Here is a 53,455-nt window from a genome sequence, read left to right as displayed (position 1 = left end):
GCCGGCCTTACGGGCGTGCCTCGAGCACCATGTTGAACGGGGTTTCTGTGGCGCGGCGGAACCGCTTGAACCCGCCACCCGACACAACCTTGCGCAGCCTCGCCTCGCCGGCCTGGGCGCCGAGCCCCAATCCGACTTCCTGGGACAGCGAGGCCGGCGTGCAGATGAAGGTCGAGGCGGCATAGTAGATGCGGCCGACCGGGTTGAGGTTGGCCGAGAGCTGGTCGTGGGCGAGGGGCTCCACGATCATCCAGGTACCATCCGGCTTGAGCGCCTTGTGCACATGCCTGGCAGCCCCCTCCGGATCGCCCATGTCGTGCAGGCAGTCGAAGAATGCGACGAGATCGTAGGTGCCTGGGAAATCCTTGGCCGCCGCAACCTCGAAGCGGGTGTTGCCGGCAACGCCGGCCTCCTTCGCGGCGGCACGGGCGCGCTCGATCGACGGGGCGTGATAGTCGAAGCCGGTGAAGCGCGAGTTCGGGAAGGCCTTGGCCATCAGCACCGTCGAGGCGCCGTGGCCGCAACCGACATCGGCGACGTCCATGCCGCTCTCCAGCCTCTCGACAACGCCGTCGAGCGCCGGCAGCCAGGAGCCGATCAGATTGGCGTTGTAGCCTGGCCGGAAGAAGCGTTCGGTGCCGCGGAACAGGCAGGCGCTGTGGTCGTGCCAGCCCAGCCCCTTGCCGGAGCGAAAAGCCTCCCGCACCTTCTCCTCGTCGAGCCACAGCGTCGAGACGGCCTCGAACGCGCCGGCCATGAAGGCGGGGCTGTCCTCGTTGACGAAAACCTGCTCCTGCTCGGGGCTGAGGTAGAAACTGTCGCTGGCCTCGTCATATTCGACATAGCCGGCCGCCGCCTGCGCCGACAGCCATTCGCGGACCAGCCGCTCCTGCGTGCCGGTCTTTTTGGCAAGCTGTCCGGCGGTCATCTCGCCGCCCCCGCCCATGGCCGCGAACAAGCCGAGCCTGTCGCCCAGCAGCACCGCAGCTCCGGTGGTGATGGCGCCCAGATCGCCGATCATCTTTCCAAGCAGCGCCTCCAGTTTCTCCTGGTCAGGCTGGGTCTCCTTGTTGCGCTTCAGCATCGGCTTTCTCCTCCGGCTCGATCCCAAACACTTGCCATGGGCGACAAGCCCGATCCCGTCGCCGGGATGGCCCGCCATGACAAATCATTGTACGCCCCGAGGCGACTGGCTGTTACAGCTTCACAGCAACGTGACCGCCTGGGAATTCTCAGCGAGCGCGGCCCGGCCAGCGCATCAGAGCGAATGTGCCAGCTCAAGAACGGCATCTGCTCCAGTGCGCCGCCCGCCGTTCTGAGGCTCCTGGACAGCCCACGTACAACGAAGGAATTCATCCATTCGCATCGCGCTCGTTTTTTAGTAGGCTGTCGCGAGACAAGGTTGAGGATCCGGCATGACGGCAATCAACGACCGTCTTCTCGAAAGCAAGATGACCAAGGTGGAGCAGGCGCGAGCCTGGAGCCCACGCGTCATCTCGAAATTCGAGACGCTGATCAGGGACGCCGACGACCACTCGCTCTATCGGGTCAATCCGCGGAGCTTTGCGCGCGACCGCGCAATCGCCGAGCCCGAAGCAATCGACCTCTTCCTTCATGCCGCCCGCTGTGGCCTATTCGACATGAGCTGGGATGTGCTCTGTCCCCAGTCCGGGATGGTGCTCGACAGTTTCGGCGCCCTGCGCACGCTGAAGACCCACTATGTCTGCGGCCTGTGCGACGTATCGGGTGACACCGACCTCGACGACTTCATCGAGGTCACCTTCTCGGTATCGCCAAAGTTACGGCGCCTGCCGTACCACGATCCCGAGACGCTGCCCGTCGAGGATTTCCACTGGAAGCTCCACTTCGGACGTGACGGGCGGCTACCGGGGCAAGGCGTTCGCTTTCTCGACGTTCTGCGCGGCTTCGTTCGGGGCATGACGTTTCTGCCGCCCGGCACCACCACGGTGCTCCGCGCCGACCTGGGACCGGGCGCTCTCGCGGGCGTCAACGTGCGGACGCAGGCCGCATTCGCCGTGCCAATATCAGGCGATCCGGCGTCGGCGCCGACACTTCTGAAGATCGATTATGACGGCAAACGCTTCTTGCCGGCGCTGCCAGCGGTGCCACCTGGTCCGATTGCCATCGAGGTTGCGAACAGGGGGCCAGTACGCGGTTCGTTGCTTGTCATCAACTGGCCGCCCGAGCTCGTCGCGCTGACTACCAAGCCGGCGCTCGATTTCGAGCCTTATGTTTCCGGTGGAGCGCTGCTTGCGCGGCAAACCTTCCGCCAGCTCTTCCGGTCCGAACGTGTCGACGAGAAGGAGGGGCTCGGCATCCGGCAGATCACCTTCCTGTTCACGGACCTCAAGGGTTCGACCGCCATGTACGAGCGCCTGGGCGACCTCAACGCCTATGCTTTGGTCCGCGAGCATTTCGCTTTGGTCAACGCGGCGGTTCAGCAACATTGCGGAGCGGTGGTCAAGACGATTGGCGATGCCGTGATGGCCGCATTCTCGCAGCCGTCGGATGCGATTTCGGCCGCACTCCACATCTTTGAAGAAATCGATCGCTTCAACAGCGATCATGACGGGCCGGGGATCATCATCAAGATCGGCGCCCACTGTGGACCTTCGATCGCCGTGACGCTCAACGACAACCTCGACTATTTCGGCCAGACCGTGAATGTCGCCGCGCGCGTGCAGTCCCTGGCGGACGCCGGACAGGTCTGCATTTCCGAGGCGCTCCATTCCGCGCCCGGGGTTAGCGAAATGCTTGCGGGCCATCGTGTCGTGGCTTTCGATGCGCCTCTTCGAGGTGTGGAGGGTGATGCAACTGTCTATCGCATTATGCGGGGGTAGACACGATTGCGGAGAGTCGGCTGGAATAGGCCTCGCCGCGCAATGCTCGGCTATTCGAACGAATTTCTTTGCAACTCGTTAATCCGGCCATGCTGTAAATAAGCGACTTCTAATACATTCGACCCAAAACTGCTCAGCGGTTTTGGGATAACGACATGCGTAAAAACGGATGGGTCCGCGGGGGTACGCAATGACCAAGAATCTCGGCAATGCACTCTACACGCCGGCGAAGGAGCAGCAGAGCTCCATGCTGGGCAAGGTTGCGCCGGCACTGTTTCCGCTGGTCGTGGTGGCGCTTGGCTACATGATCGGCAGGCAGTTCTTCGGCATATAGGATTACAATTGCGGCGAAGACGGATCAGGCGCCGGTCTCGGCTTTCGCCTCTTCGGCCTGGGCCTCGCTACGTCTGACGCGCTCGCTGGCCAGGAGCACGACCGGACAGCCGACGGCGGCCAGCACCGCCGTGGCGGTGTCGCCGAAGAACAGCTCTTGGCCCGGCCGTTGCGTGACACCCATCACCACCATCGCGGCGCCCTTGGCCGCTTCCCTGGCGATGGCCCTGTCGGGCGTCGCGCGGGCGCGGATGGCGGTGTCGACCGTAACGCCGTAGCGATCGGCGAGATCGGCGACGTCCTTCAGCACGGCTTCCTCGCGGCGGTGCGAAACCGAGCTTGGCGGGCTGCCCTTGCGGGCCTGCGAGACATAGAGGACCTTGACGCGGGCTCGGTGCGGACGCGCCAAAGCGAGGGCGAAATCGGCGGCGCGCCGTGCGACTTCGGTGCCGTTGACCGGGACCAGAACCGTTGCGCCAGCGCGCAGCATCGGCATCTTGCCGGTGTCCTTGGCGCCGTTCAGCACCAGGCACAGCGGGCCGTCGAAACCGCTGGTGATGTCGTTCAGCGTGCCGCTGAAGGTGCCGTTGTCGGTCAGCGCGTTCTCCAGCCCGACGAGCAGGAGGCCGTAACCCTTGCGGGCTTCCGCGGCGATCGTCTCGGTGGTGGCTTCAAGTTGGGTGCGGGCTGTGAGATGCATCTTGTCGACGGGCGTGTCCTCGGCCTTGCTGACGGCCCTGGCGCTCCTGGCGGCACCCTTCTTGACCTGGTTCGAGGCCCGCTCCGGACCTCTCTCGCGGGCAGGGCCGGGCAGTTCCGCGCCCTCGAGATGGAGGAGCGTGGTCGGCATGCCGCTGCCACCGCCGACCAGCCCGGCCAGATAGGCGGTGAACTTGCCGACCGGGCTGTCGTCGACCAAAAGCAGCAGCCGCTCCAGCTTGGAGACGAAGCCGCGTTCGTCGAGCAGTTCGCGGTCGACGCGCTGCTTCTCGGCATTGCCGACGGGCAGGCGGCCGAGCGCCCAGCGCAGCATGGGCGGCATGGCCAGCGTGGTGATGACGGCCATGGTGACGATCATCGTGAACAGATCGTGGGAGAGGATGTTCATCGACAGGCCGATGCTGGCGACGATGACCTCGGTCGAGCCGCGCGCGTTCATGGCGCTGCCGACGGCGGTCGCTTCCTTCAGCGACATGCCGGCGAACCGGCCGCCGACGAAGGCGCCCGAGAATTTACCGATGCTGGCGATCACCACCAGCGCCAATGTCAGCAATGCCAGCGTCGGGTCGGCAAGCACGGTGAGGTCGGCGGACAGGCCGGCCATGCCGAAGAAGACCGGCATGAAAAGCGCGGTGATGACGCCGCGCAGCTGACTCTCGATGTGGTCGGACAGGATCGGCGATTCCCCGACCAGGATGCCGGCGACGAAGGCGCCGAGTACCGTGTGGACGCCGATCAGGTTGGTGATCAGGGCCATCACGCCCATGATGATCAGGATGACGGTGATGACGGCATATTCGCTGCGGAAAGAATCATTGCTCCAGCGGATCAGCGTGAACACCAGACGGCGGCCGATGGTGAAGGAGAACACCATGAACAGCGCCACCTCGGCCACCGTGGCGATAAGCGGCAGCACCTGCAGGCTGCCATTGGTGGCGATGCCGAAGGTGACGGCGATGATCAGCCAGCCGATCGTGTCCTCGATGATGGCCGAGGAGATGATGATCTGGCCGAGATTGCGGCGCATGAAGTTCATTTCGCGCACCACCATGGCGACGATCTTGACCGAGGAGATCGATAGCGCGGTGCCGAGGAACAGCCCGGCGACGACGCGTTGCGTCGGGTCGGGCAGCAGGGAGCCGGGCAGGAATTGCGCCAGCGCGAAGCCGCAGACGAAGGGCACGACGACGCCGGTGATCGAGATCGAGAAGCAGGCCGCACCCACCCGGCGCACCAGGCGCAAATCCGTCTCCATGCCGGTCAAGAGCAGGAGCAGCAGGATGCCGAGCTGCGAGACGGCGTCGATCATGCTTTTCTGGGCGGGGTCGCTGGAGAATATCATGTGCTGGGCGCCAGGCCATATCAAGCCGAACAGCGATGGGCCGAGCAGAATGCCGCCGATCAACTGGCCCATGATCGCCGGCTGGCGGTAGCGCTGGAAGATCTCGCCGAGCCCGCGCCCGACCAGAAGCAGAAGGACGATTTCGGCGACGAACAGCCCCTCGGCCGAGCCGCCCATGCCCGAGGCATGGCCGGCGGGCTGCGCGGCGAGGGCGCGGCTTGCCGGAGCCAGGGCAAGGATGGCCAGCAGGACAGCGGCCACAATGCTGCGTGACGCCGTTGCCGGTTGACGGTTCATGGGCTCCCTCAAACGCCGCTGCGGACTGACCATCACAACGCGCGGCCGGCGTTTGCGTTGCAGCCGTTGTCGTCAGACGTGGACGTCGCCAAAGGAAAGTTCGCCGTCGTCGGCGGCCGAGAAAAGGACGATGGCGAACAGGCTGGCATAGAATGCCGCCACGACGATCACGATCGCTACACCGGGAATGGGGCCAAGGGCGGCGCTGTCGACCGCTTCGCGCAGCGAACCGACGAAGCCGGTCCGCACACCCACGGTTTGAAGGCTGGGCGTTGATATCTTCAGCACCCATGCCAGCAGCAGGATCAGGAACAGGTAGATGTAATTCCGGCGCAGGCGACGCGCCAGGGCTGCGCGATGAGACAGCAGGAACTTCGGCGCGCGCAGGCCTTCGCCAACGATAAGCAGCCAATCCGAGGCGAAATCGGGTTGTGGGGAGAAGATCTGCGCGAAATAGTGGCGTTCGAACTGACGCACGCGAGACCGGTAGAAGTCGAAAAACCGGTAGCGGCGTGCCTCGATCCACAGAAGCAGCAGGATCAGCAGCATGGCGAACAGCAGCACGCCATGATGCGCGCTGGCCGCCGACAGCGACACGGAAAGCATCGCCGCCACCACGGTGATCGCCCAGTTGGTCGTCCTGTCGAGCCGATCGCGCCATCCAGCCATGCGCGCGATCTCGGCGCGGTGGAAATGCGACAGCGTGTTCACGCGCTCCGTCGATGACAGGACGGGGCCCGCGGGTTTTGCCGACGCGTCGTTCATGGCATCCTCCGGCCAGGACTATAACCGTTTGCCGGCAACATCGTTCCCTGCCGCAAGCCGCCCCGCGAACGGATTGGCACGGCGAGCCGCCGATTGGCTTCGAGGCCGCGCGGCTGCCGTTCCAGGCTGGGATGGAGGCCGTCGATCTCGGATGCCGCTGGTGCGCGTGGCCACGGCTTTGGAATCGTCTCGCCGGGCGCCTTCGCCGACAGCCGCTGGCGACGATCACATTGCATTACCAGGTCTTGAACCCGCCGCAACGGACCCCAGATCGACCGTGCCGGCGCCAGATGGGGCCGGTGCGGACGCGCGCCAGCTTCGTGGGCGGCGTCGGGCGATGGTCTTGTGACCATCGAACTCGGGGCATCATGTGCCGGAGGCGGTGACGCCTCGCGAGGACCGCGACCGGGCAAAAGCGTTCCCAAAGGTGGAGCGGATCGGACCAAAAGCAGGGCGAAAACAGCGAGCGCAAATGGGGTCGGCAGCGATGCCTGCGTCTGACGGCGCATTGTCCCCCCGGAGCATGGCAGCCAGAGCATGCAAGCGTACTAGAAACAGGATCAAGAAAGGAGAAAGTGCAATGACCATTCGTGATCTCATGCCGTGGGGCCGCGATACCAGCCAGTCTCCGACCCTCTTTCGCGAAGACGACCGGGACCCGTTCATGGGCCTGCATCGCGAGATGAGCCGCCTGGTCGACGACATGTTCCGCGGCTTCAATTCGCGGCTTCCCTCCATGGGCAGGTTCTCTTCGGCCGGCCCCGGTTGGCCCAGCATGGAAATCACCGAAACGGACAAGGAGGTCCGCGTGACAGCCGAGATACCCGGCATGGACGAGAAGGACATCGAGGTGCTGCTCGATGACGGCGTCCTGACGTTGCGGGGCGAAAAACACGCCGAAACCGACGACAAGGAGCGCCAGTTCTCCGAGCGGTTCTATGGCCGCTTCGAACGTCGCATCCCGATCGGCTTCGAAGTCGCAGAGGACAAGGTTGCGGCCGATTTCCGCAACGGCGTCCTGTCCGTGACCTTGCCGAAGTCCGAGAAGGCGCAGAGCAAGGCGAAGCGCATCCCCATCGGCGGCAAGAGCACCAAGCACTAGAGCAGACCCAGCCGGGCGGGCGCGCCGCGCACGTCCGGCATCAGCCGGCGGATTTCGCCACCGGCCGCACGGCCCTCTTGAGAATCTCCCAGCCTTCGGCAACATGCCGGCAAGGCTGGGAGCGCAAGGATGAGCAAGGCCATTTCCACCACACCGCGAAAGTCCGTACCGCGCAAGTCGCCGATGGCGCTGACCGAGGCGCTGGTGGCGCGCACCTTGCGCGTGGTCGAGGATGCCGGGCCGACACCGGGCATGGTCTATATGCGCGACGCCGACTATGCGCGGTTCCGCGACGAGATCCTGGCCAGCGCGCCACCGGGGCCGCTGAAGCTGTTCGCCTATGGCTCGCTGCTGTGGAAGCCGGCCGGCGAGGTGAGGGGTGGCGAACGGGCGGTGGCGAGAGGCTGGCACCGATCGTTCTGCTTCACCGTGCAGCGCTTCCGCGGCACGCTCGAGCAACCTGGCCTGATGATGGCGCTCGACCGTGGCGGCCAGTGCCAAGGCATGGTGTTCGAGATCGCGGAGCCGATCGCCGCCAATCTGGAGGCGCTGTTACGACGCGAGATGACCATCCTGCCCGCCGTCAACGTGCCGCGCTGGCTGCGGGTCACGACCGATGGTGGGGCAGACCGGGCGCTCGGCTTCGTCGTCGATCCAGCCAATCCGCGCTACGCCGGCAAGCTCGACAAGCCCGCGGTCGCGGCGACGCTCGCCCGCGCCGTCGGCCACTGGGGCTCGGGCGCCGAATATCTGTTCGAGACGATCCGCCATCTCGATGCCTGCGGCATACGCGACCGCAATCTGTGGCAGTTGCAGGAACTGGTGGCCGAAGAGATCGGCCGTGCCCACGGCGCCATCTAGCGACGGATCGCCTGCCTTGGCGAGAGATCAGCCGAAGCTTTCCAAAGTCGTCATCCCTGGGCGAAGCAGGAGCGAAGCTCCGTCGCGGAGACCCTGGGATCCATGCCGCGACCTTTGCCGTGGAGTGCAGCGGAGCAGAATTCTAGACCGTTGCAACGCTCTAAAATCGCGGCATGGATCCTGGGTCTCCGCTGCGTCGCTGCGCTCCTTGCTACGCCCCAGGATGACGAAGCGATTGATGTTTCCGCCAATCCATGATGTCGCCTGTCAGCAGGCGAAGTCCTGAGATGTCGCCGTAGCGGCCCTCGACGATCGAGGTGCACAGCGTGGCGCACCACTTCAGTCTACCCCTTGACGAACATATATCTCTGTGGTTATACATTAATCAATAGCCATCGGGTTATGGATTGCAAATGCCGGATGCCCACGACATGCTCTTCAGGACGCTCGCCGACCCGACAAGGCGGGCGATCTTCGAACGGCTGTGCCGGCAAGGAGAACAGACAGTTGGGGCGCTGACAAGCCAGTCCGGCGTCTCACAGCCTGCGGTGTCGAAACATCTCGGCGTGCTCAAGCAGGCCGGGCTGGTGCGCGACCGCCATGAAGGCCGCCAGACGCATTACAGCGCGCAGCTTGGCGCGCTGGCGCCGCTGATGGACTGGACACGCGAGATGGCGGGGTTCTGGGAGAGCCGGTTCGATGACCTGGAAGATTTGCTCAAGAGGATGGACCAGTGAACGATAGTGCCACGGAAAACCGCACGGTCGTCGTCGAACGCCAGATTTCCCATCCGCCCGAAAAGCTCTGGCGCGCGCTGACGCAACCGCACCTGATCGAGGAGTGGCTTATGAAGAATGATTTCAAGCCAGCTGTCGGCCATCGCTTCAACATCAGCGCCGATTGGGGCGGCGTGCTGGACTGTGAGGTGCTGGCCGTCGAGCCGAACAAGACGCTGTCCTACACCTGGAACCTCGCGCATCACGATCCGGCCTTCGATCTCAGGAGCGTGGTGACCTTCACGCTTACGCCGACACCAACCGGAACGCATCTGCGCATGGAGCAGTCCGGATTCCGGCCCGATCAAAGGCGGGCCTATGGCGGCGCGAGAACCGGCTGGCCGCAGTTTCTCGAGAAGCTGGAAGGCCTTCTGGACCGGACGGACTAACGTCCGCCGGCCGATTGAACGCCACACTGATTTCACCGGGCGGCCCACCGCCAGCAAGACCTATGGAGGATTACGATGAAGATCAAACTGACCAGCATCTATGTGGACGATCAGGAAAAGGCGCTTGCCTTCTACACCGGCGTGCTCGGCCTGACCAAGAAGGCCGATTTCAGCAACGGGCCGTTCCGCTGGCTGACGGTCGCCTCGCCAGACGAGCCCGAGGGCACCGAGCTGCAGCTGGCGCTCAACGACAACCCGGCGGCCAAGGCCTACCAGCAGGCGATGTTCCAGCAGGGCCAGCCCGCGGTGATGTTCTTCACCGACGACGTCAAGGGCGAGTGCGAGCGCATTGCGGCGCGCGGCGCCAGTTTCAAGATGCCGCCGACCGAGGTGACCGGCTCGACCATCGCGCAGCTCGATGACGGCTGCGGCAATCTCATCCAGATCACCCAGCTGGCGCGCTGGTAGCAGCGGCCGATTTCAGCATGTTTCCAAAGGAGGTCGTCTTGGACTGGAGCAAGTGGATCCGGCAAACGCATCGCTGGTTGTCGATCATCTTTACCGCAACCGTCGCCGCGAACTTCGCCACAATGGCCTTTGGGCAGCCGCCGGCCTGGGTGGTCTATTCGCCACTCCCGCCACTCTTTCTTTTGCTGTTCAGCGGCCTCTATATGTTCGTGCTGCCCTATGTTGCGAAGGGACGCGCCGCGCAGAGGGCCACCGGATAGGAGTGTGAGGGTATGGCGCAGTTGACCAAACCCCAGTCGACCAAACCCCAGTCGACCAATTCCGCCGACGAAGCTCAGCCGAAGCTGCTTTCCGGCGGCAATCCGCAGGTCGCCAAGGGCTATGGCGATGCTCCCGTGCAGGCCTATATCGCGGCCATGCCCGGCTGGAAGCGCGAGATGGGCCAACGTCTCGACGCGCTCGTCGAGCGCGCCGTGCCCGGCGTCCACAAGGCGGTCAAGTGGAACTCGCCGCTCTATGGCATCGAAGGCGAGGGCTGGTTCCTCGGCGTCCATTGCTTCACCAAATACATCAAGGTGGCTTTTTTCCGCGGCCAGTCGCTGGAGCCGGTGCCGCCGGGCCAATCCAAGAGCCGGGACACGCGCTACCTCAACATCCATGAGGACGACCCGCTCGACGAGGCCCAGTTCAGCGCCTGGGTGAAGCAGGCCAGCCAACTGCCTGGCGAGCGGATGTGAGCGTTCTATCTATCAGGCGCAAAGGAGAAACGGCATGACGACCGCCGGATCGCAGGAGAGCAAATCCGCCTCCGAACTGATCGACGGCAGGATCAAGGAACTCGGCGACTGGCGCGGCGAGATGCTGGGGCGGCTGCGCGCCCTGATCCGGCAGACCGACCCCGCCGTGGTCGAGACGTGGAAATGGCGCGGCGTTCCGGTGTGGGAACATGACGGCATGATCTGCACGGGCGAGACCTACAAGAGCGTCGTCAAGCTGACCTTCGCCAAGGGGGCGGCGCTGCCCGACCCCTCGCGGCTGTTCAACTCCAGCCTCGAAGGCAACACGCGGCGCGCCATCGACTTCCAGCAGGGCGAGGAGATCAACGAGGACGCTTTCAAGGCACTGGTGCGCGCCGCCATCGCCTTGAACAAGTCGAAAGCGCGGAAGTAGTTCTGCCGCGCCATGGGCGATTATGCGTAACGGTCGTCGTCGGCGCTGCCCCTCACCTGCCTGCCGGCATCCTCTCCCCGTATAGGGACGGGGAGAGGGGCGCTCTCGCTGCTGCTTTCGCCAATCACTGGCGTTGCAAGAATGGCGACGAGATCGCGGCCAGCCCCTCTCTCCCCGTTTTACGGGGAGAGATGTCCGGCAGGACAGTGAGGGGCAGCGCCCACGGCCGAGATTGCCGATCATTTCTTGGCCGCAGCCACTCGGCATGTCCGACATGCCGAGTGGCTGCGGCCAATAGGGATTCGCCACCTCGCCGAGAAGACAGGCGCGTTTACGATCTGGGAAGCTTGATGGTGCTAGATATCGCCGGATGATGGCTGGCCGGATTGGCCGGCTCCGGATGGATTCGCCATGAACAGCCCGATGCGCATGCCGTGGGTGGACACGGCCAAAGGCCTCTCGATCATCCTCGTGGTGATGATGTACTCGGCCTACAACACCGGCGAGTACACGGGCGGCGTCGGCTTCCTCCACTATGTCATCGGCTTCGCGACGCCGTTTCGCATGCCGGAATTCTTCCTGATCTCCGGGCTTTTCCTGTCGCAGGTGATCGACCGGGCGTGGCGGCGCTATATCGATCGCCGCGTCGTCCACTATCTCTATTTCTACGTGCTGTGGGTGATCATCTCGATCGGGCTGAAGATCGGCATCTTCAGCCGGGATCCCGGCGGCATGCTGCACGACTTGGCAATGGCGGTCGTCCAGCCCTATGGCGTGCTGTGGTTCATCTACATGCTGGCGGTGTTCGGCCTAGTGGCGAAGCTGTTGCTGCAGTTTCGCGTCCCCGCCTGGATCGTCATCCCGATCGCTGCCGCCCTGCAGATGTGGGCGCCCCATCCGGAGAGCTATGCGCTTGAACAATTCGCGGCCTATTTCGTGTTCTTCTACCTCGGCTTCGTGATGGCGCCCTTGGTGTTCCGGCTCGTCGAATGGACGCGAAGCCGCCCAACCCTGGCCGTCTTCGGCCTGGCCTTGTGGGCGATCGTCAACGGCCTGCTCGTCTATTCACCGGGTTATGCCCTTCAGCCGGTCGGCATGCAGATGGGCCTGGCGGCGTGGCCGCCGTTGCACCTCACCCTGGCCGTCGCCGGCGCGGTGGCGCTTTGCGTGCTCGGCGGCTTCCTGTCCAAATTCCCGGCCATGGAATGGCTGCGGTGGCTCGGCGAACATTCGCTGGTCGTCTATGTCGCCTTCACCATCCCGATGTCGCTCTTCCGCGGCGCGGCGCTGGCAAGCTGCCTCCTGACCGACACAGGCATGCTCAGCCTGGCGGTGCTTCTGGTCTCGACCATCAGCCCGGTCGTTCTCTACTTCATCGTCAAACGCATCGGTTTCGGCATGTTCCTGTTCGAGCGGCCGGGCTGGGCGCATATCGACGTGAGCGCTCCGCAACCGAGCGCGTTCACGCCCAAACCGGCACTGTCCGCCGCCACCGCCCAATCGAGCCTGAAGTAGCCGAGCTCCAAACGGCCCGAAGCGTTGCGGCCAGCCTCAGCCGTTCCGGAGTTAGAACTCAGTGAGGTCTCCGAGACCAATTCGCCGTCAGCGAAGTTTTAAGGGCTGTTGCGCCATGGTGGTGGCCCGCCAGGAGCTAAGCCATGTCCAATCCGTCATACACTCCCAAAGGCCCGGCATCGCAGCCCGGCAGCCGGGGAGGGCGTGACAGTGCCGGCGAGCGCCGCCGCGATGCCGCCACCATCGCCAGCCTCAAGGCGGAAGTCGCGGCACAGGCCGCACTGATCGCCAGGCAGGAGGTTTCGCTGGCGCACAGCCGCAAGATTTTCGACCGCGCATCGGTCGCCGCGCGTATCGGCGTGTGGGAGTGCAGCCTGCCCGGCGAACAATTGCACTGGACCGATGTGGTTTATGATCTGTTCGATTTGCCGCGCGGCGCCGCACTCGACCGGAGCGAGATCATCAAGTGCTATCCGGCGGAGTCACGCAAGGCACTGGACAGCCTGCGCAGCCGCGCGATTGTCGAGCGCAGCGGCTTCACCCTCGACGCCGAGATCACCACCTTCGCCGGCCGCAGCCGCTGGATCCGCATCACCGCGACGGTCGAGTGCGAGGACGGCGTGCCGGTGCGTATCTTCGGCATGAAGCAGGACATCACCGAGGAGAAGATCCTGTCGGATCGGATGCGCTACCTCGCCGAATTCGATGCCATGACCGGGCTCGCCAATCGCGCCCGCTTCCAGGCGCGGCTCGCGCATGCCGACGAAGACCGTCCGCTCGGCGCGCTGCTTCTGATCGATCTCGACGGCTTCAAGGCCGTCAACGACACGTTCGGCCATGTCGTCGGCGATGAGTGCCTGAAGGCAGCCGCCGAACGGCTTGCCGGCGGCTGCGGCGAGGCGGACCTGGTGGCGCGTATCGGCGGTGACGAATTCGCGGTGCTGCTTGGCCCGCATCTCGACCGGGGTGCCGTCTCCGGCATGGCGCGCCGCATCGTCGAGGCGATGGGCAGCCCGGTCGCGGTCCGCGGCCAGTCGCTGAGACTGGGCGCTTCGGTCGGCATCGCCTTCGCCGGAACGGACACGCCATGCGACCTGTTCGCACAAGCCGACACCGCGCTCTATGCGGCTAAGGCGGCTGGCCGCAACACGTTCCGCATCTTCAAGGCGGAAGCCGGCGTGATTGGCCGCAGCGTCGCGGCGTGACGGTGGAGCCCGCCCGGAAAGTGAGAGCGGTTTTGCGCCCGGAATTGCGTAAAAACAGAGAGTTAGAGCTGTGAATTAGAGCTGCGGCCGACTCGCCGGGCCGCTGTTTCGCTGGCCAATTGTTCGCCTGGCAGACATTTCGCAATGTGCCGACAAAACAGGTCTTCGAGCTTAACTTTTCCGCAAACATTTATCCGTTAGGTCGATCGCCATGGCCTCGTGGCGGAGCGGCTACGCTGGAGACGGCAAATCTCTGAAGCCTCGGTTCGATCCCGAGGCGAGGCCTCCAACATTCTCAGCGGAAATCGTCGGCCGTCAGCACATACAGGCTCTTGCGGGTGCGGTCGTAGGCTTTCGACGCCACGTCCCGGATGGCGCTGCCCTCGGCGTCGAACGTGGCCAGGTAGCCCGCCTCGTTGGCCACGGTCGACGGCTTTATCTTCGACATCGCATCGGCGGCGACGGAAAAGGATATCTGGAACATGCCGTCATGGCCGACGAACCGGATGCGCTTGCCGGCTTCGTCATAGCTGCGGCTGCGATTGGGAAAGGTCAGGCTCATCTTGGCCTCCTGGGCTCTATGCTCCGACGCAATTCCGGGCGGCTTCACACCCTTCTGGAAGTCCTCCTAGGCCTTTTTCACCGCCCGTTTCTTCTTCGGCGCCGGGTTCTCAGCTTCCGCTATCCGATCGGCCTCTTCCTTGGCCAGCCGCAACTGCCTCAGTCTTGCCGTCTTGATCTCCCTGGCGCGCGCCTCGGAGATGTATTCGGCGGTCGCCTTGCTACGCTCCGCCGTCTTCTTCTGCTTGTCGACAAAACGAGCTTCGGCTTTCGCCATTAGAGTCTGATTGCCATCAGCCATCGAACAAATCTCCTTCATGCAGAAATCGCGGAAACAAACTTGTCGGATAAATAGGCGCTCGGCCGATAAAATTCAAATTTTTGAAATATTTGGCGGTCCGCGGATCGCGGGAAAGCGGATGCCGAGATAATATTTTTGAATATTTCATGCCGGTCGCAAATCATTTTCGCACGCCTGTCCATCAGTGGCGACGTGCCCGCACCCATGATTGCGAGGGCGGACTGCTCGCCTCATTGTATAGGGTAGGGGGCTACGCTAAGCCGGTCGGCATGACACACACGGTCCGGGAAAAGCAGAAGCTTCTGGCGCGCGTGCGCCGCATCAGGGGGCAGGTCGAAGCCATCGAGCGGGCTCTCGACAGTGAGGCCGGCTGCGAGGCGGTCATGCATCTCATCGCCGGCGCGCGCGGCGCAATGACCGGGCTGATGGGCGAGGTGATCGAGGATCATGTGCGCACGCACCTGGTCGATTCGGAGCGCCACCCCGGCGCGCTCAACAGCGAAGCGGTCGAGCAGTTGCTCGATGTCGTCCGCACCTACGTGAAATGAGTTCCGCCATGACCGAAGCCAACAGCGCAGCGGCTTTCCACAGCCATATGTTCCTGGGCGAGGAACACCGGAAGAGCGAAGGCAAGACCTGGGCGGTGATCTGGCTCTGCGCGGCCATGATGGTGGCCGAGATCGTCGGCGGCTTTCTGTTCGGCTCGATCGCCCTTGTCGCAGACGGGCTGCACATGAGCACGCATGCCGGTGCGCTGCTTTTGGCGGCGCTTGCCTATACCTATGCGCGCCGGCATGCCAGCGACCAGCGCTTCACCTTCGGCACCGGCAAGCTCGGCGACCTCGCCGGCTTCACCAGCGCCATCATCCTGGCCATGATCGCATTGCTGATCGGCTATGAATCCGTCATGCGCCTCCATACGCCCGTGCCGATCCATTTTGCCGAGGCCATCCCGGTCGCCTGCCTTGGCCTTGCCGTCAACATTGCCAGCGCATGGCTGCTCGGCGGCGGTCATGATCATGGGCATGGCCACGGTCATGAGCACGCGACCGCGCACGGACATGACGAGCGGCGTCGGATCGCCACGGCGGATGGCGAGGTCGTGCTGGAAGTGTTCGAGGAGGGCGTGCCGCCGCGCTTCCGGCTGCATTCTCAATCGGGCGTGGCGCTTGCTTCGTCGTCCGTCTCGATAGAAACGGTGCGGTCGGATGGTGCCAGGCAGAGCTTCGCCTTCAGGGGTCTGGTCGATGGCCTGGAATCCATCGAGGCGATTCCCGAGCCGCATGCCTTCGAGGCAAATGTCAGGATCGGCGGACGGACCTATCCGGTCCTGTTCGAGGAACATGAGCACGCGCACGGCAAGGCCACGCATGACAACAACATGCGCGCCGCCGTGATCCATGTCGTCGCCGACGCGGCGGTGTCCGTGCTGGTCATCATCGGCCTGATCCTGGCCCGCACCTTCGGCTGGCTGTGGATGGACCCGGTTGCCGGCATTGCCGGCGCGGTGGTCATCGCCAGCTGGGCGCTGGGACTGATCCGGGACACCGGCGCCGTGCTGCTCGACATGAACCCCGACCGCGGCATGGCCGAAAGCCTGCGCCGGACCATCGAGAGCGAAGGCGACCAGCTTGCCGACCTGCATCTGTGGCGGCTCGGGCCGGGCCATCTCGGCGCCATCGTCTCGGTGGTAACGCGGACGCGCCGGCAACAGGATTACTATCGCAGCCGGCTGGCGCGGTTCCGGTCCTTGTCGCATCTGACGATCGAGGTCCGGAAGGCGGCGTAGGCTTTCGCCTTTTCCTGGAATTGCGCTCAGCATCACGTCGCGTGTCAGCGGTGCATCCGACATCGACACAGGTGCATGTGTGGCGCCGACCTCGATGGCGGTTTTCGTCGTGATCCGAATTCACGCTATATGATCCGGTGCTCGTTTGGTGCAGAGTTGCGGAAACGGAACCGCTGATTTACTACGGAGACAAGCCATGTTTGCGGCCAAGGCCATCGACACCTCGGACAAGCCGGCGTTCTACCGCGATCTGGCGGCGCAACTGAAGGGGCTGCTCGAGGGCGAGGAGGACTCGATCGCCAACGCCGCCAACACCGCGGCGCTGATCTTCCAGATGGTGCCCGACCTCAACTGGGCCGGCTTCTATTTCCTGGCCTCGGACGAGGAACTGGTGCTCGGCCCGTTCCAGGGCAAGCCGGCCTGCGTGCGCATCGCCGTCGGCAGGGGCGTGTGCGGAACCGCTGTCGAACTCGGCACCTCGATGCTGATCAAGGACGTGCATGATTTTCCCGGCCACATCGCCTGCGACGCCGACTCGCGCTCGGAACTGGTCGTGCTTCTGGAAGACAATGACGGCGTCTTCGGCGTGCTCGATCTCGACAGCCCGACGCCGGGCCGTTTCGACGGGGAAGACCAGGCCGGCATCGAAAAGCTCGCGGCGCTCTATGTCGCGGCGAGCTCGTTCGAGGATTGACGGCTGCTCAGACCAGCTTCACCAGCATCAGGCTGAAGCAGCCGATGAACAGGAAGGCCGAGAAGGCGAGCGCCAGCGGGCGCAGGCCGCGCGAGCGCAGTTGTGAGATGTCGGCCTGCAGGCCCATGGCGGCCAGACCCATGGTGAGCATGATGGTGGTGGCAAGCGCCATCGCCTGCTTCACCTCGACGGGTACAGCGACCATGCTGTTCAGCGCCACGACGGCGACAAAGGCGGCGACGAACCATGGCATGGGCGGCCGCGCTGCCGACTGGTCGCCGCTGCTCTTGCGGCGTGCCATCAGACCGAGCGCGATGACCATCGGCGCCAGCATGGCGACGCGGGTGAGCTTGGCGACGGTGGCGATCTCGCCGGACTGGGTGCCGTTCTGGAAGCCGGCGCCGATGACCTGCGCCACCTCGTGGATCGAGGCGCCGGCCCAGAGACCGAAGGCGTGCTGGTCGAGGCCAAGCAGCGGCGCCAGCAGCGGGAAGCCGAGCATGGCGACGGTGCCGAACAGCGTGATCGAAGCGACGGCATAGGTGACGTCCTCGTCGCGCGCATCGGTGACGATGTTAATGGCCACGATCGCCGAGGCGCCGCAGATCGAGGTGCCGGCGGCAATCAGCTGCGCCAGCTTGGCGTCGACGCCGATCAGCCGGCCAAGCGTGATGGTGAAGAGGAAGGTGGCGCCAAGGGTCAGCGCGACGATGCCGACGCCGCTGGCGCCGATCGCGACGACCTGGCCGAGCGTCAGCTGGAAGCCGAGCAGCACGATGGCGAAGCGCAGCAGGCGCTTTTGCGAGAAGGCGATGCCGGCCTTGGCATGCGCCGGGGTGCCGAGCACGTTGGAATAGACCATGCCGGCGACGACGGCCAGGATCATCGGGCTGAACAGGGCAAAGCCGGAGACATTGCGCGCCGAGAAGGCGACGGCGGTGATCATCGCCACCAGCACGATGCCGGGGACGATGCCGTTCCACACCGAATCGAGGCGCTTGCGTCCAGCCGCCAGATCGGCGGAAATCGTGCTCTTCGGAATATCGTTCGCGATGCGGGTCAGGGAAGACAATGCAATTCTCCAGGCAAGCATGCCGTAGAAATGTCATTTCATGATCAATCTTTCCAACGAATTATTTTCGTTAGAATGATCGATTTTTATGAACGATTGCGTAAGCTCTTCGGACGCCAGCGCAGCCCTCATTGCCCTGCCGGGCGCTCGTCGTTCGAAAAGCCAAGCAATCGGCTTTTTCGTCCGTTGCGCGGACCACTTCTCAACTCCCCGTACGGGACGAAAGGGCAGTTTCGACTCGGCGCTTGTTCTTTAGCGTAGGCGATTGGCGAAATGATCGGCGACAGCGCCCCTCTGCCCGTCTCTGACCGCCGAAATCTACCACGACGCCGACAAGGCCCGCGAGCATTTGGAGGCCATTCATTGGCCGCATGGTCCGTTCTGCCCTCATTGCGGCAATGCCAATCCGGAGCGCATCACCAAGCTTGCGGGCAAGTCCACTCGTCCCGGCGTCTACAAGTGCAACGAATGCCGCCTGCCGTTCTCTGTCACCGTTGGCACTGTGTTTGAGCGCTCCAAGATCGGTCTGCACAAGTGGGTGCTGGCCTCGCATCTATATGCCTCATCCAAGAAAGGCATGTCCGCGCACCAACTGCACCGAATGCTTGGCGTCACCTACAAAACCGCTTGGTTCATAGCGCACCGCATTCGCGAAGCCATGAAGGAAGACGTTAAGTCATCTGGCCCGCTTGGCGGCGAAGGCAAGACCGTCGAAGCCGACGAAACCTACATCGGCAAGCGCGAGACGCCCCGCGTTTCAGAGCAGCGCAAGGGCCGCCCATTCACCAAGAAAGGCAAGGGCGGCGGTGCACACGAACGCATTGTTGTCGGTCTGGTCGAGCGCGGCGGCAAAGCCCGCATGTTCCACCTTAACGACGCCACCAAGGCGACCGTGCGTGACGTGCTGGTCCGCAACGTTGACCGCAACTCGACGCTCTACACCGACTCCTCGCGCCTCTGGTCGGCATCTATCAGCATTGCGGCGAAGCCCACTTGCACAGCTACCTTGCCGAGTTCGATTTTCGCTATAACCGCCGCACGGCGCTTAAAGTGTCAGATGCAGAACGTGCCGAAGATTTGCTTCGCATGGCCCGTGACAAGCGCCTTACCCATCGGCGGATTGGTGAAGCCGATCTCGCTTAAGCAAAAGGCGAAACGACTCTTGCGTCTGCAAAAAAAGAAGTAATATCCCGTCATTTTCAACAGGAGGGAATATGATGGCAGACAATAGGCTTACAATCGAACAGTCGATGGAGGAATCGAAGGTACAGGCCCTTCGTGAGATTGTCGCTGAGTTGCGCGCAATGAAGTTGGAGGTTCAGCAGCTTCGCGTACAGGTGACGAACGTGGCCGCAAATCAGGCGAGGAAGCTATAAAGTCCAGAAACAATTCGGCGCGGGAAACGGAAATCATCGGATCTTCCCCAATGAGTGCAAACCGCGCCGACATTTCCGGAGCGGCAAGATAGTCGCGCCTATTTCTTTGGCTTTTCGTCACCACTATCCGTATCCTTTTTCTCCAGCTTGGGCTCATGCGGCTTCGGCGGCGTCTTCAATAGGCGGCGCAAAATCTCGTCGCCCTTTCCTGGTCTTTGTCTTTTGGGGTTTCAGACATGGCAAAAGCGGACTTCTATGGACCCTTGCTAAAGGTTGAACGGGCCGACTATCACATCGGCCAACTCGAAATCATTTTCCGGCACTACGTCGGTAATAACGTGAAGCGTTTGCGGCCCGAGCGCAATCACAGAAGGCTGAAGGCGGGGCAATCCCCACGGCAAACCACGTTTCCCAAAAACACTCCCACAGTCCTTGGTGATGCGCTCCATAATCTGCGAGTTGCCCTTGATCACGCGTACCACATCGTCGCCGACGCCAACTCCGCCAACTTCAGCGAACACCGACGCTTCCCATTCGGCAAGGATAGGAAGTCTCTTGAAGGTTCCATCAACGGACAAAAAGAGAAGGGATTGACGCCAAGCGACGAGGTCATCGCGGTCATCTTGGATGAGATACAGCCTTACGAAGGAGGGAAGTTCGGACTGTACGGACTCCACAGGCTCGACATCACCGACAAACATATCGTCCTTATTCCCACCGTCTCTCGCATGGCTATAGAACGGCTTGAATTTGTCGATAGCTCCGGCGCGAAAACAGGGGGAGGCATCTACAATCTTAGCCTCACAGTTGAGCATTCCCAGAAGGCCGAATTTATTTCCTTCCAAGGCGGAACAGGGGCGGTACTTCAAGGCGATCCAAAGGCGGCCTTCAAGATAGTTTTCGACAAAGGACAGCCCTTTGAGGGTGAGAGCATCCTTGATACCGTCCGGTCGCTCAGGTCGGCGACGGTTGAAGCCGTCAATCTCCTCAAGAACGCTATCTGAATTTGGTGCCGGCCAGTCGGCGTAAATCATAGGAAAATTTCCGGTACGTCAAGCATATAACTAGGAAAATTGTCCTTCGCTATCTTATTTCTGACATTACACTTATCAGGGCTTGGATGCGGCGGTCGCGTTTAATCCAGTCAGGAGTAAGTCGTTCCCATTTCTCCACTTGGTCGTGATTTTGTTTTACCTCCAGCAGAGCGGAAAGCGCGCCCTTCCAATCCCCTTTCGCTGCGAGAATCTTCGAAAGATATTCTAATTTTTCGACCCTTACAGAATTGGCGAAAGGACCTCCCTTACTATCACTAAGGGCTATAGAAACGCGCATCTGTGCTTCAGCTTCTTCTAGACGGCCCAGCTCAAATAGGCATTCGGCAAGGTCAGCCACGTGAAGACTATGCCCGCCAAAGTCCGGGAAGCCAGGTGCAGTTCCAATCGCGATTGCTTCGCGATAAAAGGAAACCGCTTGGTCCAATCGTCTGGCGCGCCTCAGCGCTCCCGCCAATCGCCACGCGCTGTTCGAAAGATAGAGATCGTCGCGTGACTCTTGCTTTCGGTCGTAGCCATAAATTGTCTCCGCCTGGATTACTGCTTGATCTGTCATTCCAAATTTCAGGAGCCAATTTAGCAGGCTCATATAAGCTGATCGAACTTGATCAATCTTCGACCCTGGTTGACGGACTTTCATCGGATGGTCGGCGACCACTCGCTCAATCTCTTTTTGGCGGTCAAAGCAAATACCTATTGCTTTATCGCTATCACCAAGAAGAAATCTTTCCTGGGCCATCCCAAGATTCATGGAGACGCTGCCTTCGGACAAAGGCCCTTCCAATACATCATAAATCTCGCGGGCTTGCTGAAATAGCCCTTCAGCTTCCTCATGATTCCCGAGTTTCGCCTCTATACCGGCAAGGGCGCGTGTGATTGTTGCCGTCTCGGGAGAGACTTGACCGTATGCCACAATCGACAGTGCAAGCGCTTCGTTCGCGCGGGGCTTCCAAAAAGCTTCGCCTCCTCCGTCCATGAGGGATTGCCCCATACCGGACGTCAAGGTCCGAACTCTCTCTTGTGCTTCGTCGCGATCCATATTTGACCTTCGCCTGGGTTAGTATGGGGGGCGAACATTCGCTGGACGTTAACTTCTAACGCGGCCTCCGATCCAGCCAGCATCTTGAATTACAAAATCACCCTCCCAGGAATCACCTCCGATTCAATGTTTCAATCAATGCCTGAACCGCTCTATACGGGGAGAGGATGCCGGCAGGCAGGTGAGGGGCGGCGCAAACGTCTCCAGAATACCAATTCAAAACGCGAAGCGACTGCCCCTGACAGCCGGTATGATTCATGGGCCTTTGCGCAGGGCCGCGATATCAAAGCTGCCTTGTCGATGACCGACCAGACGTTCCTGATGCGGTCGTTCAGGAATTCATAGAAGACGTTCTCGCTGAAGGAGACCTTCTTGCCGTTGATGGGCAGGCCGAAGAAGGTTCCCTTCGGGGTGCAGTTGAACCGAAGGCGGCTGGCTATGAATGGCGGCTCGGAGATCATGAGCTGGACGTCGAAATAGAGGTCCGGAATGTCCCGGAAATCCCGCTCCAGCATCTCGCGGTAGCCCGACAGCCCGACCCGGTCGCCATTGTAGTGCACCTCGTCATGCACGAAGCGATGCAGGCTTTGCCAGTCCTGGTTGTTGAGGCAGTCGATATAGCCTCGATAGATGTCGGTCTCGGTCACGTCGATGGCTCCGGGGTTCGTCTCATCATGCTCCGCCAGGAAGATAGAACGACCGCGGGTGCAGTCCAGATGGGCTGCGGCTAGCCCCTGTACCGCAGCGCGTCGACCAGCAGCGAGAAGGCCGGCGTCGCCTGGCGGCGGCTGGGGTAGTAGAGGTGGTAGCCGGGGAAGGGCGGGCACCAGTCGGCCAGCACCCGCACCAGCCGGCCGTCGGCCAGGTGCGCCGTCACCTCGTCGTCGGGCAGGTAGGCAAGGCCGAAACCGGCCAGCGCCGCATTCATGCGCAGCCCGGCCGTGTTGAAGATCAGCTGGCCCTCGACGCGCACCTTCAGCTCGCGTCCGGCCTTTTCGAACTCCCAGGCATAGAGTCCGCCATAGGTCGGTAGCCGCAGATTGATGCAATTGTGGGCGGTCAGGTCCTGCGGCGCGCGCAGCTTCGGCCGCTTGGCGAAATAGGCCGGCGATCCGACCACCGCCATGCGCATATCCGGGCTTATGCGCACCGCGATCATGTCGTGCGCCACCTGTTCGCCCAGCCGCACGCCGGCGTCATAGCGCTCGGCGACGATGTCGGTCAGGCCGTAGTCGACGATGATCTCCACCTTGATGTCGGGATAGTCAGGCAGGAATTTTGCCAGGGCAGGCCACAGGATCGTGTCGGCCGAATGCTCGCCGGCGGTGATGCGGATGGTGCCGGCCGGCTTTTCGCGCAACGCGCTCAGGGCGGCGAGCTCCATCTCGATCTCGTCGAGCCTTGGGCCGATGGTGCGGGCCAGGCGCTCGCCGGCTTCGGTGGGCGAGACGCTGCGCGTGGTGCGGGTGAGAAGCCGCACGCCCAGCCGCTCCTCCAGCGCGCGCACCGTGTGGCTGAGCGCGGATTGCGAAACGCCGAGCTTGGCCGCCGCCCTGGTGAAGCTCCTTTCCCGCGCGACGGCAAGGAAAGCGGTCAGCTCGTTCATGTTATCGCGCGGCATTCATGAATCCTCCTCATAAGTACATGCCGGATATAGCAGCTAATCCGGGCCAATCGCACGCGCTAGATTAAGACCATCGCAACGGGCGGCCCGAAGCCGGCGGCCCTGGGAACCGGCGGCAGTCCCGGCCGGCCTCGAGAAGGAATGAAATCATGGATATCAAGCGAAGCGGCTCGCAAGCCTCGGCGAAAGGCCCGGCGGAGTATTTCACCGGATCGGTGCGCATCGATGCGCCCTTCCAGGGCAGCGATCCCGCCCGCGTCGGCGGCGCCACGGTCACCTTCGAGCCCGGCGCGCGCACGGCCTGGCATACGCATCCGCTCGGCCAGAGCTGATCGTCCTGTCCGGCGCCGGCCTGGTGCAGCGCGAAGGCGGGCCGATCGAGCAGATCCGCCCCGGCGACATCGTCTGGTTCGCGCCCGGCGAGAAGCACTGGCACGGCGCGGCGCCGACCACGGCGATGAGCCACATCGCCATTGCCGAAGCGCTCGACGGCAAGGCCGTCGACTGGATGGAGCATGTCACCGACACGCAGTACGGGGCTTAACCGAAAGCCACCGGCACCACGCCCGAACCCCACATCCAACAAAGGAGACCATCATGACCGATGCACAGGCGGCTCCCAAGAGCCCGTTCTCCGACATCGCTCCGGCGCTCGGCAGATACACCGACGAGGTGCTGTTCGGCGATGTCTGGAAGCGCCCCGGCCTTTCGCCGCGCGACCGCAGCCTCATCACAATCGCCTGCCTGATCTCGGGCTACCGGACCAACGAGATGCCGTTCCACATGAAGCGGGCGCTCGAGAACGGCCTGACCCCGGACGAGCTCATCGAAACCATCACCCATCTCGCCTTCTACGCCGGATGGCCGCCGGCAAGCACCGCGATCGGCATCGCCCGCAAGGTTCTTGAACAAGCCGAGGCCGAGAAGAAAGGAGAATGACAATGGAAAAACGCACACTTGGAACGGGCGACCTGGAAGTTTCGGTCATCGGGCTTGGCTGCATGGGCATGAGCCAGTCATACGGGCAGCCGATGGAGACGCCGGATGCCGTCCGCCTGATCCGCTCCGCGTTCGAGCGCGGCGTCACCTTTTTCGACACCGCGGAGGTCTATGGGCCGTTCAAGAACGAGGAGGTCGTCGGTGAGGCGCTTCAGCCAATCCGCGACCAGGTGGTGATCGCCACCAAATTCGGCATCGACATCGCCGGCACGGCCGGACACGAAGGCATGGACAGCCGGCCGCAGCATATTCGCGACGTCGTCGAGGCCTCGCTCAAGCGGCTGAGGACCGACCGCATCGATCTTCTCTATCAGCACCGCGTCGATCCGGTCGTGCCGATCGAAGAGGTGGCGGGCACCGTGAAGGACCTGATCGGCCAGGGCAAGGTGAAGCATTTCGGCCTCTCCGAGGCGGGCGTGCGCACCATCCGTCGCGCCCATGCGGTGCAGCCGGTCGCCGCGCTTCAAAGCGAGTACTCGCTGTGGTGGCGCGAACCCGAGGAGGCGATCCTGCCTGTCCTCGAAGAACTGGGCATCGGCTTCGTGCCCTTCAGCCCCCTGGGCAAGGGGTTCCTGACCGGCGCCATAGACGCCGATACGAAGTTCGACAGCAGCGATTTCCGCAACACCGTCCCGCGGTTCGCGGAGGAGGCCAGGAAGGCAAATCAGGCACTGGTCGATGCTATCGCCGCGATCGCGGCGGAGAAGAAGGTAACCCCGGCACAGGTCGCGCTTGCCTGGTTGCTGGCGCAGAAACCGTGGATCGTTCCGATCCCCGGGACGACCAAGCTCAGTCGACTCGAGGAGAACATCGGATCATCCGCTGTCGCGCTGACGGCGGGCGATCTCGCCAATATCGAAAGCGCGGTCTCGGCGATTGCCGTGCAGGGAGAGCGCTATTCCCCGCAACAGCAGGCGAGAATCGATCGCTGAAGCGCAACCCGCGTGAGGCCCCGCCGGACTATTCGTTTCGTCCGGACGGCGGTATTCGCCATGAGCGGGTATTGACGTCCCTGGCTTCCTGCTCCAGCTTGGCGCTATGATTGCTTTCGCGTCCGCCAGCACCCGACGCCGCTCCCGCACAATGCGGAGCGGGACGCTGATTGCGCGACGACAAAGGCCGGCAGAATAAAGTCTGGTTCGTTCGTGTCAGCCCCGCTCACCTGAACAGGTCGGCGGGTTTTTGATGTCTGGAGTGTTGAGATGACAAACAAGTCCATCCGGTTTCGGCCGGCCGAACCCGCCGATGCGGCCACCATCCGCGACATCGTGCGGGCCGCCTATGCCAAATGGGTGCCGGTGATCGGCCGCGAGCCGCTGCCGATGCGCGCCGATTACGTCGAGGCTGTCGGCGAGCATCCGTTCGACCTCGCGGTGGAGGAGGATCGCATTATCGGCATGATCGAAACCATGCTGGCCGACGACCACCTCTGGATCGAGAATGTCTGCGTTTGGCCGCAGGCACAGGGCAGGGGCATTGGCGGGCTTTTGCTGCAGCGGGCCGAGCAGAAGGCGCTCGAAGCGGACCGCCCCGAGCTTCGCCTGCTGACCAATGGCGCCTTCGAAGCCAATGTGTCGCTTTACAAGAGGCATGGCTATGCGATCGACCGCGAGGAGCCGTTCATGAACGGAACGACGGTCTATATGAGCAAGAGGCTGGCAGGCTGAAGCGGGCGGCCGTTCGTCCCGATTGCCTGGCTCAATGACTCTGGTTCAATGACTGGGCTCGCTGGCTCAACCAGTTCGGGGATTGCGTTTGACAGCGCCGTTTGCGCATCGTTATTGCAAGCCCCATATCACGGCCGGAACGGCCATGCGGCGCACCCAGGAGAAAACCATGTCACACAATCTGCAATTCTATATCGATGGCGCATGGGTCGATCCGGTAGTGCCCCGGACGCTCGATGTGGTCGATCCGTCGAACGAGGACGTCTTCGCGCAGATCTCGCTCGGCTCCAAGGCCGATGTCGACAAGGCGGTGGCCGCCGCCAAGCGCGCCTTCAACACGTATGGCTTCACCTCGGTGGAAGAGCGGCTGGATATCCTCAACCGCGTCATTGAGGTCTACAAGAAGCGCAGCAAGGACCTGGCGCTCGCCGTGTCGCGCGAGATGGGCGCGCCCCGCCAGATGGCGCTCGACAGCCAGGTCGGCGTCGGCCAGGCGCATCTGGAAAAGATGGCCGAGGTGCTGAAGAGCTTCCAGTTCCGCCGCGTCAAGGGGTCGTCGCTCATCGTCAAGGAACCGATCGGCGTCGTCGGCCTGATCACGCCGTGGAACTGGCCGCTGAACCAGATCACCTGCAAGGTCGGCCCAGCACTTGCCGCCGGCTGCACCATGGTGCTGAAGCCCTCGGAAATCGCGCCGCTCGACGCCATCATCTTCGCCGAGATCCTCGACGAAGCCGGCGTGCCGAAGGGTGTGTTCAACCTCGTCAATGGCGACGGACCGGGCGTTGGCCAGGCGCTGTCCAGCCACCCCGATGTCGACATGATGTCGTTCACCGGTTCCACCCGCGCCGGAATCCTTGTGGCCAAGGCCGCCGCCGACACGGTCAAGCGCGTGCACCAGGAGCTTGGCGGCAAGTCGGCCAACATCCTGTTCCCCGATGTCGACCTCGCCAAGGCCGTCACCAAGGGCGTCGCCGGCTGTTTCGGCAATAGCGGCCAGTCCTGCAATGCGCCCACTCGCATGTTCGTGCCGCGCGACCGTCATGACGAGGCCACCGGCTATGCCAAGGCCGCCGCGGAGAAGTTCACCGTCGGTCCGGCCGACGGCGCCGACACCAAGCTCGGCCCGGTCGTCAGCCAGGTCCAGTTCGACAAGATCCAGGAGTTGATCCAGGCCGGCATCGACGAAGGCGCGACGCTGGTTGCGGGCGGCGTCGGCCGCCCGGCCGAACTCAACCGCGGCTACTTCGTCAGGCCGACCGTGTTCGCCGACGTCACCCACGACATGCGTATCGCGCGCGAGGAGATCTTCGGGCCGGTGCTGGCGATCCTGCCCTATGACACGGTGGAACAGGCGGTCGAGCAGGCCAACGACACCGTCTACGGGCTTGCCTCCTACATCCAGGCCAAGGACATCCAGAAGGCGCGCGACGTGGCCGCGCGTATGCGATCGGGCAATGTCTACATCAACTACCCGACCTGGGACGCCGGCCTGCCCTTCGGCGGCTACAAGCAGTCCGGCAACGGCCGCGAATACGCCGAATACGGCCTCGAGGATTTCCTCGAGATCAAGGGCATCGCGGGCTATGAGGCGGCTGAGTAGGCATCGAGTGCTCGTGCGGCGCTCGACTTGCCGCAAGTAGCCAATCGCCCGAGGCGGCGCTGCCCCTCATCGCCGTGCCGGCGTTCGTTGCTCGAAAAGCCAAGCAGTTGGCTTTTCGTCCGCTGCGCGGACCACGCCTCACCTCCCCGTATAGTGACGGGGAGAAGGGGCTTGCCGCGACGCTGGCGCCTCTTCCTGCAACGCTGGCGATTGGCGAAATCATCCGGCCTAGCGCCCTTCTCCCCGTTGCTATACGGGGAGAAGATGCCGGCAGGCAGATGAGGGGCGGCGCCAATCTTGGGTGATTGACGGCTTCCAAAATTGCCATCATTTCCGAAGAGTTGCTCCCGATGCTTGGGGACCACTCCTTGCCAATTGGCAGATGTATGCTATATATCTGCCAATCGGGAGCAGGAAAATGCAACTTCAGTCCATCGTCACCACACCGGCCACGGTCGGCAGCGCCATTTCGGATGAAGAGGCGGGCGCCTTGGCGCGCACCACGGTCAACCTGTTCAAGGCGTGGAACCTGACCGACCTCGAAGCCTGCATCCTGCTCGGCGGCATGTCGGCGCGCACCTGGGCGCGGTGGAAGGAAGGCGGCATCGGCAGGATCGACCGCGACCTGCGCACCCGCATGGCGCATCTGATGGGCATCCACAAAGGCCTGCGCTATCTCTTCACCGAGCCGGCGCGCGGCTATGCCTGGATCCGCAAGCCGAACGCCACTTTCGGCGGGCAGTCGGCGCTCGACCTGATGCTGCGCGGTGAAATCTCCGACCTTGCCGCCATGCGCGAATGGCTCGACGCGGAGCGTGGTGCATGGTGAGTGGGCTCGCGGTCCGGCGCCGCGTCCACTGGCCCCAGACTTTTCGGATCATCCGCTCCATCCATCCGCCGATCGACCTCTTCGAGGACATCGCCGATCCGCGCGACTGGGAGGCGCTGGCCGCCGTCGAGGAGAAGACCAATCCGCGCATAAGGCTCGAGATCGGCGATCTCGGCAAGGTGGCGGCGGCAAGGCGAGTTTCCGGTCCCGGCGCCAGCTTCGTCATGGCGCCCTTCGTGCATTGTTCGACGCTGCGGCCCGGCCGTTTCTCGGATGGCAGCTACGGCATCTATTATGCCGGCGACAGCGAGGATGTGGCGCTGGCCGAGACCATCCACCACCATCAGAACTTCATGCGCGCCACCAATGAGGATCCGGGCTGGACGGCTGACTTTCGCGTGCTCGTCGGCAGCGTCGACCGCGAGCTCGATGACGTTAACGCGGTGCCCGGCGTGCTCGACCCCGACGACTACACCGCCTCGCAGGCGGAAGGGCGGGCGCTGCGGGCAGGGGGCAGCGACGGGCTGGTGTGGAACAGCGTGCGAATGCCGGACGGGCAATGCATCGGCATCTTCTGGCCCGACGTCATCACCGTGCCGGTGCAGGGCCGGCACTACAGCTACCATTGGGACGGCGGACGCGTGGATTTCGTGCGCCAGCACGATACCGGCAAGGTGCTGGCGGTGACATGATGGGCTACGGCGCCGCACAAGCATGGTTGCCGATCCCGGCCGATCCGATCGAGCGGGGAGGCAGTCTGGTCGGCGACTGGAAAGTCAGCCGCACAATGATCGATTACCTGACCGGCGCGACCTACCGGTTCACTGGCGAGGTCATCGTGACGCAAGACGCCTTCATCGAGCACGGCACCATGCGGGTGGGCTCGCAGGAAATGCCTGCAAGCCGACGCTACCGGCTCGAGCCGGGCGAGGGGGTGACGCGCATCCTGCACGCCGATGGCCGCGACTTCATTGAACTGGAGGCGAAAGCGGCGCAAACCGTCCGGCATCTGTGTGGCGCCGACCTTTATGTCGGGCGCTTCTTCTTTCGCGGCGCGGGTCAATGGGCCGAGGCGTGGCGCGTCAAAGGTGCGCACAAGAACTATGCGAGTCTTGGGCGGTTTCGGCGCATCCACGATGCGGTTCGGGCATCATACAGTTCGTGAGGCCGGCGCGTGCGAAAGTCGCGAAGCCGTCCTCACCCTGGCGCGATCGGCATCCGCCATTCCGGATCAGCGCACCACCAGCACCGGGATCTCGGTGTAGGAGAGCACTTCCGCCGTCTGGCTGCCCAGAAGCAGCCTGCCCAGTCCGCGGCGGCCATGCGAGGCCATGACGATCAGGTCGCAGCCCAGGGCCTGCGACAGTTCCAGGATCGCTTCGGCGGGCCTTTTGTCCTCGACATGGACAACCTCGGCGGAGACGCCGGCCGCATCGGCTGAAGCCTTGCACTTGTCGAGAACCTCCTTGCCGTATTTGCGCGCTTCCTCCTGGAAGACCGCCAATTCATCGCCCGCCGCATAACCGGCCATGGCGCCGCCCCAGGCGAAGATCGGGAATTGTTCCGAGACGGTGACGAAGGTGACGGTGGCGCCGACGCCCTTGGCCAGCGTGAGGCCGTGGGCGACGCCCTTGCCGGCCAGTGCCGATCCGTCGGTGGCGATGAGCAGATGTTTGTACATGATGATCTGACCTGTTCTGCAAGGGCCGATGCCCCTGGGGTGGCGGGAGCCCGAAAAGGGCTGATCCTGATATAGGCGCGCCGTCGAGGCCCTTACAGGGCCAGCGCGATGCGGATCAGGGCCAGGCGAGGGCATCCCGAAGCGCGTGGACATCAACTCCACGACCTTACGGATCGGTAAGGCGACGGCGATACGCCGGTAAGGTCGGCCCCGCAAGATGGCGGTCACGGGACTGTGGGTTGCCAGGGAACTCGCCGCATGTCCATCGTGGACATCCAACTGGATCGACGAGACCGAGCATGACCGCCGACCGCCGCAAGGCCTTCCGAACCCTTGGGGCCATTGCCTTAGGCTTTCTGATCCTGAGTATGGGAAGCGGGCCGGCAGTGGTTTCCGCCTTGGCGGCGGGCGCCGCCATTCCCGTTGTCGCCGATGTGGCGCGCCGGACCGATGTTCCGGTGTTCCTCCTCGGACTAGGCTCCGTCGCGCCGCTGCGCACGGTGACCGTGACCAGCCGGATCGACGGCCAGCTGGTCAAGCTCGACTTCACCGATGGTCAGGATGTGCATGCCGGCGACCTGCTTGCCGAGATCGACCCGGAGCCCCTGCAGGCGGCGCTCGGGCAGGCGCAGGCCACCAAGACGCGGGACGACGTGTCGCTGGCCAATGCCAGGCTCGACCTCGCCCGGGCGCAGACCCTGACCACCAAGGGCGTCGGCTCCACACAGGTGCTGGACACGGCAAAGGCGACCGTGGCGCAGCTCGAGGCGACCGACAAGGTCGACCAGGCCGCCATCGACATCGCGCAGATCCAGCTCGGCTTCACCCAAATACGCTCGCCGCTGGATGGACGGGTTGGCATCCACATGGTCGACGCTGGCAACATCGTCCGTGCCAGCGATACGGGCGGCATCGTCCGCATCAGCCAGATCCACCCGATCGCGGTGGATTTCTCGCTTCCGTCCGACGCCCTTCCGCGCATCCAGGCCGTGATGAAGGCAGGCAACGCCGCCGTGGTCGCGCAGGACAATGGCGGCCAGCAACTGGCCTCCGGCCGGCTGAGCGTTGTCGACAACCAGATCAACGGCGCCACCGCGACGATCAGGATACGCGCCGTCTTCGACAATGCCGACGACCGGCTGTGGCCGGGACAATTCGTCAATGTCCGCGTCCAGGCGGATCTGCGGCGCGGGGTGGTCACCGTCCCGGTGACGGCGATTGTGCGCGGTCCCGAGGGGACGTATGTTTTCGTCGTCGGCAAGGACAGGCACATCGTCAAACGGCCTGTGACGGTAGCGTATTCGAATGCCGAGCTGGCAGTTGTCGGGAAGGACGTCCAGCCCGGCGATACCGTCGTCACTGACGGCCAATACCGCATCCAGGAGGGAGATGTGGTCGACGTCACCGGCCCGGCCCAGGCGGCGAACTAGCTCCATGAACATATCCGCGCCCTTCGTCATCCGGCCGATCGCCACCACGCTGCTGGCCATCGGGGTGACGCTGGTGGGTCTCGTCGCCTATTTCCTGCTGCCGATCGCCGGCGTGCCGCAGGTCGACATCCCGACGCTGCAGATATCTGCCCACCTGCCGGGCTCCAGCGCCGAGACGATGGCGACGACGGTCGCGGCACCGCTGGAGCGGCAGCTCGGGCTGATTTCGGGCGTGACGTCCATCAGTTCGAGCAGTTCGCTCGGCCGTACCTCGATCCAGGTCGAATTCGACCTCGACCGCACCCTCGACGGCGCCGCGCAGGATGTGCAGACCGCGATCAGCGCGGCCAGCGGCGATCTGCCGAAGGACCTCCCCAGCCCGCCGACCTATGAGAAGGCCAATCCGGCCGACGCCCAGCTGATGTCGATCGCCGTCACCTCCGCCGATCTGCCGATCGACAAGGTCGACGACTATGTCGAGAACTACCTGGCGCTGCAGCTGTCGCGGGTCACCGGCGTCGGCCTCGTCGACTTCCATGGCGAGCAGAAATCGGCGGTGCGCATCCAGGTCAACCCGTCGGCGGCGGCCGCGCTCGGGCTCAGCCTGGAGGACATCCGGTCGGCGATAGCGACAGCCAGCGTCAACGCGCCCAAGGGCACCCTGGATGGGCCTCGGCAGTCGCTGACGCTGGCCGCCACCGACCAGCTGTCCACCGCGGCGGCCTTCAACTCGGTGATCGTCGCCTATCGCAACGGCGCACCGGTCCGGGTCAGCGATATCGGCACGGCCATAGACGGCGTCGAGGATATCAGGCAGGCGGCGTGGCTCGGCAGCCAGCGCGCCGTCATCATCGACGTCCACAAGCAGCCCGGCTTCAACATCAACCAGACGGTGCAACTGATCAAGAACGTGCTGCCGGAGCTTCAGCGCACGCTGCCGCCCTCGGTCAAGATGCAGATCCTGGGCGACCGCACCCAGACAATCCGGGCTTCGGTCTCCGAGGTGCAGTTCACCATGGCGATCAGCATCGGCCTCGTCGTGCTGGTCATCTTCCTGTTCCTGCGGCATGTGCGCGCCACGCTCATTCCCAGCATCACCATTCCTGTGTCGCTGCTGTGCACCTGCGCGGCGATGTATCTGCTCGGCTACACGATCGACAACGTCTCGCTGATGGCGCTGACCATTGCGGTCGGCTTCATCATCGACGACGCCATCGTCATGGTGGAGAACATCATCCGCCACATCGAGAATGGCGAAGCGCCGCTGCAGGCGGCGCTGGACGGATCGCGCGAAATCGGCTTCACCATCATCTCGATGACGCTGTCGCTGGTCGCCGTCTTCATCCCGCTGCTTCTGATGGGTGGGCTGATCGGCCGGCTGTTCCGCGAATTCGCGGTCGCCGTCAGCATCGCCATCATGATGTCGGGCCTGATTTCGCTGACGCTGACGCCGATGATGTGCGGCCGGCTCTTGAAACCGATCGACCGCGATGCCCGCGAGAACATCGCGTCGCGGGCCCTTGAAGCAGCCTTCAATGGCATGCTGTACGTCTATGAGGTCGGCTTGCGCTGGGTGCTGCGCCACAAGCCGGTGATGTTGCTGTTCATGGCGGCGACGCTCGGCGCCACCTTCTATCTCTACCAAATCATCCCGAAGGGTTTCTTCCCGCAGCAGGACAATGGCACCATTTCCGGTTCTTCCGAGGCAGCCCAGGACATCTCTTACGACGCCATGGTGCGGCGCCAGCACGAACTGGCCAAGGTGGTGACCGCCGATCCCGATGTGCAGACCGTCTATTACTGGGTCGGCGCCAACCCGACCGTGAACAGCGGCCGGCTGATGATTGACCTCAAGCCGCTGAGCGAACGTCATGCGACGGCGACGCAGGTGATCAACCGTCTGCGCAAGGCGGCGGCCAAGGTGGAAGGCATCGCCCTGTTCGGCCAAGCCCGGCAGGACGTGCAGATCGGCGCACGGGTCAGCAAGACGCAGTACCAGTACACGCTGCAGGATCCCGATGTGAACGAGCTGTTCAAATGGGCGCCGATCATGCTGTCCAAGCTGCAGACCCTGCCCGAGTTGCAGGACGTGACGGGGGATTTGCAGGCGAGCGCGCCCAGGATGACGCTCAAGATCGACCGCGATCTGATCGGCCAGCTCGGCATCACCCCGCAGGCCGTGGACGACACGCTGTATGACGCCTTCGGCCAGCGCCAGGTGGCGACGATCTTCACCCAGCTCGACCAGCACCATGTGGTGATGGAGCTGCAGCCGCGCTTCCAGGAGGATGCGTCGGCGCTGGCGCGCCTGTTCGTGCGCTCCAGCACCAGCGGGCAGATGGTGCCGTTGTCGGCGCTGGCGCATTACGAGACGTCGGTGTCGCCGCTGACGATCAACCACCAGGATCAGTTCCCGGCGGTGACGCTGTCATTCAACCTGGCGGCCGGCCATTCGCTCGGCGACGCCATTTCAGCCATCCAGAAGCTCGAACGATCGATGATCCTGCCGCCGACGCTGACGACGCGCTACCAGGGCTCGGCCAAGGTGTTCCAGTCGTCGCTGGCCAACCAGCCCTATCTGATCCTGGCGGCGATCATCGCCGTCTATATCGTGCTCGGTATTCTCTATGAGAGCTTCGTGCACCCGCTCACCATCCTGTCGACGCTGCCGTCGGCGGGCGTCGGCGCCTTCCTGGCGCTGATGGCGCTCGGCTATGATTTCTCGCTGATCGCCCTGATCGGCGTCATCCTGCTCGTCGGCATCGTCAAGAAGAACGCGATCATGATGATCGACGTCGCGCTCGAGGGCGAGCGACGGCGGAACCTGTCGGCGGAAGATGCCATCTACGAGGCCTGCGTGCTGCGCTTCCGGCCGATCATGATGACGACGATGGCGGCGCTGCTTGGCGGCCTGCCACTGGCGCTGGGCAGCGGCGCCGGGTCCGAACTTCGCCGGCCGCTGGGCATCGCCATTGTCGGCGGCTTGCTGCTGTCGCAGTTCCTGACGCTCTACACCACGCCCGTCATCTACATCTATCTCAGCCGGTTCAGCCATCTCAGGTGGTTCTGGCGCCGCAAGGCCGATCCCGAAATCGTCGTGCCCGCCGCCGGGCCGGCGCTGGCGGCGGGCCCACAGGCGGAGATTCGGCAGATGCCGCCTCGACCGAAGCCGCACGAGCGGGCGGCGAAGCGGCGCTGAAGCGGGTGTCGTTGCTGCCGGGACTTTCCCCGTGCCGTGCGGACCGCTACAGCTTGGCCCGACACAACGAAAGGCCGAGCGGATGAGCAGCGCGCTACCCCAAATCCACCTGGTCCGGCATGGCGAGACGGCGTGGAGCCTTTCGGGGCAGCACACCGGCCGCACCGACATGCCGCTGACGCCGGCCGGCGAGGCCGCCGCGCGGGGCGTGGCGGAGCGGCTGAAAGGCCTGGCGTTTTCGGCCGTATGGTCGAGCCCCTCGCAGCGCGCCTACAACACCAGCGTGCTTGCCGGCTTTGGGGAGCGGAGCGTCAAGATAGACGATCTGCAGGAGTGGGATTACGGCGCCTATGAAGGGCGCACGACCAACGATATCCTGGCCGAGCGGCCCGGCTGGAACGTCTTTCGCGACGGTTGCCCGCAAGGCGAGACGGCGGCCGATGTCGGCGCCCGTGCCGACAGGATCGTCGACCGCCTGCGCAAGGCCAATGCCGACATACTGATCTTTTCCAGCGCGCATTTCCTGCGCGTGCTCGCCGCCCGCTGGCTCGGCCTGCCGCCCGAAGGCGGCGCTCTGTTCGTGCTCGACACGGCCAGCATCAGCGTGCTCGGCTACGAGCACGACCTCGGCGAGCCGGTCGTGCGCAAGTGGAACCTGAAATAGGGCGCTCTATTTGTCGAACTTCCGGATCGCCTCGGCGGTCACGGGCGTGAAGAAATTCACCAGATTGCCGTCCGGATCGCGAAACAGCAACGAGCGGTTGCCCCAGGGCATGGTGGTCGGCTCCTGCACGGTCGTGGCCTTGATGACGTCCGACAGGCGGGCGAACTCGGCATCGACGTCGGCGACGCGGAATTCGATGATGGCGGTGTGGTTGTCGGCGGGGCGGGCGATGTCGCCGCCGAACAGCATCAAGGTGCGCGTGCTGCCGATCGCCAGCGTGCAGGCCGGCGTCGCCAGTTCGGCGAAGTCTTCCGTGTACACCGTCACCGGCATGCCGGTGATCTCGCCGTAGAAGCGCACGAGGCGCTGAACATCCGATGTGATGATGCGGACAGAGACGAAATTCATCGCTTTGGCTCCTTGATCGCTGAAGCCGCGACCGGCTCCTGATCGATCTATAGGCCAGGCCTCCTGACAGCTTTCCGTCAGGAGACGGCGCGGCTGTCATTCATTCGCCTGTTTGCCAAAGCCAGGATTGGGGCAATAGACTGGAAGGCCCATCGCCGATCGCTTGGGCGCAACGTCAACAACAGCCTGGAAGGAATGGATGATGACGACACTGTTCGTGAGACATGCCGTGTCCGATTACAAGGCATGGCGCAAGGTCTATGACGCGTTCGCCCCGGTTCAGAAGGCCAGCGGCGTAAAGGCTGAGAGCGTCTACCAGGCGGCGGACAATCCCAACGACGTCACCGTGACCCATGACTTCGCCAGTGCCGCCGACGCGCGCGCCTTCATCGAAAATCCAAAATTGAAAGAAGCGATGGCGAGCGCCGGCGTGGTCGGCGCGCCCACCATGTGGATCACCAACAAGGCCTGATTTGGCCAGGAGCGGTTCATTGTTTCATGGAAACGCCGAATCGCTCCATTCCCTTGTTTTAACGCAATTCCAGCCTGGCGGGGGAGGCTTGTTCACCACCCACCAGCACCAATTCCTCCTGCGTCAAATGCCGCGCGGTGCCCTTGCCGAGGTCGCCCAGCGGCAGCCGGCCGATGGCGATGCGGATCAGGCGCTTGACCTCGATGCCGTGCGCTGAAAGCAGGCGGCGGATGTGTCGGTTTTTGCCTTCGTCGAGCACGATCTCCAGCCAGGCGGTGCGGCCGCCGCTGCGCAAAAGCGCGATCGAACTTGCCGTCAGGGTCTCGCCATCGACGGTCACCCCTGCGCGCAGCGCGTCCAGCATCGCCTCGTTCGGCACCATGCCGACCTGCACATGATAGGTCTTGGGCAGATGCGAGGCCGGGTCCATCAGCCGGTTGGCGAAGCGGGTGTCGTTGGTCATCAGGAGCAGGCCTTCGCTCGCCTTGTCGAGACGGCCGACCGGCGAGACGAAGGGCAGGTCGAGCCCTTCGAGGCAGGCGTAGACGGTGCCGCGCTGCTGCGGGTCGTCGCGGGTGGTGACCAGCCCGCGCGGCTTGTTGAGCATCAGGTAGACCTTGCGCTCGGCAACGACCTCTTCGCCGTCGACGCTGATCTTGTCGCGGTTCATGTCCACGCGCTGCTCGGGATCGCGCACCACCTTGCCGCCGACACGCACGCGGCCCTCAGCAATCAGCACCTGCGCCCGCGTGCGTGAGCACAGGCCGAGCTTTGAGAGCGCGCGGTTCAGGCTGACGCCCGGCGGGGTGGGTCGCGCGCCGCTGTTTGGTGTTCCTCGTCGTGCCATGCCGATCGCCGGTGTTGGTTGGCCGACTGATGGCATGAGCGGCGAGGCGTGTGCAAGACATGGCCTCGCCTTCTCCCGGCAAGGGAGAAGGCGGGTCGCGTTGCCTCAGGCGGCTGCCTTCTCGTTCGCGATGCCGTTCAGCACAGCAAGCGCGTCGGCCGGCAGGTCGAGGTCCGCGGCCGCCAGGTTTTCCCGGAGATGGCCGACCGAGGAGGTGCCGGGGATGAGCAGGATGTTGGGCGCGCGGCGCAGGAGCCAGGCGAGCGCCACCTGCATGGGCGTCGCGCCGAGTTTGCGAGCGACATTGGCCAGCGTGTCCGACTGCAGCGGCGTGAAGCCGCCGAGCGGGAAGAACGGCACATAGGCAATGCCGTCAGCACCAAGAGCATCGATCAGCGCGTCGTCGTTGCGGTGGGCGATGTTGTAGAGGTTCTGCACGCATACGATCGGGACGATGCGGCGCGCCTCCTCGATCTGCGCAAGCGTGACGTTGCTCAGACCTATGTGCTTGACCAGGCCCTGCCGCTGCAGTTCAGCCAGAACCGTCACTTCCTTCGCGATCGAGCCCTCGGATGGTTCATGCAGGCCGTCATGGCGGCGGAAGTTGACGACATCGAGCGCATCGAGGCCGAGATTGCGCATGTTATCGTGCACCGCCGGCCTGAGTTCTTCCGGCGCGAAGGCCGGAACCCACGCGCCCTTGTCGTCGCGCCGGGCGCCGACCTTGGTGACGATGGTGAGGCTGGCGGGGTAGGGGTGCAGCGCCTCGCGGATGATCTGGTTGGTGACGTGCGGGCCGTAGAAATCGCTGGTGTCGATGTGGTCGACGCCGCTGGCGATAGCCTCGCGCAGCACGGCGATCGCCGCGTCGCGGTCCTTCGGCGGGCCGAACACGCCGGGTCCGGCCAGTTGCATGGCGCCGTAGCCCAGGCGCTTCACGATGCGGTCGCCGAGTTTGAAGGTTCCGGCCTTGCTGATGTCGGTCATGGTCTCATCTCCTTTTGGATCGGCCCAATATAGACTTCGAGCATCTGCACGATAATATGGTGCAATCGGAACACCCTGTGCGGAAAGACGAACAATGGCGGCGGATCTTGGTGACCTCCAGGCGTTCATGGCGGTGGCGCGCGCCGGTGGCTTCCGCGAAGCGGCGCGGGTGAGCGGCGTCAGCGCTTCCAGCCTCAGCGAGACGGTGCGGCGGCTGGAGAGCGGGCTCGGCGTGCGGCTCCTCAACCGCACCACGCGCAGCGTCGCGCCCACCGAGGCCGGCGCGCGGCTGCTGGAGCGGCTGGGGCCGGCACTCGGCGAGGTCGAGGCGGCACTCGACGTGGTCAACGGCTTTCGCGGCCGTGCGGCCGGCACGCTGCGGCTCAACGTGCCGGTCGTCGCCGCGAAACTGGTACTGCCGCGCCTGTTGCCGCCCTTCCTCGCCGCCTATCCCGACATTCGGCTGGAAGTGACCGCCGAGGACAGTTTCGTCGACATACTGGCATCGGGCTGCGATGCCGGCATCCGCTATGACGAGCGGCTGGAGCAGGACATGATCGCCGTGCCGATCGGCCCGCGCCGACAGCGTTTCGCCACCGCCGCCGCGCCAGCCTATCTCGACCGGCACGGCCGGCCCGGCCATCCGCGCGACCTGCTCGATCACGCCTGCCTGCGCGGCCGCTTCGCCAGCGGCGTGACGCCGCCCTGGGAGTTCGAGCGCGACGGCGAGGTGGTGAGCGTCGACCCGACCGGCCCGCTGCTGGTCAGCACCGGCACCGCGATGTCGCTCGCGCTCGAGGTGGCGGTCGCCGGCGGCGGTATCGTCTCGCTGTTCGAGGACTGGCTGCGTCCCTATTTCGACGACGGCAGGCTGGAACCGGTGCTGGAGCCCTGGTGGCAGGAGTTTTCAGGCCCGTTCCTCTACTATCCCGGCCGCCGCCTGATCCCGGCGCCGCTGCGCGCTTTCATCGATTTCATCGGCACGATGCGATGGGGGTGAGTGCAACGGGCATGCCGCCGCATGCTTGTCTCTTCCGCCGGAGGTCAAATACCTTGTGTAACACTTTGTTGTCATTGAGGGTCTATCGAGGAGGCGATACGGCGAAAGCCCGGTAAGAGGAAAGGCGCGCGATGGGTTCGCCCTGGTCCGAATTGCTGGCCAATCTCGCGGTCGTTGCGATGTTCGTTTCGGTCTGGATCCACACGCATGTGTGGCTGGACCGCAGGCCGGCCATGGCGAAGGCGGTGGCCTTCGGCCTGCTGATGGGCGCCGGTGCCATCATCCTGATGCTGACCCCCATGCAGTTGCAGCCGGGTGTCCTGGTCGACCTCAGGACGACAATGATCGGGCTTGCCGGCTTCTTCGGCGGTCCTGTCGCCGGCATCGTCGCCGGGGTCATGGCCGGAGCGTTCCGGACTTTCGAAGGCGGCATAGGCGCCTTTGCCGGCGCGGTCGGGATCGCGGCCACCATGCTGATCGGCATTGCCGGCAACCTTGCCCTCAGGGGCCGCCCGCCCGCCATGGCCGATATCATGATCCTTGGCGCGGCGGCCGCGGCCGGATCGCTGCTTGGCCTCTCCGTCCTGCCGCGAGCCGTCCTGCAGACCGTTCTGCCGGAGGTGGCGCTGCCTTCCACCTTGCTCATCTTCGTCTCCGTGGCGATGTCGGGGCTTGCGCTTCACCAGGAGCGGCGTCGTCTCGAAGCGTTGCAGTCCAGGCGCATCTTCAAGGCCGTGGTGGAGACCTTGCCCGACTGCCTCAACGTCAAGGACCTCGACGGGCGGTTCATCATCGCCAATCCGGCAACGGCCGAGCTGATGCATGCGCCTGATGCCAGGGCGCTGATCGGCAAGACTGATTTCGACTTCTATCCGCGCGAAACGGCGCAGGAATTCCGCGAGGACGAGCTTGCCGTGCTGGCGTCCGGCGTCTCCTCCACCATCGAACAGCGCCTGCACCACGAGGACGGGACCGACGGCTGGCTGGCGACCTTGAAAGCGCCGTTTCGCGACAAGACCGGGGCGGTCGTCGGGCTGATCACGCACAACCGTGACATCACCATACGCAAGCAGCTGGAGACCGAGCTGGCGGAAAGCCAGGCGAGGCTCGGAGACGCGCTGACGCACATGGCCGATGGCCTGGTGATGTTCGACCCCGACGGCATGCTGGTGCTGTGCAACGCACAGTACCGCGCCATGTTTCCGAGGACGGCCGACATCAGGGTGCCCGGTGCCGACCATCGCAATATCTTGCGCGCCTCGGCGGCGCGCGGCGAAGGGATCACGCCGCCGGAGGCGGTCGAGGACTGGATCGCCGACGTGATGGCCTCGCAGACGCTTGCCAGCCACCGCCAGGTGCGGCTCGCCGACGGGCGCTGGCTGGATGTGCGGACCCGGCCGACCGGGAACGGCGGAAGCCTCAGCGTGTTTTCCGACATCACCGAGGCCAAGCAAGTCGAGGCTGAATTGCTGATGGCCAACGAAAAGCTGAATCTGCTTGCGCATCGCGACGGGCTGACCGAACTCTTGACGCGGCGGGCCTTCGACGACGCGCTGTCGCGCGAGTTCGCCCGCTGCCGGCGCAACATGAAACCGCTCAGCCTGCTCATCATCGACGTCGACTGGTTCAAGCAGTTCAACGACCATTACGGCCATCCGGCGGGTGACGAATGCCTGCGCGCCGTCAGCCGCTGCATCGAGGCGACGGCCCGCCGGCCGGTCGACGCGGCAGCCCGGTATGGCGGCGAGGAGTTCGCGCTCATCCTGCCTGAAACCGACGCGAGAGGCGCCTTCGTCATTGCCGAAAACCTCAGGAGCAAGGTGCGCGACCTCGCGCTCACCCATGCCGGCAGCGAAAAGGGCATCGTCACCGTCAGCATCGGGGTCGGTACCTTCGAGGGCGGCGCGGTGATCGAGATCGCCGATCTCATCAGGCGCGCCGACGAGGCGCTGTACGGGGCCAAGGCCGCGGGACGGGACCGCGTGCATGGCTGGCGCCCGCATCTCAGCGAGCCACGCTCGACCGGTTCCGCGCGCAAGCCGTGAGGCTGTCACAGGCTTGTCATGGTCCGCTGCGATTAATCCATAAATCTGGATAAATGGATTGATGGACAAGACAGCGGCATTGCTGGCGCTCGCCGCGCTCGGCCAGGAAACTAGGCTGGAGGTGTTCCGGCTGTTGGTTCGCGCCGGGCCCGAGGGGACGCCGGCAGGCGAGATCGCCACGCGGCTGGGCGCGGTGCAGAACACCATGTCGGCGCATTTGAAGACCCTCGGTCAAGCCGGGCTGGTGCATGCCGAACGCGAGGGGCGCAGCATTCGCTACACCGCCGACATGACCGGGTTTCGCGACCTCCTGGCCTATCTGATGGAGGATTGCTGCAACGGCCAGCCGGAGCTTTGCCAGCCGATCATCCAGGCCGTGACCTGCAAATGTTGAGGTGGGAGCCATGACCGACCTTCGACGCCGTCTCGCGGCCGAGGCGCTGGGCACCGCCATGCTGGTTGCCACGGTGGTCGGCTCGGGCATCATGGCCAGTCGGCTGACCGGTGACGCCGCGCTTTCGCTGCTTGGCAACACGATGCCAACCGGCGCCATGCTGGTGGTGCTTATCGCAACGCTGGGACCGGTCTCCGGCGCCCATTTCAACCCGGCGGTCACACTGGTTTTTGCGCTGCGGCGCGAAATCGACTGGTTCGCGGCGCTGGCTTACGTCGCCATGCAGGTCCTCGGCGGCCTCGTCGGCACGCTGGTGGCGCATGCCATGTTCGAACTGCCATTGCTGGAGATTTCGGCAACAGTGCGAAGCGGGCATGGGCAGTGGCTGGCCGAACTGGTCGCGACCTTCGGCCTGGTCTTCACCGTCCTTGCCGGCCTGCGCTTCCGGGACGATGCCATCCCCTGGCTGGTCGGGCTCTACATCACCGCTGCCTACTGGTTCACCGCCTCGACCTCGTTCGCCAATCCGGCGGTGGCCATCGCCCGCGCCTTCTCGAATACGTTTGCCGGAATCCGGCCATCCGATGTCCCGGCCTTCATAGCCGCGGAATTGGCAGGTGCGCTGCTTGCCCTGTCGCTGGCCGGCTGGCTGCTGGCGGACCCCAGAATCCTTACCCGGATGAAAGCCGCGCCATGACCATCACCATCTATCACAACCCCGACTGCGGCACGTCGCGCAACACGCTGGCGATCATCCGCCAGTCCGGCGAGGAGCCGCAGGTGATCGAGTATCTGAAGACGCCGCCGTCGCGCGGCAGGCTTATCGAATTGCTCGAGGCGATGGCGATGACGCCGCGCGAGTTGTTGCGCGAGAAGGGCACGCCTTATGCCGAACTCGGCCTCGGCGATCCCAAGCGGAGCGACGACGAGATCCTCGATTTCATGCTGGCGCACCCGATCCTGATCAACCGGCCGATCGTGGTCAGCCCGCTCGGCGTCGTCCTGGCCCGGCCGTCCGAGGCGGTGCTCGATTTTCTGCCCAACCCCGACATCGGCCCGTTCACCAAGGAGGACGGCGAGATCGTCGCCGACGCCGGCGGCAAGCGGGTTGTCTGAGCCACTACTTCGGCCGGTCTCGGAACTTGCGCCAGTCGACGCCATCGGCAATGGCGGCATTGCCTTTGGCGGCTTGCCGGTCGACACTGCTCCGCAGCACAATTCAAAAGCTTCCGCCCATGACTGGAATGTTTCCCGCCACCTCCATGCCTGACCGAGATTGGTGGGAGGTGCTTTGGCCAGAGCCGTCGGGTCTTTTGCTGTCGTTAGGTATCGAGCCCGGCATGACGGCTCTCGATCTGTGCTGCGGCGATGGCTATTTCACCGCTCCGCTTGCGAAAATCGTCGGTGGGCGCGTCTATGGGCTCGACCTCGACCCGGACATGATCGTGGCGGCCAAGGCCGAAGTGGAGCGGCGCGGCGTTTCGGTCCTGGAATGGATTGTTGCGGATGCCGGCGAAGTTGCGGAACTTGTGCCTGAAAAAATCGATTTTGTGCTGATGGCCAACACCTTCCACGGCGTGCCCGACAAGCCAGCCCTTATCAAAGTCGTGGCCCGTGTGCTCAAGCCGCGCGGTCTGTTTGCGCTCGTCAATTGGCATCAGCGGCCGCGAGAGCAGACGACCGTGCTTGGCAAGCCGCGCGGCCCCGGGACAGAGATGCGCATGTCACCCGAAGCTATGGTGGCGGTTTTGGAGGCCAATGGTTTCCAGCTTTTGCGAATGGTTGATCTACCGCCGTATCACTACGGGGCAGTGTTCGAACACAGGGAATGATACGAAATCTCCCCTCCCAGTGCGAGGTGGGCGCCTGTTGCAGGACACCGGATTGTGGGCTCGATCACCCTATAGTATGCCCACCCACCAAAGAAACACGGCGAAGGTCGCGGCGAATACAGCGAGGGTGTAAATGGTAAGGAGCAGCAGGACGGGGAAAAAATCGCTGTCGAAGACTGCCACGATCGGATGAATTTTTTTGTGATCCCCTTGAGAGTCCCCGATGTCGTTGCGCGTTAAGTCATTTTCGACCGCCGAGGCTCCGGTATTTTGATTTGAAACTTTTTCTGCCGTGCTCAAAATTCTTTTGGCGATGTCTTCGCTCTTCGCGGGACCTTCGGATAGGCGATCCCGCCTGGCCGCTTTGGTGAACAATTGAACGCCACGCATGCTCATGGCTACTAAGCTTCTTGCCTGACTTATGTTCCTTCAAATGTCAGCTTCGCATGCATTTCGTGCGGTGACGCTTGATCCGTCGGTGATCCTGCTGATGCCGCATTTCGGCATTGGCATCCTCGGATGCGGATTGGATTGGCGGTGCTCGATTCCTTCCAATCCGGACATCGGCCCGTTCACCAAAGAGGATGGTGACGCCGGCAAGCGGCTCGTCTGAGCTTTATTTCGGCCTCAGAACTTGCGCGGGTCGATGCCCTTGGTGCCCGGACCGTAGGGGCTCGGATAGATTTCGCCAATGGTCATCAGTTCGATCTCGCCATCGAGCGTCGAGCCGATGATCTTGACGTCGGGATCGTCGCAGCAGAACTCCCAGATCACCTGCCGGCATTCGGCGCATGGCACGCCCGAATAGGGGCCGTGGCAGACGATGGCCTCGATCTGCCGCTCGCCCGCCGCCGCCATCTGCATCACCGCGTTGCGCTCGGCATGCACCGATTGCTGCAAGGTTACGATTTCGACATTGCAGGCGGAGAACAGCCGGCCCGAAGCGGTGCGCACGGCCGAGCCGACCTTGTGGTTGGAGTAGGGCGTGTAGGCCTTGTCGCGCGCCTCGGCGGCGGCGGTGACGAGGGCCTGGTCGGCGCTTGAAAGTTTGTCGAAGCTGGTCTTCTGGAGGCGCTCGCCCGCATCCGAGCCGCCGGCCATGAAGAGATGGCTGACGGGCTGCAGCCGGGCGTCATCGACCTCGCCTTTCCGGTCATCGGGCCGTTCGGGCCACTCGGTCGCGGCACTCACCGTACCCTATGTGGCGACCACCTACAGCGTGCTCGACCTTGCCACCGTGCGCCGCCACGCCGCGCAGGCGGCCGGGGAGATCGGGCTGGTCCTGGCGCCGGAGTCATCGCAATGACCGGAGATAACGGGTCAGTTTGAATCTAAGCCGGGCGAGTCGGCCAGAATAGCCAGAGCAACGCCGCTGCCGCGACTATCCAGACCGCGATCATGAATATCAGGCCGGCCTTGCTTACCGGCTTGGCGCGTCGGGTCGCTTCATCCCGGAATTCCCGCATCAGATCGACCGGGACCAGCTTGACCGCCAGCATGATCCCCAGCGGCACAATGATGAGGTCGTCCAGATAGCCGATGATCGGAATGAAGTCGGGGATCAGGTCAATGGGGCTCAGCGCGTAGGCGGCGACCGCACCGGCAACCGCCTTGGCATGCCAAGGTACGCGTGGGTCGCGGGCGGCAAGCCAGAGGGCGACGACATCACGCCTGATGGCTTTGGCCCATTTTCTGGTCGCATTCAAAATCCTCAAACCAGCGCTCGTTTCTTGCAAGGGCCGCGCGCGGCCGGTGGCTGTAGTGGCTATCGCCGGGTAATACGCAGGGAAGCACGAATTCGCATAAGATGTATTGCCCCACTATCGGTGCGGACGGCCGATCATAGTCGGGTGACCGGCGGGCGCCTCTAACGGCTTGCCACCTCGTGCCGCCGAACGAGGCGGTACTCATGCCAGATCAGCCAGATGACGATGAGATCGAACAGGGTGAGCACGATCAGCCCCGCCGAATGGGTATAGCTGAAGCGGTAGAGCTGATAGACGATGAACAGCAGCAAGGCCACCAGCGAGGCCGGATAGGCCCATAGCTTGCCTCTCAGCAGGCCCACTACCAGGGCAATCTTGATGAGGCCGTGGCTGAGCAGGTAGAACGCGTAGAAATGCTGCGTGCCGACGGAGAAATGGCTCGCCGCGTGCATCAGATGGCTGGCGATGAAATCGTTCGGGTCCTCGGTCAGCTCTTCCTGTGTCAGCCTGTTCACCAGCGACACGATCGTGCTGGTGCTGACAAAAGCGAGCAGCAGACCGCCGACGCATTCGACCAGCGCATGTGCGCCCTTAAGCAGTAGGCTGACCTCGAAAATCTGGTGGACACGCTGCTCGTTCATGCGGTCTCCTGTCCCGTGGCGTGGCGCTTCGACGTTCAACCGGCCGGGCGTCATGGCGCCGGGTAATCGTCCGGCTTCTGCGGCTTCGGCCGCCGGGCGAGGTCGCGGATACGGTCGGCGACCGCACCGTCCAGCGGGTTGTAGACGATCATGTTCAGGTCCGGCCGGCCGTCGACCGCGAAAGCCGAGTATTCCAATTCGATGTCGCCGAGTTCCGGGTGCTTCAGGCGCTTTGTCCCGTCGCCGTGGCTGAGCACGTCGTTTTCCCGCCACAGGGCGGCGAATTCGGGGCTGACGCTGCAGAGTTCGTCGACCAGCTGGGTGACCTCGGACACCGCGCCGGCGCGTGCCGCGTCGGCCCGGAACGCGCCCACCACGAAACGGGCGAGGTTTTCCCAATCGTGTTGCTTGGCGCGGATAGTGGGACTGCGGAACATGAAGCGCAGGATGTTGCGCTGGCCGGCGGGCAGGGCGCCGTAGTCGGTCAGCACCACTTCGGCGGCGCGGTTCCAGGCAACGACATCCCAGGTGGCGGTCTTGATCAGAGCTGGGCTGGCATCGAGCGTGTCGAGCAGGCGCTGGAGGCGAGGGCTGACGCCGTCGGCCCCGATGTAGCGGACTTCGGGCGGGCGCCCCAGCCCGAGCATGAAAAGATGTTCGCGTTCCGCCTCGGTCAGAAGCAGTCCCTTGGCGATCCGGTTCAGCACATCGGCCGAGGGCGCGCCGCCACGGCCCTGCTCCAGCCATGTGTACCAGGTCGGGCTTATGTTGGCGCGCTGGGCGACCTCTTCGCGGCGCAGCCCCGGCGTGCGCCTGCGCCCGGAGAAGCCGAACGATGCCGGATCGAGCCGGGTGCGGCGGTCTTTCAGGAAGGCTGCGAGCGAACCGGCGGAATGGATGGGCATGACCGAGCCTGTTAGCAACTATACCATGATAAGGTCACTACTTTAATGGAATAATAGATCGGGGATACTGCGCCTGCAACTGTGCAGGAGATTTTGCATGCGTATCTTTCTCACCGGCGCGACCGGCTTCATAGGTTCGGCGCTTGTTCCCGAACTCATCCAGGCGGGCCATCAGGTGATTGGCGTGACCCGCTCCGACGCTGGCGCGGAGGCGCTGGCCGCGGCCGGCGCCGAGATCTGTCGCGGAACCCTCGAGGATCCCGACGGTCTGCGCGACGGCGCGGCGAAGGCGGAAGCGGTGATCCACACGGCGTTCGACCATGATTTCTCGCGATTTGTCGAGAATTGCGAAAAGGACAGGCGCGTCATCGCGGCCCTCGGCTCGGCCCTTGCTGGATCCGACCGGCCGCTGGTGATCACATCCGGTGTCGGCATGGGCAGTCCCGGACATGGCGAACTGGCGGTCGAGGACGTCTTCAATCCCAGCCACGGCAATCCGCGCATCGCCTCGGAACTCGCGGGCAACGACTTGCTGGAGGCCGGCATCAACGTGTCCGTGGTGCGCCTGCCGCAGGTCCACGATACGGTCAAGCAAGGGCTGATCACGCCGCTGATCGACATTGCGCGCCAGAAAGGCGTCTCGGCCTATGTCGGCGAAGGCCGCAACCGCTTCTCCGCGGGCCATGTTCTCGACGCGGCGCGCCTTTTCCGGCTCGCCGTGGAAAAGCGGCAGGCCGGCGCCCGCTATCACGCTGTCGGCGAGGAAGGCGTCGAGGTGCGCGCCATCGCCGAGGCGATCGGGCGGGGCCTCAACGTGCCGGTCGTTTCGATCGCGCCTGAACAGGCGGCGGAGCATTTCGGCTGGATGGCGATGTTTGCCCCCATGGACCTGCCGGCCTCCAGCGCGCTGACCCAGGCACGGCTCGGCTGGCATCCGACCGGGCCGACGCTGATCGCCGATCTTGACGCAATGCAATACTGATGTTCCGGCAAAGCGCCTTCAGCCGGAGGTGACGGCGTAGCGCAAATGGACGAGACCGTGCGCGAGGGCTTTGCAGTCGGTGAGGGACAACTGGACCTTGCCGGCGAGGCCGCTCCCGCCGAACTCGACAAAACCCTGGTTTGCCGCCCGCGCATCGAGCGCGGGGGCAACGAGAAGGCTGAGTTCATCGACGAGGCCCGCCGCGAAGAAGGAGCCGTTGATGCCGGCGCCGCCTTCGAGCAACAGCCGGCGGATGCCGAATTCACGCCCGAGCACCTCGGTCATGGCGGCGAGATCGATGTCCGTCGTCTCCGAGACGATATAGGACACGCCGTCGCCGGCAAGCTCGGCCAGATGGCTGTCGGCGACGCCGTGGCCAAGCAGCACCACGACATGGTCGCCGCCGATGTCTGACTTGGAAAAGTGGAGCTTGCCCGAGGCATCGAGCGCCACGGCGAAGCGGCCCACGTCGCGTCGGGCGAAATGATGCGGCCGCTTGACTTTGCCGGCATGCGCCGGCGGGTGCGCGTCGGCCTTGCTCATCTCGGCCATGGTGACACGGCCGACGATCCAGGCGTCGCCTTCGAGATCCCCGTGGACCTGTTCATAGACGCCTGACCATTCGGCCCGGGTTCCGTCCGGGCTTGTGGTGTAGCGGCTCGGATGGAGACTGCCATCAAGCGATGCGAGCATATGGCAGATGATGTGCGGTTTCATGCAGTTCTCCAACTCATGGGCTTTGAAAATTCCCGTCGGCATTGCGCCTCGTCGTCTTGAGTGACCACCTCAAGCCGCCTCAAGCTCCATCACTTTCTCGGCAGCCTTCGCGAGAAACCCGGACCGGGTATAGCCATGGGCTTCGGCAAAGGCATCAATCCGTTGGAGAACGTCGTCCGGCAACGTCACGTTGATACGCACGGTCTTCCTCGCCTCGGTCTTGGCCGCGACGAGGATTGCAACACCGTCACGATTAACGGCGTCCGCCATCACAGCTTCCAAACTGGAAGGCTCCGGAATTGCATCGCCATCCTCGATCAAGCCTTCGATATGGAGGGCGAGGGCCTCTTCAGCCATCAGCCGCGCTTCATCCAGATTCCTGCCCGCGGTAATCACGCCCGGGAAGTCAGGGAAAGACACGCCGAAGTCGCTGCCGACATCCCTATGGATTAGTCCGATATACTGCTTCATGTCCGTCACCTCAGTTTCAGTCCTGCCTGCTTTTCGATGCTGCGCAGAGTGCCTATCGGGATATCGCGCTTGGGGTGAGGAACGGTGACCCGCCCTTGCTTGTCGCGGTGTTTGAACTGCGCATGACTACCTTTTCGGGCAACCTCGAACCAACCATCAGCTTGCAGCAGGCGGATAATCTCGGCACTGGTCATGTGTATTTATACACATTGAAAGGCAGGATTTCAACAAGGGCGTGAAAACGGCACTCCCGCTTTCCGGCTCGAACCGCCGAAGGATACCCCACAATCCAAAATTCAGACAATTCCGATAATTCACGATCGGGCACTGTTATATCGATGTTGCACAAACGGTTGACCCTGGGTTAGCATCCTCTTGCTGACGCCGATCGGAGGAATTTGAAGCGGCGGTCAGCTGGAGCGGCATGCGCCATCGGGCGCAAGGAGGATGCTCCAACACTTTGAACCGACGCATGATCCTTCCTGAAACCGGTCCCGGTTTCCGGGGCCGTGCGTTCTTGTGGAGGAGGATCACCCATGAACAGACGTGAATTCCTGATGACGTCCGTGGCCGCGGGCGCCTTGGTGCTGGCCGCACGTTCGGCGTTCGCCGAGGACAAGCTGACCATATTGGGCTCGGTGCCCAATCTCGGCTTTCCGTTCTTCGTGCACATGCTGAACGAGATCAAAGCCGAGGCGCAGGCTCAAGGGGTCAACCTGACCGAGAGCGACGGCCAGAATTCGGCCACCAAGCAGACCGCCGATATCGAGGCGGCGCTGGTGCAGAAGGTCAATGCCATCGTCATTTCGCCGCTCGACGTCAACGCTCTGGCGCCGGCCATCGAGGAAGCGGTGAAGGCCGGTGTTCCCGTGGTGACGATCGACCGCCGCGTCGATGGCGTCCAGGGCATCCTTGCCCATGTCGGCGCCGACAACGTCAAGGGCGGCGAGGCGGAAGCGCAGGCCGTGGTGGCGGCATTCCCCAACGGCGCCAAGCTGTTCCACCTGCAGGGCCAGCCGGGCGCGGGTCCGGCGATCGACCGCAACAAGGGCGTGCACAATGTGCTCGATCCCGTGAAGGACAAGTACCAGATCATCTTCGAGCAGACCGCCAACTTCGCCCGCGCCGAGGCGCTGTCGGTGACCGAAGCCGGCCTTGCCGCCAACGGCAAGCCGGACGCCATCATCTGCGCCAATGACGACATGGCGCTGGGCGCGCTCGAAGCCTGTGCGGCACGCAACTTCACCGACGTCAAGATCTATGGTTTCGACGCGCTGCCGGAAGCGCTGGTCGCCGTGCGCGACGGCAAGCTTGCCGGCACGGTCGAACAATTCCCCGGCCAGCAGTCGCGCACCGCCGTGCAGATCGCTGTCGCCTACGCCAAGAGCAAGACCGAGCCGAAGGAGAAGCTGGTGTTGCTGACGCCCATCGTCATCGGCAAGGACAATCTCGACAAGGCCGAGAGGCTGAACGAGACGAAGTAGGGGCGCCATAGTGGGTAGGCTGGCGGGGTGATGTTCTGCGAGCAGGACCAATCGCCGACATTGGTGCTGCCCCTCATCCGCCTGCTGGCACCTTCTCCCCGTATAGTGACGGGGAGAAGGAATGCGCTCCAACGCTGGCGCCCCCTTCTCCCCGTCACTATACGGGGAGAGGGTGAGGGTGAGGGGCAGCGCAGACATCTCAAGTCTCGGGGAGCACTCCTTGCAGCCACCTGAACCCGCATCGCCCGTCCTGCTTGCCGTCGAGGGCGTCACCAAGCATTTCGCCGGCGTCACCGCGCTGAGCGACGTCTCGCTCGAGGTCAGGCCCGGCGAAATCCTCGGCCTGCTCGGCGAAAACGGCGCGGGGAAGTCGACGCTGCTCAAGATCCTGTCGGGCGTCATGCCGCCGTCGAGCGGGCGCATCATTTTCGACGGCGCCGACTACCAGCCGGCGAGCCCGCAGGACGCCAAGCAGCACGGCATCGTCACCATCTACCAGGAACTCAGCCTGATCCCGACGCTGACGGTGGCGGAGAACATTTTCATCGGCCGCGCGCCGACCGGGCCGCTCGGGCTGGTGAGTTGGCGCAAGATGGAGCAGGACTCCCGCGCCATCATCGCCCGTGTCGGCCTCACCATCGACCCGATGACGCCGGTGTCGGCGCTGTCGGTGGCCGAGCAGCAACTGGTCGAGATCGCCCGCGCGCTGTCGCTCAAAAGCCGGCTGATCATCATGGACGAGCCGACCTCGGCGCTGACCGAGACCGAGGTGCAGCGGCTGCTGTCGATCATGGACCGGCTGCGCCAGGACAAGGTCGCCATCATGTTCGTCACCCACCGGCTCGAGGAGGCATCGGCCATCTGCGATCGCATGACGGTGCTGCGCGACGGCAGGCTGGCGGGGCATCTCGACCGTGACAACGGGCGGCCGATAAAATTGCCACGGATCATCGAAAAGATGGTGGGACGCGCCGCCTCAGAACTCTATGCGCGGCCTGTACAGCGCGCGGTCGCCGGCGATGTCGTGCTTTCCGTACGGGGCTTGCGCACCGTGCGCGATCCCGAGGCGCCGCACGCCATCGTGCTCGACGGCGTCGATATCGACCTCAAGGCCGGCGAGATCCTTGGCGTCGCCGGCCTCGTCGGCTCGGGCCGCACGGAACTGGCGCGCGCCATCTTCGGCGCCGACCGCATCGCGGCGGGCACGATCACGCTCGACGGCAAGCAAATCGCGCCGGCTTCACCGGCCGACGCCATCGCGCTCGGCATCGGCCTTGTGCCGGAGGATCGCAAGCACCAGGCGATCTTTGCCGCGCTCGGCATATTGCCGAATTTCTCCGTCGCTTCGCTCGGGCGGTTCAGCAACGGTTTCGGCTTCATGGCCGAGCGGCGCGAGCGCGACGCGCTCTCGGGTTTCCGCAAAATGCTGTCGATCCGCATGGCGTCGGCCGAACAGGCGATCGAGGGCCTGTCGGGCGGCAACCAGCAGAAGGTGATCCTGGCGCGCTGGCTGGCGCGCGATCCAAAAGTGCTGATCGTCGACGAGCCGACGCGCGGCGTCGATGTTGGCGCCAAGGCGGAAGTCCACCAGATCCTGGTGCAGCTGGCGGCGCGCGGCATCGCGGTGATGATGATCTCATCCGAACTGCCGGAAGTGCTGGCGGTGTCGGACCGCATCGTCACCATGCGCCGGGGCCGCATCACCGGCGAGATGCCGGGCGTCGAGGCAAATGAGGAAAAACTGATGGAACTGATGGCGCTCGACAAGCAGGATGCGAGGGGGCAGGACGCGCTCGGGCCGGAAGCACTCGGGCAGCAAGCACTCGGGCAGGATGGGGAGGGGCTGACATGATGAGCATCGCCGAGGAACAGAGCCAGCGCGGCGGCGCCACACTCGCAAGGCTTTTGATGAGCTTCGGGCCGCTGCTGTTCCTGGCAGCCCTCGTCGTCGTCTTCACCGTGCTGAAGCCGAGCTTCATCGACCCCATCAACCTATTCAACATCACCAGGCAGATCTCGATCACCGGGCTGATCGCGCTCGGCATGACCTTCGTCATCCTCACCGCCGGCATCGACCTTTCGGTCGGCTCGCTGCTTGCCTTCTGCGGCATGGTGGCCGCCGTCGTCGCCAAGGGCGGCGCGGCCAACACGCTGTCGCTGTCGACCTCAGGCACGCAGGGCTATGGCTGGTTCGCCGCACTTCTCGCCGCCGTTCTGGTGGGAGCGGCCGCCGGCGGCGTGCAGGGCCTCGCCATCACAAGGCTGAAAGTGCCGCCCTTTGTCGTGACATTGGGCGGGCTGACGGTGTTTCGCGGGCTGACGCTCACCATCTCCAATGGCGGCCCGATTTCGGGTTTCGATGCCTCGATGCGCTGGTTCGGCACGGGGCTGATCGGCCCGGTGCCGGTGCCGGCGATCATCTTCGCCATTGCCGCCATATTGTGCCACATCGTGCTGCGCTACACGCGCTATGGCCGTGCCGTCTATGCCGTCGGCGGCAATGCGGAGGCGGCACGGCTGTCCGGCCTGCGCGTCGACCGCATCCTGGTCTCGGTCTATGTCATCGTCGGCTTCTTCGCCGGGCTCGCCGCTTTCGTGCTGTCGGCCAGGCTGAATTCCTCGGAAGCGGTGGCTGGCATCGGCTACGAACTGACGGTGATCTCGGCCGTCGTCATCGGCGGCACATCGCTGTTCGGCGGCATCGGCTCGGTCGGCGGCACGGTGGTTGGGGCGGCCCTGATCGGCGTGCTGCAGAACGGGCTGCAGTTCAACAACGTCTCGTCCTACACGCAAAGCATCGTCATCGGCCTGATCTTGATCCTGGCGGTGGCCTTTGATCGCTGGCTGAAGTCGCGGGTGAGGCGGTGAGGAGACGTTTGCGCGAGGCACCCCCTCTGTCCTGCCGGACATCTCCCCCTCAGGGGCAGGGCTATCGCATATGGAGGCCGAGGCTTTCGCCCTACGAGTACCCCCACCCCTAACCCTCCCCACAGGGGGGAGGGAGACTTCCGTCGATGCCGATCCTGCAGATTGAGCATGTTTTTCGATGCCGGGGCGGAAGTAAGATGCGCGCGGCAGCGTTCCCTCCCCCTTGTGGGGAGGGTGTAGAGACCGGGGAGATGGTGGACAGGCGTTCGGAGACATCGTGGACACTTCCCGAGCATCGAATCGGGAGGGACG

59 protein-coding genes and 3 pseudogenes are annotated in these 53,455 nt (G+C 64.0%); 40 read left to right on the top strand and 22 right to left on the bottom strand.

Going from position 1 to position 53,455, the window contains the following annotated elements; all coding sequences use genetic code 11:
• Positions 1 to 7 precede the first annotated feature (7 nt).
• Positions 8 to 1,084: a class I SAM-dependent methyltransferase gene (locus FJ548_RS19535; RefSeq protein ID WP_140778723.1), complete on the bottom strand. Its 1,077-nt coding sequence runs from the start codon at positions 1,082 to 1,084 to the stop codon at positions 8 to 10.
• A gap of 331 nt (positions 1,085 to 1,415) precedes the next feature.
• Between FJ548_RS19535 and FJ548_RS19530 the strand changes: the two genes are divergently transcribed.
• A complete protein-coding gene (locus FJ548_RS19530; RefSeq protein ID WP_140778722.1) occupies positions 1,416 to 2,861 on the top strand; it encodes an adenylate/guanylate cyclase domain-containing protein in 1,446 nt (481 codons plus the stop codon).
• A 190-nt stretch (positions 2,862 to 3,051) separates the two neighbouring features.
• On the top strand, positions 3,052 to 3,195 hold the full coding sequence (locus FJ548_RS19525; protein WP_140611873.1) for a hypothetical protein: 144 nt from the start codon (positions 3,052 to 3,054) through the stop codon (positions 3,193 to 3,195).
• A 24-nt stretch (positions 3,196 to 3,219) separates the two neighbouring features.
• Here the strand turns inward: FJ548_RS19525 and FJ548_RS19520 are convergent, their stop codons facing one another.
• The gene (locus tag FJ548_RS19520; protein ID WP_140778759.1) at positions 3,220 to 5,433 is read right to left on the bottom strand and encodes a cation:proton antiporter; all 2,214 of its coding nucleotides are present in this window, start codon (positions 5,431 to 5,433) and stop codon (positions 3,220 to 3,222) included.
• A gap of 192 nt (positions 5,434 to 5,625) precedes the next feature.
• Positions 5,626 to 6,318 carry a DUF2270 domain-containing protein gene (locus FJ548_RS19515; protein WP_140611871.1) on the bottom strand — a complete coding sequence of 231 codons (693 nt, stop codon included), beginning with the start codon at positions 6,316 to 6,318 and terminating at the stop codon, positions 5,626 to 5,628.
• A gap of 580 nt (positions 6,319 to 6,898) precedes the next feature.
• Here FJ548_RS19515 and FJ548_RS19505 point away from each other — a divergent pair.
• From FJ548_RS19505 to FJ548_RS19455, 10 genes are all read left to right on the top strand, one after another.
• Positions 6,899 to 7,420: an Hsp20/alpha crystallin family protein gene (locus FJ548_RS19505; RefSeq protein WP_140693135.1), complete on the top strand. Its 522-nt coding sequence runs from the start codon at positions 6,899 to 6,901 to the stop codon at positions 7,418 to 7,420.
• A 129-nt stretch (positions 7,421 to 7,549) separates the two neighbouring features.
• Positions 7,550 to 8,281, top strand: a complete 732-nt coding sequence (locus FJ548_RS19500; RefSeq protein ID WP_140778721.1) for a gamma-glutamylcyclotransferase — start codon at positions 7,550 to 7,552, stop codon at positions 8,279 to 8,281.
• A 413-nt stretch (positions 8,282 to 8,694) separates the two neighbouring features.
• The gene (locus FJ548_RS19495) at positions 8,695 to 9,018 is read left to right on the top strand and encodes a metalloregulator ArsR/SmtB family transcription factor (RefSeq protein ID WP_056570925.1); all 324 of its coding nucleotides are present in this window, start codon (positions 8,695 to 8,697) and stop codon (positions 9,016 to 9,018) included.
• Positions 9,015 to 9,446, top strand: a complete 432-nt coding sequence (locus tag FJ548_RS19490) for an SRPBCC domain-containing protein (RefSeq protein WP_140778720.1) — start codon at positions 9,015 to 9,017, stop codon at positions 9,444 to 9,446. The genes FJ548_RS19495 and FJ548_RS19490 overlap by 4 nt, the downstream gene beginning before the upstream one ends.
• A 75-nt stretch (positions 9,447 to 9,521) precedes the next feature.
• The gene (locus tag FJ548_RS19485) at positions 9,522 to 9,914 is read left to right on the top strand and encodes a VOC family protein (protein ID WP_140611856.1); all 393 of its coding nucleotides are present in this window, start codon (positions 9,522 to 9,524) and stop codon (positions 9,912 to 9,914) included.
• Between the two features lie 38 nt (positions 9,915 to 9,952).
• Positions 9,953 to 10,174 (top strand): hypothetical protein, encoded by a 222-nt coding sequence (locus FJ548_RS19480; RefSeq protein WP_140611854.1) that lies wholly within the window; start codon positions 9,953 to 9,955, stop codon positions 10,172 to 10,174.
• Between the two features lie 12 nt (positions 10,175 to 10,186).
• Positions 10,187 to 10,651, top strand: a complete 465-nt coding sequence (locus FJ548_RS19475; RefSeq protein ID WP_140778719.1) for a DUF1801 domain-containing protein — start codon at positions 10,187 to 10,189, stop codon at positions 10,649 to 10,651.
• 34 nt (positions 10,652 to 10,685) lie between these two features.
• Positions 10,686 to 11,084: a DUF1801 domain-containing protein gene (locus tag FJ548_RS19470; protein WP_140778718.1), complete on the top strand. Its 399-nt coding sequence runs from the start codon at positions 10,686 to 10,688 to the stop codon at positions 11,082 to 11,084.
• 411 nt (positions 11,085 to 11,495) lie between these two features.
• Positions 11,496 to 12,599, top strand: a complete 1,104-nt coding sequence (locus FJ548_RS19460) for an acyltransferase family protein (RefSeq protein ID WP_140778717.1) — start codon at positions 11,496 to 11,498, stop codon at positions 12,597 to 12,599.
• Positions 12,600 to 12,742: 143 nt separating this feature from the next.
• Positions 12,743 to 13,804, top strand: a complete 1,062-nt coding sequence (locus FJ548_RS19455; RefSeq protein ID WP_140778716.1) for a diguanylate cyclase — start codon at positions 12,743 to 12,745, stop codon at positions 13,802 to 13,804.
• Positions 13,805 to 14,099: 295 nt separating this feature from the next.
• Here FJ548_RS19455 and FJ548_RS19450 read toward each other — a convergent pair whose 3' ends face one another.
• Positions 14,100 to 14,366, bottom strand: coding sequence for a DUF1488 domain-containing protein (locus FJ548_RS19450; protein ID WP_140611844.1), 267 nt, complete (start codon positions 14,364 to 14,366; stop codon positions 14,100 to 14,102).
• A 66-nt stretch (positions 14,367 to 14,432) separates the two neighbouring features.
• A complete protein-coding gene (locus FJ548_RS19445; protein ID WP_140611841.1) occupies positions 14,433 to 14,666 on the bottom strand; it encodes a hypothetical protein in 234 nt (77 codons plus the stop codon).
• Between the two features lie 269 nt (positions 14,667 to 14,935).
• Between FJ548_RS19445 and FJ548_RS19440 the strand changes: the two genes are divergently transcribed.
• The 3 genes from FJ548_RS19440 to FJ548_RS19430 all read left to right on the top strand — a co-directional run bounded on the left by FJ548_RS19440 (position 14,936) and on the right by FJ548_RS19430 (position 17,149).
• Entirely contained in the window at positions 14,936 to 15,214 is a 279-nt protein-coding gene (locus FJ548_RS19440; protein WP_140611839.1) for a metal/formaldehyde-sensitive transcriptional repressor, read from the top strand.
• An 8-nt stretch (positions 15,215 to 15,222) separates the two neighbouring features.
• Entirely contained in the window at positions 15,223 to 16,455 is a 1,233-nt protein-coding gene (gene dmeF, locus FJ548_RS19435) for a CDF family Co(II)/Ni(II) efflux transporter DmeF (protein ID WP_140778715.1), read from the top strand.
• A gap of 196 nt (positions 16,456 to 16,651) precedes the next feature.
• Complete coding sequence (locus FJ548_RS19430) at positions 16,652 to 17,149, top strand: GAF domain-containing protein (RefSeq protein ID WP_140611832.1); 498 nt, start codon at positions 16,652 to 16,654, stop codon at positions 17,147 to 17,149.
• Between the two features lie 7 nt (positions 17,150 to 17,156).
• Here the strand turns inward: FJ548_RS19430 and FJ548_RS19425 are convergent, their stop codons facing one another.
• Positions 17,157 to 18,221 carry a YeiH family protein gene (locus tag FJ548_RS19425; protein ID WP_140778714.1) on the bottom strand — a complete coding sequence of 355 codons (1,065 nt, stop codon included), beginning with the start codon at positions 18,219 to 18,221 and terminating at the stop codon, positions 17,157 to 17,159.
• A gap of 304 nt (positions 18,222 to 18,525) precedes the next feature.
• Here FJ548_RS19425 and FJ548_RS19420 point away from each other — a divergent pair.
• Positions 18,526 to 19,364, top strand: a pseudogene (locus FJ548_RS19420) (IS1595 family transposase).
• A 499-nt stretch (positions 19,365 to 19,863) separates the two neighbouring features.
• Here the strand turns inward: FJ548_RS19420 and FJ548_RS19415 are convergent.
• The 4 genes and pseudogenes from FJ548_RS19415 to FJ548_RS19400 all read right to left on the bottom strand — a co-directional run bounded on the left by FJ548_RS19415 (position 19,864) and on the right by FJ548_RS19400 (position 23,309).
• Entirely contained in the window at positions 19,864 to 20,631 is a 768-nt protein-coding gene (locus FJ548_RS19415) for a hypothetical protein (protein WP_140611827.1), read from the bottom strand.
• A 49-nt stretch (positions 20,632 to 20,680) separates the two neighbouring features.
• Positions 20,681 to 21,688, bottom strand: coding sequence for a tetratricopeptide repeat protein (locus FJ548_RS19410; protein ID WP_140611825.1), 1,008 nt, complete (start codon positions 21,686 to 21,688; stop codon positions 20,681 to 20,683).
• Positions 21,689 to 21,972: 284 nt separating this feature from the next.
• A pseudogene (locus FJ548_RS19405) lies at positions 21,973 to 22,335 on the bottom strand (ester cyclase); the annotation flags it as partial.
• Positions 22,336 to 22,415: 80 nt separating this feature from the next.
• Complete coding sequence (locus tag FJ548_RS19400) at positions 22,416 to 23,309, bottom strand: LysR family transcriptional regulator (protein WP_140778713.1); 894 nt, start codon at positions 23,307 to 23,309, stop codon at positions 22,416 to 22,418.
• Positions 23,310 to 23,461: 152 nt separating this feature from the next.
• On the opposite strand from FJ548_RS19400, the pseudogene FJ548_RS19395 reads away from it, so the two are divergent.
• The 8 genes and pseudogenes from FJ548_RS19395 to FJ548_RS19355 all read left to right on the top strand — a co-directional run bounded on the left by FJ548_RS19395 (position 23,462) and on the right by FJ548_RS19355 (position 29,575).
• Positions 23,462 to 23,856 (top strand): annotated as a pseudogene (locus FJ548_RS19395) (cupin domain-containing protein).
• Positions 23,857 to 23,909: 53 nt separating this feature from the next.
• Positions 23,910 to 24,251 carry a carboxymuconolactone decarboxylase family protein gene (locus FJ548_RS19390; protein WP_140778712.1) on the top strand — a complete coding sequence of 114 codons (342 nt, stop codon included), beginning with the start codon at positions 23,910 to 23,912 and terminating at the stop codon, positions 24,249 to 24,251.
• A 2-nt stretch (positions 24,252 to 24,253) separates the two neighbouring features.
• Positions 24,254 to 25,243 carry an aldo/keto reductase gene (locus FJ548_RS19385; RefSeq protein WP_140778711.1) on the top strand — a complete coding sequence of 330 codons (990 nt, stop codon included), beginning with the start codon at positions 24,254 to 24,256 and terminating at the stop codon, positions 25,241 to 25,243.
• Positions 25,244 to 25,513: 270 nt separating this feature from the next.
• Positions 25,514 to 25,978, top strand: a complete 465-nt coding sequence (locus tag FJ548_RS19380; protein ID WP_140778710.1) for a GNAT family N-acetyltransferase — start codon at positions 25,514 to 25,516, stop codon at positions 25,976 to 25,978.
• Between the two features lie 169 nt (positions 25,979 to 26,147).
• Positions 26,148 to 27,581, top strand: coding sequence for an aldehyde dehydrogenase family protein (locus FJ548_RS19375; RefSeq protein WP_140778709.1), 1,434 nt, complete (start codon positions 26,148 to 26,150; stop codon positions 27,579 to 27,581).
• Between the two features lie 418 nt (positions 27,582 to 27,999).
• Positions 28,000 to 28,410, top strand: a complete 411-nt coding sequence (locus tag FJ548_RS19365; protein WP_140611808.1) for an MbcA/ParS/Xre antitoxin family protein — start codon at positions 28,000 to 28,002, stop codon at positions 28,408 to 28,410.
• A complete protein-coding gene (locus FJ548_RS19360; protein WP_140778707.1) occupies positions 28,404 to 29,102 on the top strand; it encodes an RES family NAD+ phosphorylase in 699 nt (232 codons plus the stop codon). Before FJ548_RS19365 ends, FJ548_RS19360 begins: the two co-directional genes overlap by 7 nt.
• Entirely contained in the window at positions 29,099 to 29,575 is a 477-nt protein-coding gene (locus FJ548_RS19355) for a DUF6314 family protein (RefSeq protein ID WP_140778706.1), read from the top strand. The genes FJ548_RS19360 and FJ548_RS19355 overlap by 4 nt, the downstream gene beginning before the upstream one ends.
• A gap of 66 nt (positions 29,576 to 29,641) precedes the next feature.
• Here the strand turns inward: FJ548_RS19355 and FJ548_RS19350 are convergent, their stop codons facing one another.
• A complete protein-coding gene (locus FJ548_RS19350; RefSeq protein WP_140611802.1) occupies positions 29,642 to 30,091 on the bottom strand; it encodes a universal stress protein in 450 nt (149 codons plus the stop codon).
• Between the two features lie 299 nt (positions 30,092 to 30,390).
• Here FJ548_RS19350 and FJ548_RS19345 point away from each other — a divergent pair, with 299 nt between their 5' ends.
• From FJ548_RS19345 to FJ548_RS19335, 3 genes are all read left to right on the top strand, one after another.
• Positions 30,391 to 31,521 (top strand): efflux RND transporter periplasmic adaptor subunit, encoded by a 1,131-nt coding sequence (locus FJ548_RS19345; protein ID WP_140611800.1) that lies wholly within the window; start codon positions 30,391 to 30,393, stop codon positions 31,519 to 31,521.
• 4 nt (positions 31,522 to 31,525) lie between these two features.
• Positions 31,526 to 34,720, top strand: coding sequence for an efflux RND transporter permease subunit (locus FJ548_RS19340; RefSeq protein WP_140778705.1), 3,195 nt, complete (start codon positions 31,526 to 31,528; stop codon positions 34,718 to 34,720).
• A gap of 82 nt (positions 34,721 to 34,802) precedes the next feature.
• Positions 34,803 to 35,384 (top strand): histidine phosphatase family protein, encoded by a 582-nt coding sequence (locus FJ548_RS19335; RefSeq protein ID WP_140778704.1) that lies wholly within the window; start codon positions 34,803 to 34,805, stop codon positions 35,382 to 35,384.
• 6 nt (positions 35,385 to 35,390) lie between these two features.
• Here the strand turns inward: FJ548_RS19335 and FJ548_RS19330 are convergent, their stop codons facing one another.
• Complete coding sequence (locus FJ548_RS19330) at positions 35,391 to 35,792, bottom strand: VOC family protein (RefSeq protein WP_140611794.1); 402 nt, start codon at positions 35,790 to 35,792, stop codon at positions 35,391 to 35,393.
• Between the two features lie 202 nt (positions 35,793 to 35,994).
• Here FJ548_RS19330 and FJ548_RS19325 point away from each other — a divergent pair, with 202 nt between their 5' ends.
• Entirely contained in the window at positions 35,995 to 36,264 is a 270-nt protein-coding gene (locus tag FJ548_RS19325) for a cyclase (RefSeq protein ID WP_140611891.1), read from the top strand.
• A gap of 58 nt (positions 36,265 to 36,322) precedes the next feature.
• Here the strand turns inward: FJ548_RS19325 and FJ548_RS19320 are convergent, their stop codons facing one another.
• Positions 36,323 to 37,111 carry a pseudouridine synthase gene (locus tag FJ548_RS19320; RefSeq protein WP_140778703.1) on the bottom strand — a complete coding sequence of 263 codons (789 nt, stop codon included), beginning with the start codon at positions 37,109 to 37,111 and terminating at the stop codon, positions 36,323 to 36,325.
• Positions 37,112 to 37,216: 105 nt separating this feature from the next.
• Positions 37,217 to 38,098, bottom strand: a complete 882-nt coding sequence (locus tag FJ548_RS19315; RefSeq protein WP_140778702.1) for an aldo/keto reductase family oxidoreductase — start codon at positions 38,096 to 38,098, stop codon at positions 37,217 to 37,219.
• Between the two features lie 94 nt (positions 38,099 to 38,192).
• On the opposite strand from FJ548_RS19315, the gene FJ548_RS19310 reads away from it, so the two are divergent.
• From FJ548_RS19310 to FJ548_RS19285, 6 genes are all read left to right on the top strand, one after another.
• Positions 38,193 to 39,098, top strand: coding sequence for a LysR family transcriptional regulator (locus tag FJ548_RS19310; protein WP_140778701.1), 906 nt, complete (start codon positions 38,193 to 38,195; stop codon positions 39,096 to 39,098).
• 131 nt (positions 39,099 to 39,229) lie between these two features.
• The gene (locus FJ548_RS19305; RefSeq protein ID WP_140778700.1) at positions 39,230 to 41,143 is read left to right on the top strand and encodes a diguanylate cyclase; all 1,914 of its coding nucleotides are present in this window, start codon (positions 39,230 to 39,232) and stop codon (positions 41,141 to 41,143) included.
• Between the two features lie 61 nt (positions 41,144 to 41,204).
• Positions 41,205 to 41,537 (top strand): helix-turn-helix transcriptional regulator, encoded by a 333-nt coding sequence (locus tag FJ548_RS19300; RefSeq protein WP_140778758.1) that lies wholly within the window; start codon positions 41,205 to 41,207, stop codon positions 41,535 to 41,537.
• 10 nt (positions 41,538 to 41,547) lie between these two features.
• Positions 41,548 to 42,234 carry an MIP/aquaporin family protein gene (locus FJ548_RS19295; RefSeq protein ID WP_140778699.1) on the top strand — a complete coding sequence of 229 codons (687 nt, stop codon included), beginning with the start codon at positions 41,548 to 41,550 and terminating at the stop codon, positions 42,232 to 42,234.
• Positions 42,231 to 42,653 carry an arsenate reductase (glutaredoxin) gene (arsC, locus tag FJ548_RS19290; RefSeq protein ID WP_140778698.1) on the top strand — a complete coding sequence of 141 codons (423 nt, stop codon included), beginning with the start codon at positions 42,231 to 42,233 and terminating at the stop codon, positions 42,651 to 42,653. Before FJ548_RS19295 ends, arsC begins: the two co-directional genes overlap by 4 nt.
• A 119-nt stretch (positions 42,654 to 42,772) precedes the next feature.
• Positions 42,773 to 43,369 (top strand): class I SAM-dependent methyltransferase, encoded by a 597-nt coding sequence (locus FJ548_RS19285; protein WP_140778697.1) that lies wholly within the window; start codon positions 42,773 to 42,775, stop codon positions 43,367 to 43,369.
• A gap of 69 nt (positions 43,370 to 43,438) precedes the next feature.
• Here the strand turns inward: FJ548_RS19285 and FJ548_RS19280 are convergent, their stop codons facing one another.
• Complete coding sequence (locus FJ548_RS19280) at positions 43,439 to 43,765, bottom strand: hypothetical protein (protein ID WP_140778696.1); 327 nt, start codon at positions 43,763 to 43,765, stop codon at positions 43,439 to 43,441.
• 64 nt (positions 43,766 to 43,829) lie between these two features.
• On the opposite strand from FJ548_RS19280, the gene FJ548_RS29925 reads away from it, so the two are divergent.
• On the top strand, positions 43,830 to 43,982 hold the full coding sequence (locus FJ548_RS29925; RefSeq protein ID WP_181168848.1) for a hypothetical protein: 153 nt from the start codon (positions 43,830 to 43,832) through the stop codon (positions 43,980 to 43,982).
• A 14-nt stretch (positions 43,983 to 43,996) separates the two neighbouring features.
• Here FJ548_RS29925 and FJ548_RS19275 read toward each other — a convergent pair whose 3' ends face one another.
• Positions 43,997 to 44,470, bottom strand: a complete 474-nt coding sequence (locus FJ548_RS19275; protein ID WP_140778695.1) for a cytidine deaminase — start codon at positions 44,468 to 44,470, stop codon at positions 43,997 to 43,999.
• Here FJ548_RS19275 and FJ548_RS19270 point away from each other — a divergent pair.
• The gene (locus FJ548_RS19270) at positions 44,469 to 44,675 is read left to right on the top strand and encodes a hypothetical protein (RefSeq protein WP_140778694.1); all 207 of its coding nucleotides are present in this window, start codon (positions 44,469 to 44,471) and stop codon (positions 44,673 to 44,675) included. The two genes, FJ548_RS19275 and FJ548_RS19270, sit on opposite strands and share 2 nt — an antisense overlap.
• Before the next feature lie 25 nt (positions 44,676 to 44,700).
• Here the strand turns inward: FJ548_RS19270 and FJ548_RS19265 are convergent, their stop codons facing one another.
• From FJ548_RS19265 to FJ548_RS19255, 3 genes are all read right to left on the bottom strand, one after another.
• Positions 44,701 to 45,084: a YkvA family protein gene (locus FJ548_RS19265; protein WP_140778693.1), complete on the bottom strand. Its 384-nt coding sequence runs from the start codon at positions 45,082 to 45,084 to the stop codon at positions 44,701 to 44,703.
• Between the two features lie 152 nt (positions 45,085 to 45,236).
• Positions 45,237 to 45,716, bottom strand: a complete 480-nt coding sequence (locus FJ548_RS19260) for a DUF2127 domain-containing protein (protein WP_140767145.1) — start codon at positions 45,714 to 45,716, stop codon at positions 45,237 to 45,239.
• Positions 45,717 to 45,766: 50 nt separating this feature from the next.
• Positions 45,767 to 46,621, bottom strand: a complete 855-nt coding sequence (locus FJ548_RS19255; protein WP_140778692.1) for a helix-turn-helix transcriptional regulator — start codon at positions 46,619 to 46,621, stop codon at positions 45,767 to 45,769.
• Between the two features lie 97 nt (positions 46,622 to 46,718).
• On the opposite strand from FJ548_RS19255, the gene FJ548_RS19250 reads away from it, so the two are divergent.
• Entirely contained in the window at positions 46,719 to 47,603 is an 885-nt protein-coding gene (locus tag FJ548_RS19250) for an SDR family oxidoreductase (protein WP_140778691.1), read from the top strand.
• A gap of 18 nt (positions 47,604 to 47,621) precedes the next feature.
• Here the strand turns inward: FJ548_RS19250 and FJ548_RS19245 are convergent, their stop codons facing one another.
• The 3 genes from FJ548_RS19245 to FJ548_RS19235 all read right to left on the bottom strand — a co-directional run bounded on the left by FJ548_RS19245 (position 47,622) and on the right by FJ548_RS19235 (position 48,985).
• Positions 47,622 to 48,320, bottom strand: a complete 699-nt coding sequence (locus tag FJ548_RS19245; protein ID WP_140778690.1) for a RibD family protein — start codon at positions 48,318 to 48,320, stop codon at positions 47,622 to 47,624.
• A gap of 69 nt (positions 48,321 to 48,389) precedes the next feature.
• Complete coding sequence (locus FJ548_RS19240; protein ID WP_140778689.1) at positions 48,390 to 48,791, bottom strand: type II toxin-antitoxin system HicB family antitoxin; 402 nt, start codon at positions 48,789 to 48,791, stop codon at positions 48,390 to 48,392.
• Positions 48,792 to 48,796: 5 nt separating this feature from the next.
• Positions 48,797 to 48,985 carry a type II toxin-antitoxin system HicA family toxin gene (locus tag FJ548_RS19235; RefSeq protein WP_140778688.1) on the bottom strand — a complete coding sequence of 63 codons (189 nt, stop codon included), beginning with the start codon at positions 48,983 to 48,985 and terminating at the stop codon, positions 48,797 to 48,799.
• Positions 48,986 to 49,327: 342 nt separating this feature from the next.
• Between FJ548_RS19235 and FJ548_RS19230 the strand changes: the two genes are divergently transcribed.
• The 3 genes from FJ548_RS19230 (at position 49,328) to FJ548_RS19220 (ending at position 53,143) form a co-directional block, all read left to right on the top strand.
• The gene (locus tag FJ548_RS19230; RefSeq protein WP_140611754.1) at positions 49,328 to 50,275 is read left to right on the top strand and encodes a substrate-binding domain-containing protein; all 948 of its coding nucleotides are present in this window, start codon (positions 49,328 to 49,330) and stop codon (positions 50,273 to 50,275) included.
• 220 nt (positions 50,276 to 50,495) lie between these two features.
• Entirely contained in the window at positions 50,496 to 52,127 is a 1,632-nt protein-coding gene (locus tag FJ548_RS19225; RefSeq protein ID WP_140778687.1) for a sugar ABC transporter ATP-binding protein, read from the top strand.
• Complete coding sequence (locus FJ548_RS19220) at positions 52,127 to 53,143, top strand: ABC transporter permease (RefSeq protein WP_140613585.1); 1,017 nt, start codon at positions 52,127 to 52,129, stop codon at positions 53,141 to 53,143. The genes FJ548_RS19225 and FJ548_RS19220 overlap by 1 nt, the downstream gene beginning before the upstream one ends.
• The last annotated feature ends 312 nt before the right edge of the window (positions 53,144 to 53,455 follow it).

This window comes from Mesorhizobium sp. B2-4-17 (genome assembly GCF_006441275.1).
In the GTDB taxonomy this organism is placed as follows: Bacteria; Pseudomonadota; Alphaproteobacteria; order Rhizobiales; family Rhizobiaceae; genus Mesorhizobium.
This window is presented reverse-complemented; position numbering and strand designations above follow the sequence as displayed.

Excerpts from the sequence above, each read along its gene's own strand:
- FJ548_RS19535 (WP_140778723.1), bottom strand. The coding sequence starts at position 1,084 with ATGCTGAAGCGCAACAAGGAGACCCAGCCTGACCAGGAGAAACTGGAG.
- FJ548_RS19530 (WP_140778722.1), top strand. The coding sequence starts at position 1,416 with ATGACGGCAATCAACGACCGTCTTCTCGAAAGCAAGATGACCAAGGTG.
- FJ548_RS19525 (WP_140611873.1), top strand. The coding sequence starts at position 3,052 with ATGACCAAGAATCTCGGCAATGCACTCTACACGCCGGCGAAGGAGCAG.
- FJ548_RS19520 (WP_140778759.1), bottom strand. The coding sequence starts at position 5,433 with ATGGGCGGCTCGGCCGAGGGGCTGTTCGTCGCCGAAATCGTCCTTCTG.
- FJ548_RS19515 (WP_140611871.1), bottom strand. The coding sequence starts at position 6,318 with ATGAACGACGCGTCGGCAAAACCCGCGGGCCCCGTCCTGTCATCGACG.
- FJ548_RS19505 (WP_140693135.1), top strand. The coding sequence starts at position 6,899 with ATGACCATTCGTGATCTCATGCCGTGGGGCCGCGATACCAGCCAGTCT.
- FJ548_RS19500 (WP_140778721.1), top strand. The coding sequence starts at position 7,550 with ATGAGCAAGGCCATTTCCACCACACCGCGAAAGTCCGTACCGCGCAAG.
- FJ548_RS19495 (WP_056570925.1), top strand. The coding sequence starts at position 8,695 with ATGCCGGATGCCCACGACATGCTCTTCAGGACGCTCGCCGACCCGACA.
- FJ548_RS19485 (WP_140611856.1), top strand. The coding sequence starts at position 9,522 with ATGAAGATCAAACTGACCAGCATCTATGTGGACGATCAGGAAAAGGCG.
- FJ548_RS19475 (WP_140778719.1), top strand. The coding sequence starts at position 10,187 with ATGGCGCAGTTGACCAAACCCCAGTCGACCAAACCCCAGTCGACCAAT.
- FJ548_RS19470 (WP_140778718.1), top strand. The coding sequence starts at position 10,686 with ATGACGACCGCCGGATCGCAGGAGAGCAAATCCGCCTCCGAACTGATC.
- FJ548_RS19460 (WP_140778717.1), top strand. The coding sequence starts at position 11,496 with ATGAACAGCCCGATGCGCATGCCGTGGGTGGACACGGCCAAAGGCCTC.
- FJ548_RS19455 (WP_140778716.1), top strand. The coding sequence starts at position 12,743 with ATGTCCAATCCGTCATACACTCCCAAAGGCCCGGCATCGCAGCCCGGC.
- FJ548_RS19450 (WP_140611844.1), bottom strand. The coding sequence starts at position 14,366 with ATGAGCCTGACCTTTCCCAATCGCAGCCGCAGCTATGACGAAGCCGGC.
- FJ548_RS19445 (WP_140611841.1), bottom strand. The coding sequence starts at position 14,666 with ATGGCTGATGGCAATCAGACTCTAATGGCGAAAGCCGAAGCTCGTTTT.
- FJ548_RS19440 (WP_140611839.1), top strand. The coding sequence starts at position 14,936 with ATGACACACACGGTCCGGGAAAAGCAGAAGCTTCTGGCGCGCGTGCGC.
- dmeF (WP_140778715.1), top strand. The coding sequence starts at position 15,223 with ATGACCGAAGCCAACAGCGCAGCGGCTTTCCACAGCCATATGTTCCTG.
- FJ548_RS19430 (WP_140611832.1), top strand. The coding sequence starts at position 16,652 with ATGTTTGCGGCCAAGGCCATCGACACCTCGGACAAGCCGGCGTTCTAC.
- FJ548_RS19415 (WP_140611827.1), bottom strand. The coding sequence starts at position 20,631 with ATGATTTACGCCGACTGGCCGGCACCAAATTCAGATAGCGTTCTTGAG.
- FJ548_RS19410 (WP_140611825.1), bottom strand. The coding sequence starts at position 21,688 with ATGGATCGCGACGAAGCACAAGAGAGAGTTCGGACCTTGACGTCCGGT.
- FJ548_RS19400 (WP_140778713.1), bottom strand. The coding sequence starts at position 23,309 with ATGCCGCGCGATAACATGAACGAGCTGACCGCTTTCCTTGCCGTCGCG.
- FJ548_RS19390 (WP_140778712.1), top strand. The coding sequence starts at position 23,910 with ATGACCGATGCACAGGCGGCTCCCAAGAGCCCGTTCTCCGACATCGCT.
- FJ548_RS19385 (WP_140778711.1), top strand. The coding sequence starts at position 24,254 with ATGGAAAAACGCACACTTGGAACGGGCGACCTGGAAGTTTCGGTCATC.
- FJ548_RS19380 (WP_140778710.1), top strand. The coding sequence starts at position 25,514 with ATGACAAACAAGTCCATCCGGTTTCGGCCGGCCGAACCCGCCGATGCG.
- FJ548_RS19375 (WP_140778709.1), top strand. The coding sequence starts at position 26,148 with ATGTCACACAATCTGCAATTCTATATCGATGGCGCATGGGTCGATCCG.
- FJ548_RS19365 (WP_140611808.1), top strand. The coding sequence starts at position 28,000 with ATGCAACTTCAGTCCATCGTCACCACACCGGCCACGGTCGGCAGCGCC.
- FJ548_RS19360 (WP_140778707.1), top strand. The coding sequence starts at position 28,404 with ATGGTGAGTGGGCTCGCGGTCCGGCGCCGCGTCCACTGGCCCCAGACT.
- FJ548_RS19355 (WP_140778706.1), top strand. The coding sequence starts at position 29,099 with ATGATGGGCTACGGCGCCGCACAAGCATGGTTGCCGATCCCGGCCGAT.
- FJ548_RS19350 (WP_140611802.1), bottom strand. The coding sequence starts at position 30,091 with ATGTACAAACATCTGCTCATCGCCACCGACGGATCGGCACTGGCCGGC.
- FJ548_RS19345 (WP_140611800.1), top strand. The coding sequence starts at position 30,391 with ATGACCGCCGACCGCCGCAAGGCCTTCCGAACCCTTGGGGCCATTGCC.
- FJ548_RS19340 (WP_140778705.1), top strand. The coding sequence starts at position 31,526 with ATGAACATATCCGCGCCCTTCGTCATCCGGCCGATCGCCACCACGCTG.
- FJ548_RS19335 (WP_140778704.1), top strand. The coding sequence starts at position 34,803 with ATGAGCAGCGCGCTACCCCAAATCCACCTGGTCCGGCATGGCGAGACG.
- FJ548_RS19330 (WP_140611794.1), bottom strand. The coding sequence starts at position 35,792 with ATGAATTTCGTCTCTGTCCGCATCATCACATCGGATGTTCAGCGCCTC.
- FJ548_RS19325 (WP_140611891.1), top strand. The coding sequence starts at position 35,995 with ATGACGACACTGTTCGTGAGACATGCCGTGTCCGATTACAAGGCATGG.
- FJ548_RS19320 (WP_140778703.1), bottom strand. The coding sequence starts at position 37,111 with ATGGCACGACGAGGAACACCAAACAGCGGCGCGCGACCCACCCCGCCG.
- FJ548_RS19315 (WP_140778702.1), bottom strand. The coding sequence starts at position 38,098 with ATGACCGACATCAGCAAGGCCGGAACCTTCAAACTCGGCGACCGCATC.
- FJ548_RS19310 (WP_140778701.1), top strand. The coding sequence starts at position 38,193 with ATGGCGGCGGATCTTGGTGACCTCCAGGCGTTCATGGCGGTGGCGCGC.
- FJ548_RS19305 (WP_140778700.1), top strand. The coding sequence starts at position 39,230 with ATGGGTTCGCCCTGGTCCGAATTGCTGGCCAATCTCGCGGTCGTTGCG.
- FJ548_RS19300 (WP_140778758.1), top strand. The coding sequence starts at position 41,205 with ATGGACAAGACAGCGGCATTGCTGGCGCTCGCCGCGCTCGGCCAGGAA.
- FJ548_RS19295 (WP_140778699.1), top strand. The coding sequence starts at position 41,548 with ATGACCGACCTTCGACGCCGTCTCGCGGCCGAGGCGCTGGGCACCGCC.
- arsC (WP_140778698.1), top strand. The coding sequence starts at position 42,231 with ATGACCATCACCATCTATCACAACCCCGACTGCGGCACGTCGCGCAAC.
- FJ548_RS19285 (WP_140778697.1), top strand. The coding sequence starts at position 42,773 with ATGACTGGAATGTTTCCCGCCACCTCCATGCCTGACCGAGATTGGTGG.
- FJ548_RS19280 (WP_140778696.1), bottom strand. The coding sequence starts at position 43,765 with ATGAGCATGCGTGGCGTTCAATTGTTCACCAAAGCGGCCAGGCGGGAT.
- FJ548_RS19270 (WP_140778694.1), top strand. The coding sequence starts at position 44,469 with ATGAAGAGATGGCTGACGGGCTGCAGCCGGGCGTCATCGACCTCGCCT.
- FJ548_RS19275 (WP_140778695.1), bottom strand. The coding sequence starts at position 44,470 with ATGGCCGGCGGCTCGGATGCGGGCGAGCGCCTCCAGAAGACCAGCTTC.
- FJ548_RS19260 (WP_140767145.1), bottom strand. The coding sequence starts at position 45,716 with ATGAACGAGCAGCGTGTCCACCAGATTTTCGAGGTCAGCCTACTGCTT.
- FJ548_RS19255 (WP_140778692.1), bottom strand. The coding sequence starts at position 46,621 with ATGCCCATCCATTCCGCCGGTTCGCTCGCAGCCTTCCTGAAAGACCGC.
- FJ548_RS19250 (WP_140778691.1), top strand. The coding sequence starts at position 46,719 with ATGCGTATCTTTCTCACCGGCGCGACCGGCTTCATAGGTTCGGCGCTT.
- FJ548_RS19245 (WP_140778690.1), bottom strand. The coding sequence starts at position 48,320 with ATGAAACCGCACATCATCTGCCATATGCTCGCATCGCTTGATGGCAGT.
- FJ548_RS19240 (WP_140778689.1), bottom strand. The coding sequence starts at position 48,791 with ATGAAGCAGTATATCGGACTAATCCATAGGGATGTCGGCAGCGACTTC.
- FJ548_RS19235 (WP_140778688.1), bottom strand. The coding sequence starts at position 48,985 with ATGACCAGTGCCGAGATTATCCGCCTGCTGCAAGCTGATGGTTGGTTC.
- FJ548_RS19230 (WP_140611754.1), top strand. The coding sequence starts at position 49,328 with ATGAACAGACGTGAATTCCTGATGACGTCCGTGGCCGCGGGCGCCTTG.
- FJ548_RS19220 (WP_140613585.1), top strand. The coding sequence starts at position 52,127 with ATGAGCATCGCCGAGGAACAGAGCCAGCGCGGCGGCGCCACACTCGCA.